The 56988-nt window shown below is 41.8% G+C and carries 56 protein-coding genes and 1 tRNA gene (2 of these 57 only partly in view); 34 read left to right on the forward strand and 23 right to left on the reverse strand.

What is annotated here, in order from left to right; translation table 11 throughout:
* The 3 genes from ACFSTG_RS12070 to ACFSTG_RS12080 all read left to right on the forward strand — a co-directional run.
* Positions 1 to 567, forward strand: the 3' portion of a protein-coding gene (locus tag ACFSTG_RS12070) for a molecular chaperone (protein ID WP_380753097.1). Its footprint begins 231 nt before the window's first position; only the last 567 of its 798 coding nucleotides appear in the window; the start codon falls outside the window, past its left edge; its stop codon occupies positions 565 to 567.
* A gap of 97 nt (positions 568 to 664) precedes the next feature.
* Positions 665 to 1144: a DUF4402 domain-containing protein gene (locus ACFSTG_RS12075; protein WP_380753099.1), complete on the forward strand. Its 480-nt coding sequence runs from the start codon at positions 665 to 667 to the stop codon at positions 1142 to 1144.
* Positions 1145 to 1289: 145 nt separating this feature from the next.
* Complete coding sequence (locus ACFSTG_RS12080; RefSeq protein ID WP_380753102.1) at positions 1290 to 4061, forward strand: peptidoglycan-binding protein; 2772 nt, start codon at positions 1290 to 1292, stop codon at positions 4059 to 4061.
* Positions 4062 to 4070: 9 nt separating this feature from the next.
* Here ACFSTG_RS12080 and ACFSTG_RS12085 read toward each other — a convergent pair whose 3' ends face one another.
* Positions 4071 to 4580, reverse strand: coding sequence for a GreA/GreB family elongation factor (locus tag ACFSTG_RS12085; protein ID WP_380753104.1), 510 nt, complete (start codon positions 4578 to 4580; stop codon positions 4071 to 4073).
* 76 nt (positions 4581 to 4656) lie between these two features.
* On the opposite strand from ACFSTG_RS12085, the gene ACFSTG_RS12090 reads away from it, so the two are divergent.
* A complete protein-coding gene (locus ACFSTG_RS12090) occupies positions 4657 to 5910 on the forward strand; it encodes a glycosyltransferase family 4 protein (protein ID WP_380753107.1) in 1254 nt (417 codons plus the stop codon).
* A 71-nt stretch (positions 5911 to 5981) separates the two neighbouring features.
* Here ACFSTG_RS12090 and ACFSTG_RS12095 read toward each other — a convergent pair whose 3' ends face one another.
* Positions 5982 to 7328 (reverse strand): aspartate kinase, encoded by a 1347-nt coding sequence (locus ACFSTG_RS12095; RefSeq protein WP_380753110.1) that lies wholly within the window; start codon positions 7326 to 7328, stop codon positions 5982 to 5984.
* A 78-nt stretch (positions 7329 to 7406) separates the two neighbouring features.
* Here ACFSTG_RS12095 and ACFSTG_RS12100 point away from each other — a divergent pair, with 78 nt between their 5' ends.
* Positions 7407 to 8057 (forward strand): hypothetical protein, encoded by a 651-nt coding sequence (locus tag ACFSTG_RS12100; protein ID WP_380753113.1) that lies wholly within the window; start codon positions 7407 to 7409, stop codon positions 8055 to 8057.
* Here the strand turns inward: ACFSTG_RS12100 and ACFSTG_RS12105 are convergent.
* Positions 8054 to 8890 carry an SMP-30/gluconolactonase/LRE family protein gene (locus tag ACFSTG_RS12105; protein WP_380753116.1) on the reverse strand — a complete coding sequence of 279 codons (837 nt, stop codon included), beginning with the start codon at positions 8888 to 8890 and terminating at the stop codon, positions 8054 to 8056. The two genes, ACFSTG_RS12100 and ACFSTG_RS12105, sit on opposite strands and share 4 nt — an antisense overlap.
* 136 nt (positions 8891 to 9026) lie before the next feature.
* Between ACFSTG_RS12105 and ACFSTG_RS12110 the strand changes: the two genes are divergently transcribed.
* Entirely contained in the window at positions 9027 to 9155 is a 129-nt protein-coding gene (locus ACFSTG_RS12110) for a hypothetical protein (RefSeq protein WP_380753119.1), read from the forward strand.
* Positions 9156 to 9164: 9 nt separating this feature from the next.
* On the opposite strand, the gene ACFSTG_RS12115 is transcribed toward ACFSTG_RS12110, so the two are convergent.
* From ACFSTG_RS12115 to ACFSTG_RS12125, 3 genes are read right to left on the reverse strand one after another with little or no spacing between them, the layout of a single operon-like run.
* On the reverse strand, positions 9165 to 9797 hold the full coding sequence (locus tag ACFSTG_RS12115; RefSeq protein WP_380753122.1) for a CPBP family intramembrane glutamic endopeptidase: 633 nt from the start codon (positions 9795 to 9797) through the stop codon (positions 9165 to 9167).
* Between the two features lie 44 nt (positions 9798 to 9841).
* A complete protein-coding gene (locus ACFSTG_RS12120; protein WP_380753125.1) occupies positions 9842 to 10609 on the reverse strand; it encodes a phosphatase PAP2 family protein in 768 nt (255 codons plus the stop codon).
* A 33-nt stretch (positions 10610 to 10642) separates the two neighbouring features.
* Positions 10643 to 11092 carry a 3D domain-containing protein gene (locus ACFSTG_RS12125; protein ID WP_380753128.1) on the reverse strand — a complete coding sequence of 150 codons (450 nt, stop codon included), beginning with the start codon at positions 11090 to 11092 and terminating at the stop codon, positions 10643 to 10645.
* Between the two features lie 313 nt (positions 11093 to 11405).
* Between ACFSTG_RS12125 and ACFSTG_RS12130 the strand changes: the two genes are divergently transcribed.
* Complete coding sequence (locus ACFSTG_RS12130) at positions 11406 to 11834, forward strand: FKBP-type peptidyl-prolyl cis-trans isomerase (RefSeq protein ID WP_380753131.1); 429 nt, start codon at positions 11406 to 11408, stop codon at positions 11832 to 11834.
* 77 nt (positions 11835 to 11911) lie between these two features.
* On the opposite strand, the gene ACFSTG_RS12135 is transcribed toward ACFSTG_RS12130, so the two are convergent.
* Positions 11912 to 12262, reverse strand: a complete 351-nt coding sequence (locus ACFSTG_RS12135) for a 4Fe-4S dicluster domain-containing protein (RefSeq protein WP_380753134.1) — start codon at positions 12260 to 12262, stop codon at positions 11912 to 11914.
* A 64-nt stretch (positions 12263 to 12326) separates the two neighbouring features.
* Between ACFSTG_RS12135 and ACFSTG_RS12140 the strand changes: the two genes are divergently transcribed.
* The 7 genes from ACFSTG_RS12140 to ACFSTG_RS12170 all read left to right on the forward strand — a co-directional run bounded on the left by ACFSTG_RS12140 (position 12327) and on the right by ACFSTG_RS12170 (position 19194).
* On the forward strand, positions 12327 to 13403 hold the full coding sequence (locus tag ACFSTG_RS12140) for an acyl-CoA reductase (RefSeq protein ID WP_380753137.1): 1077 nt from the start codon (positions 12327 to 12329) through the stop codon (positions 13401 to 13403).
* A gap of 98 nt (positions 13404 to 13501) precedes the next feature.
* Positions 13502 to 14566: a 3-phosphoserine/phosphohydroxythreonine transaminase gene (serC, locus tag ACFSTG_RS12145; protein ID WP_380753140.1), complete on the forward strand. Its 1065-nt coding sequence runs from the start codon at positions 13502 to 13504 to the stop codon at positions 14564 to 14566.
* A gap of 27 nt (positions 14567 to 14593) precedes the next feature.
* Positions 14594 to 15544: a D-2-hydroxyacid dehydrogenase gene (locus tag ACFSTG_RS12150; RefSeq protein WP_380753144.1), complete on the forward strand. Its 951-nt coding sequence runs from the start codon at positions 14594 to 14596 to the stop codon at positions 15542 to 15544.
* 169 nt (positions 15545 to 15713) lie between these two features.
* Complete coding sequence (locus ACFSTG_RS12155; RefSeq protein ID WP_380753147.1) at positions 15714 to 16139, forward strand: DUF6146 family protein; 426 nt, start codon at positions 15714 to 15716, stop codon at positions 16137 to 16139.
* A gap of 81 nt (positions 16140 to 16220) precedes the next feature.
* On the forward strand, positions 16221 to 16541 hold the full coding sequence (locus tag ACFSTG_RS12160; protein ID WP_380753150.1) for a DUF6787 family protein: 321 nt from the start codon (positions 16221 to 16223) through the stop codon (positions 16539 to 16541).
* A 14-nt stretch (positions 16542 to 16555) separates the two neighbouring features.
* Complete coding sequence (locus ACFSTG_RS12165; protein WP_380753153.1) at positions 16556 to 16873, forward strand: hypothetical protein; 318 nt, start codon at positions 16556 to 16558, stop codon at positions 16871 to 16873.
* Between the two features lie 62 nt (positions 16874 to 16935).
* On the forward strand, positions 16936 to 19194 hold the full coding sequence (locus tag ACFSTG_RS12170) for a TonB-dependent receptor (RefSeq protein ID WP_380753157.1): 2259 nt from the start codon (positions 16936 to 16938) through the stop codon (positions 19192 to 19194).
* Positions 19195 to 19270: 76 nt separating this feature from the next.
* Here the strand turns inward: ACFSTG_RS12170 and ACFSTG_RS12175 are convergent, their stop codons facing one another.
* Both ACFSTG_RS12175 and msrA read right to left on the reverse strand, forming a co-directional pair.
* Complete coding sequence (locus ACFSTG_RS12175) at positions 19271 to 19570, reverse strand: hypothetical protein (RefSeq protein ID WP_380753160.1); 300 nt, start codon at positions 19568 to 19570, stop codon at positions 19271 to 19273.
* A 44-nt stretch (positions 19571 to 19614) separates the two neighbouring features.
* Positions 19615 to 20157: a peptide-methionine (S)-S-oxide reductase MsrA gene (msrA, locus tag ACFSTG_RS12180; RefSeq protein WP_380753162.1), complete on the reverse strand. Its 543-nt coding sequence runs from the start codon at positions 20155 to 20157 to the stop codon at positions 19615 to 19617.
* 129 nt (positions 20158 to 20286) lie between these two features.
* Between msrA and ACFSTG_RS12185 the strand changes: the two genes are divergently transcribed.
* The 8 genes from ACFSTG_RS12185 to ACFSTG_RS12220 all read left to right on the forward strand — a co-directional run bounded on the left by ACFSTG_RS12185 (position 20287) and on the right by ACFSTG_RS12220 (position 29757).
* Positions 20287 to 22728 carry a DUF5916 domain-containing protein gene (locus ACFSTG_RS12185; protein WP_380753165.1) on the forward strand — a complete coding sequence of 814 codons (2442 nt, stop codon included), beginning with the start codon at positions 20287 to 20289 and terminating at the stop codon, positions 22726 to 22728.
* A 24-nt stretch (positions 22729 to 22752) separates the two neighbouring features.
* A complete protein-coding gene (locus ACFSTG_RS12190; RefSeq protein WP_380753168.1) occupies positions 22753 to 23412 on the forward strand; it encodes an ABC transporter ATP-binding protein in 660 nt (219 codons plus the stop codon).
* Between the two features lie 44 nt (positions 23413 to 23456).
* Complete coding sequence (locus tag ACFSTG_RS12195; RefSeq protein ID WP_380753171.1) at positions 23457 to 24221, forward strand: TIGR02757 family protein; 765 nt, start codon at positions 23457 to 23459, stop codon at positions 24219 to 24221.
* A gap of 109 nt (positions 24222 to 24330) precedes the next feature.
* The gene (locus tag ACFSTG_RS12200) at positions 24331 to 25500 is read left to right on the forward strand and encodes a sensor histidine kinase (protein ID WP_380753174.1); all 1170 of its coding nucleotides are present in this window, start codon (positions 24331 to 24333) and stop codon (positions 25498 to 25500) included.
* 42 nt (positions 25501 to 25542) lie between these two features.
* Positions 25543 to 27471 carry a BatA domain-containing protein gene (locus ACFSTG_RS12205; RefSeq protein ID WP_380753177.1) on the forward strand — a complete coding sequence of 643 codons (1929 nt, stop codon included), beginning with the start codon at positions 25543 to 25545 and terminating at the stop codon, positions 27469 to 27471.
* Positions 27468 to 28727 carry a dihydroorotase gene (locus tag ACFSTG_RS12210; protein WP_380753180.1) on the forward strand — a complete coding sequence of 420 codons (1260 nt, stop codon included), beginning with the start codon at positions 27468 to 27470 and terminating at the stop codon, positions 28725 to 28727. Before ACFSTG_RS12205 ends, ACFSTG_RS12210 begins: the two co-directional genes overlap by 4 nt.
* 44 nt (positions 28728 to 28771) lie before the next feature.
* Positions 28772 to 29098, forward strand: coding sequence for a DUF4870 domain-containing protein (locus tag ACFSTG_RS12215; protein WP_380753182.1), 327 nt, complete (start codon positions 28772 to 28774; stop codon positions 29096 to 29098).
* The gene (locus ACFSTG_RS12220) at positions 29098 to 29757 is read left to right on the forward strand and encodes an alpha/beta hydrolase (protein WP_380753184.1); all 660 of its coding nucleotides are present in this window, start codon (positions 29098 to 29100) and stop codon (positions 29755 to 29757) included. The genes ACFSTG_RS12215 and ACFSTG_RS12220 overlap by 1 nt, the downstream gene beginning before the upstream one ends.
* On the opposite strand, the gene ACFSTG_RS12225 is transcribed toward ACFSTG_RS12220, so the two are convergent.
* Complete coding sequence (locus ACFSTG_RS12225) at positions 29754 to 30251, reverse strand: hypothetical protein (protein WP_380753187.1); 498 nt, start codon at positions 30249 to 30251, stop codon at positions 29754 to 29756. The genes ACFSTG_RS12220 and ACFSTG_RS12225 overlap by 4 nt on opposite strands.
* A gap of 1 nt (position 30252) precedes the next feature.
* Positions 30253 to 31014, reverse strand: coding sequence for an MBL fold metallo-hydrolase (locus ACFSTG_RS12230; protein ID WP_380753188.1), 762 nt, complete (start codon positions 31012 to 31014; stop codon positions 30253 to 30255).
* A 325-nt stretch (positions 31015 to 31339) separates the two neighbouring features.
* Here ACFSTG_RS12230 and ACFSTG_RS12235 point away from each other — a divergent pair, with 325 nt between their 5' ends.
* From ACFSTG_RS12235 to ACFSTG_RS12250, 4 genes are all read left to right on the forward strand, one after another.
* Positions 31340 to 32794, forward strand: a complete 1455-nt coding sequence (locus ACFSTG_RS12235) for a TonB-dependent receptor (protein WP_380753191.1) — start codon at positions 31340 to 31342, stop codon at positions 32792 to 32794.
* 199 nt (positions 32795 to 32993) lie between these two features.
* A complete protein-coding gene (locus tag ACFSTG_RS12240; RefSeq protein WP_380753193.1) occupies positions 32994 to 33803 on the forward strand; it encodes a phosphatase PAP2 family protein in 810 nt (269 codons plus the stop codon).
* A 75-nt stretch (positions 33804 to 33878) separates the two neighbouring features.
* The gene (locus tag ACFSTG_RS12245) at positions 33879 to 35369 is read left to right on the forward strand and encodes a S10 family peptidase (RefSeq protein ID WP_380753196.1); all 1491 of its coding nucleotides are present in this window, start codon (positions 33879 to 33881) and stop codon (positions 35367 to 35369) included.
* 271 nt (positions 35370 to 35640) lie between these two features.
* Entirely contained in the window at positions 35641 to 35892 is a 252-nt protein-coding gene (locus ACFSTG_RS12250; protein ID WP_380753198.1) for a hypothetical protein, read from the forward strand.
* A 17-nt stretch (positions 35893 to 35909) separates the two neighbouring features.
* Here the strand turns inward: ACFSTG_RS12250 and ACFSTG_RS12255 are convergent, their stop codons facing one another.
* Together ACFSTG_RS12255 and ACFSTG_RS12260 are read right to left on the reverse strand one after the other, a co-directional pair.
* Positions 35910 to 36716 carry an HAD family hydrolase gene (locus ACFSTG_RS12255; RefSeq protein ID WP_380753201.1) on the reverse strand — a complete coding sequence of 269 codons (807 nt, stop codon included), beginning with the start codon at positions 36714 to 36716 and terminating at the stop codon, positions 35910 to 35912.
* 711 nt (positions 36717 to 37427) lie between these two features.
* Positions 37428 to 37501 (reverse strand) — tRNA-Arg (locus tag ACFSTG_RS12260).
* Positions 37502 to 37840: 339 nt separating this feature from the next.
* Between ACFSTG_RS12260 and ACFSTG_RS12265 the strand changes: the two genes are divergently transcribed.
* From ACFSTG_RS12265 to ACFSTG_RS12275, 3 genes are read left to right on the forward strand one after another with little or no spacing between them, the layout of a single operon-like run.
* Positions 37841 to 39721: a flavohemoglobin expression-modulating QEGLA motif protein gene (locus ACFSTG_RS12265; RefSeq protein ID WP_380753203.1), complete on the forward strand. Its 1881-nt coding sequence runs from the start codon at positions 37841 to 37843 to the stop codon at positions 39719 to 39721.
* Entirely contained in the window at positions 39718 to 40764 is a 1047-nt protein-coding gene (locus ACFSTG_RS12270) for a glutathione synthetase (RefSeq protein WP_380753206.1), read from the forward strand. Before ACFSTG_RS12265 ends, ACFSTG_RS12270 begins: the two co-directional genes overlap by 4 nt.
* Positions 40765 to 40778: 14 nt before the next feature.
* Entirely contained in the window at positions 40779 to 41675 is an 897-nt protein-coding gene (locus ACFSTG_RS12275; protein WP_380753209.1) for a succinylglutamate desuccinylase/aspartoacylase domain-containing protein, read from the forward strand.
* Positions 41676 to 41735: 60 nt separating this feature from the next.
* Here the strand turns inward: ACFSTG_RS12275 and ACFSTG_RS12280 are convergent, their stop codons facing one another.
* From ACFSTG_RS12280 to ACFSTG_RS12315, 8 genes are all read right to left on the reverse strand, one after another.
* Complete coding sequence (locus tag ACFSTG_RS12280; protein WP_380753212.1) at positions 41736 to 42065, reverse strand: hypothetical protein; 330 nt, start codon at positions 42063 to 42065, stop codon at positions 41736 to 41738.
* An 80-nt stretch (positions 42066 to 42145) separates the two neighbouring features.
* Positions 42146 to 43012: an EamA family transporter gene (locus ACFSTG_RS12285; RefSeq protein ID WP_380753215.1), complete on the reverse strand. Its 867-nt coding sequence runs from the start codon at positions 43010 to 43012 to the stop codon at positions 42146 to 42148.
* Positions 43013 to 43024: 12 nt separating this feature from the next.
* A complete protein-coding gene (locus ACFSTG_RS12290) occupies positions 43025 to 43402 on the reverse strand; it encodes a sensory rhodopsin transducer (protein ID WP_380753218.1) in 378 nt (125 codons plus the stop codon).
* Entirely contained in the window at positions 43399 to 44592 is a 1194-nt protein-coding gene (locus ACFSTG_RS12295) for a D-arabinono-1,4-lactone oxidase (RefSeq protein WP_380753221.1), read from the reverse strand. Before ACFSTG_RS12295 ends, ACFSTG_RS12290 begins: the two co-directional genes overlap by 4 nt.
* 2 nt (positions 44593 to 44594) lie before the next feature.
* Positions 44595 to 44966: a sensory rhodopsin transducer gene (locus ACFSTG_RS12300; protein ID WP_380753224.1), complete on the reverse strand. Its 372-nt coding sequence runs from the start codon at positions 44964 to 44966 to the stop codon at positions 44595 to 44597.
* A 14-nt stretch (positions 44967 to 44980) separates the two neighbouring features.
* Entirely contained in the window at positions 44981 to 46591 is a 1611-nt protein-coding gene (locus ACFSTG_RS12305) for an alpha-amylase family glycosyl hydrolase (protein WP_380753227.1), read from the reverse strand.
* Positions 46588 to 48228, reverse strand: coding sequence for an alpha-amylase family protein (locus tag ACFSTG_RS12310; protein ID WP_380753230.1), 1641 nt, complete (start codon positions 48226 to 48228; stop codon positions 46588 to 46590). The genes ACFSTG_RS12305 and ACFSTG_RS12310 overlap by 4 nt, the downstream gene beginning before the upstream one ends.
* A gap of 10 nt (positions 48229 to 48238) precedes the next feature.
* The gene (locus ACFSTG_RS12315; protein WP_380753233.1) at positions 48239 to 49204 is read right to left on the reverse strand and encodes a TIGR03885 family FMN-dependent LLM class oxidoreductase; all 966 of its coding nucleotides are present in this window, start codon (positions 49202 to 49204) and stop codon (positions 48239 to 48241) included.
* Positions 49205 to 49394: 190 nt separating this feature from the next.
* Between ACFSTG_RS12315 and ACFSTG_RS12320 the strand changes: the two genes are divergently transcribed.
* Positions 49395 to 49868: a hemerythrin domain-containing protein gene (locus ACFSTG_RS12320; protein ID WP_380753236.1), complete on the forward strand. Its 474-nt coding sequence runs from the start codon at positions 49395 to 49397 to the stop codon at positions 49866 to 49868.
* A 4-nt stretch (positions 49869 to 49872) separates the two neighbouring features.
* Here ACFSTG_RS12320 and corA read toward each other — a convergent pair whose 3' ends face one another.
* On the reverse strand, positions 49873 to 50955 hold the full coding sequence (gene corA / locus ACFSTG_RS12325; RefSeq protein WP_380753239.1) for a magnesium/cobalt transporter CorA: 1083 nt from the start codon (positions 50953 to 50955) through the stop codon (positions 49873 to 49875).
* A 152-nt stretch (positions 50956 to 51107) separates the two neighbouring features.
* On the opposite strand from corA, the gene recQ reads away from it, so the two are divergent.
* Entirely contained in the window at positions 51108 to 53219 is a 2112-nt protein-coding gene (gene recQ, locus ACFSTG_RS12330) for a DNA helicase RecQ (protein ID WP_380753242.1), read from the forward strand.
* On the opposite strand, the gene ACFSTG_RS12335 is transcribed toward recQ, so the two are convergent.
* Positions 53212 to 53994 carry a tRNA pseudouridine synthase A gene (locus ACFSTG_RS12335; RefSeq protein ID WP_380753245.1) on the reverse strand — a complete coding sequence of 261 codons (783 nt, stop codon included), beginning with the start codon at positions 53992 to 53994 and terminating at the stop codon, positions 53212 to 53214. The two genes, recQ and ACFSTG_RS12335, sit on opposite strands and share 8 nt — an antisense overlap.
* 170 nt (positions 53995 to 54164) lie before the next feature.
* Between ACFSTG_RS12335 and ACFSTG_RS12340 the strand changes: the two genes are divergently transcribed.
* The 3 genes from ACFSTG_RS12340 to ACFSTG_RS12350 form a co-directional block, all read left to right on the forward strand.
* On the forward strand, positions 54165 to 55247 hold the full coding sequence (locus ACFSTG_RS12340; protein ID WP_380753248.1) for an AI-2E family transporter: 1083 nt from the start codon (positions 54165 to 54167) through the stop codon (positions 55245 to 55247).
* Positions 55244 to 56077, forward strand: coding sequence for a DUF1853 family protein (locus tag ACFSTG_RS12345; protein ID WP_380753251.1), 834 nt, complete (start codon positions 55244 to 55246; stop codon positions 56075 to 56077). Before ACFSTG_RS12340 ends, ACFSTG_RS12345 begins: the two co-directional genes overlap by 4 nt.
* 193 nt (positions 56078 to 56270) lie before the next feature.
* Positions 56271 to 56988 carry the 5' portion of a baeRF7 domain-containing protein gene (locus ACFSTG_RS12350; RefSeq protein WP_380753253.1) on the forward strand. The gene runs 437 nt beyond the window's last position, so 718 of the gene's 1155 nt are visible here — the first part of the coding sequence; it begins with the start codon at positions 56271 to 56273; its stop codon lies beyond the right edge, outside the window.

Below are 56988 nucleotides of genomic sequence, written 5' to 3' on the forward strand. Positions count from 1 at the left end.
GGCCAGCGATTTGCAACTGATTTACTAAGATACTTCCCAAGAAGAGTAACTCTCGCACCAAACGAAGCACAGACCATTCGGGTGCAACTCACCCGTACAGGAAACCTGGAGCAGGGAGAATACCGGTCTCATATGTATTTTAGAGCAGTGGAAGAACAAAAAGCCTTGGGGGAAGAGGACCTGAATTCCTCCGAAGGAATTGCAATTCAGATAAAGACGGTTTTTGGAATTAGTATTCCCATAATTATTCGCCATGGAGAATCCACCACTAATGTTAGTCTAAGTGAAATAGACTTGAATTTGGATGGGGAGAATCCCCAATTGTCAATGGTAATAAACCGGACAGGTAATATGTCAGTTTATGGAAATCTTAAAGTAGAACATATTTCTAAATCAAGGAATACTACTCAATTAGGCCTGGTTAGGGGGATTTCGGTTTATACTCCCAATAGAAAGCGAAAGTTTACTATGGAATTAAATAAAATAGAGGGAGTGGATTTGAAAAACGGCAAGTTGAGAATAACATATACCTCTGATAAAGGCGATGAGCTAGCTGTTTATGAATAAAAACTGTAACATTATTTATAATTTATCACTTTGGAGAAATCTAACCAAACTCTCAAAGTTTATATTCTTACTATGCTTGTTTTGCTTTTCTTTTTCAATGAATGCACAATTTAATCAAGGTATTAAGGCGGCCGCTCCACCTGATACTGGTCCACCTGATGGGACGGGCCGAACCCTATCAATTAGTTTATATTCAGGTTCTTTAAATTTTGGAACCTTTTATTTTGAAAATACCGGCGGAACTATTTCCCTGGATCCCATTTCAGGAAATTCCACCATAAGTGGAGACATTATATTATTCAAGTCAGTTCCAACTGTTCCAATTTTTGAACTTTTTGCTCAAAATAATACTAATGTAATAATAACTTCCCCAAAAACTTTTAAACTATTTGGAAACGGACCTTTTAATTCTGGTGATGAGTTAGATGGTACGCTTCAATTTGATAAACCATCCTATCAATCTATAGATAAATTCACACCAATATACATTTATATGGGAGGGACTCTTACAGTTGACAATACTGATAATCCAGGACCTTACTATGGGACTATTAATGTAACGGTGGCATTTGAATAAGATATAAATGCAAAGAATATTTCGGGTAGGTATCTCTATTTTTTCTATTAGGTATAGATTTGTTTTTTTCTCTATTTTTTTCCTTTTTGGATATTTTTTACAGGCCCAGAATAATTTACCTGGGTATGACGAATTAAATGTTGAAATGAATATTCCTATTAAAGGACTGGTAGAAATTCCTGTTGCTATTAGAGGTAATGATGCATTTCTCCCGGTACAGGAACTTTTCGATATTCTCCAACTTAAAAATGTGGAAATCAATACCGGAATAATTGGTTTTATTATCCATCCCGATTCTACCTATCATATAAATTATCAGGTAAGAGAGATTAATTACAGGAATAAAACTTATAAACTTTCTGAATTAGATTATATTGAATCTTCTTATGGAAATTATCTGAGATCAGATTATTTTGGAAAAATATTTGGTATAAACACAGAGTTTTCTTTCAGAAATCTCTCCCTCAGCCTTGAAACTAAGAAAGAATTACCGTTCATTAAGGAATTAAAGCGGAATGAGATGCGGGAAAACCTGAACCGAATTAAAGGTGTTATGGTTTCAGATACCACCATGCCCCGCTCCTATCCCTTCTTTAAACCCGGCATGCTGGATTGGGGTGTAGTAGCCACCCAGCAGAACCAGGTGGAAGATGATAATAGATTAATGTTAGGACTGGGAACCATGTTCCTGGGTGGGGAAACCAATTTGATGCTGAATTATTCCACACGGGTGCCATTTCACTCCCGCAACCAGTTCTACCAATGGAGGCATATCAGTAACGAGAGCAGGTTATTTAAACAGGTTACCGCGGGAAGGATCTTCACCCGGGCGACCTCTTCCCTCTTTGCTCCGGTTACCGGGGTTCAGGTTAGCAATAGCCCCATGCAAACCCGCCGCTCCTTTGGAACCTATACGCTGAGTGACTATACAGATCCGCGCTGGACGGTGGAATTATATGTGAACAATGTGCTGGTGGATTTTACCCAGGCAGATGCTTCAGGATTTTACACTTTTGAAGTCCCGCTCATGTACGGGAACACCAATGTGAATCTCAGGTTTTACGGCCCTTACGGGGAAGAACGGGTCGAGGAAAGACTAATAAACATTCCTTACAACTTTGTTCCCAAAAATGAACTGGAATATACCCTGAGCGCCGGAGTGGTTGAAAATGAAGACTGGAACAGGTTTTCCAGATTCAATATGAACTACGGGCTAAGCAATTCAGTTACTGTTGGAGGGGGTGTGGAATATCTTTCTGAAGTGAGCAGCGGGGAAGTCATGCCTTTTATTAATTCTTCTGTAAGACTTGCTTCCAATTTGCTTTTTTCAGGGGAATATATGTACGGGGTTAAAGGGGATGCTTTACTAAGTTACCGGTCGCCCGGAAGTCTGCAGCTGGATATCAATTACGTCAAATACCACGAAGATCAGACAGCCATTAATTACAATTACCTGGAAGAGCGAAAGATCAGCCTTTCTACTCCAATAAGAACCCAATATTTTTCTATGTTCGGGAGGTTAAGTCTCAACCAGATCATAATGCCGACGACCGAATTTACCACAGCACAATTATTACTATCGGGCGCGGTAATGGGGATAAGTACCAACCTCACCACCTACGGTATCTATAATGACAGGGTGAAAGAACCCACCATTTACAGCGCGCTTTCCCAAACCTACAGGTTGCCTAACAGGTTCTTATTCTCACCTCAGGTGCAGTACGACTTTAGCCGGAACAGGTTCAACAACCTTGTATTGGAACTGGAACGCCCGGTATTTGACCAGGGATTCCTGAACCTGGCTTATGAAAATAATTTTTTGCGCGATGATCACATTTTTGAGGTAGGATTCCGGTATACTTTTGATTTCTCCCAAACGGCATTTACTTCCCGGTTTGGGAACCGCAATTCTTCTTTCGTAGAATCTGCCAGGGGAAGTGTTTTACTGGATGACAATACAGGAGTGATCATGACCAGTAACCGTTCTTCCATGTCACGTGCGGCCCTTACCATTATTCCGTTTCTCGATTATAATCAGAACGGGATCCAAGATCCCATGGAACCCGGTGTTCCCGGTTTGGAGCTGAGAAACCGCAGCGGCAGGGTAAGTTACAACAAGGATAGAACGGTATTATGGATCACCGAATTACAGCCATACATCGATATTCTTCTGGAAATTGATCCCACAAGTCTTGACAACATTGCCTGGAAGATCCCGAACTCCAAGATCGCCGTGCACACCCTACCCAACCATTTTCAGGAGATCCATGTTCCGGTACAGGTAATGGGTGAGGTTTCAGGAATGGTGTACCTACAAGATGAAAAAGGGACTCGTGGACTTGGCCGTATCACTGTAAAGATCCTGGACGAAAATGGTGGGAATATTGCGGAATTCCTTACGGAAGGAGATGGGTACTTTACCTATCTTGGTCTTGCTCCCGGAAAATACACTGCCCAAATTGATCCCGAACAACTGGAAAAACTGAATTACAGCGTAACCCCCAAGGATATCTCTTTTGAAATTGAGATCGATGAATACGGAGATATTGTAGATACCCTGGAGTTCACCTTAACGTCAAATGAAACTTCCGCAGCTACACATGAGGAGTCTGAAAGTGAAGCTACTGCAAGGGAAACTCAATCCCAAAATTCGGTAACCCGGGAAAAAGCAACCGGAATACTCCTTGGAAGCAGAGGGATCTATGCTTTTAGTGATACAGATGAAAACATTGCAAAGATCCAGCAGGTCCTTCGGAAACTGGATTATCCTGTAGGTCCTGTTGACGGGATCTATGGAGAAAAAACCCTGGAGGCGGTTAGGAGTTTCCAAAGAGACAGCCATATTCGTCTGGACGGTATCTTTGGCCCAAAGACATTGGGAGCTATGGAGGCAAGAATTAAAAAATTGGAGGAGTAAAACCGCTATTCAATAATTAATTTCCAGGATCTCGAGTTTTTGAATTGCACCTCCCATCTTCACCTCTGCTATTTCTCCAACCTTTTTTCCGGTAAGGGCGCCAGCAAGTGGGGCCAGAAAGGCAATTTTTTTAAGTTTTACATTTGCCTCGTCTACTCCTACTATGCTGAAGCTTTGTTCCTGCCCTTTTTGTGGACCTGAAAGAAACCTGAATTTCACCGTAGCTCCAAACCGCACTTCATCCCGGGGCTGATCTTCCGGTTTTAAGATCCTAGAAGAGGCGATGCGTTCATTGAGAAGGTTAAGTTTCCCGTCGATGACTGCCAGGGTATGCCTTCTTTCCTTATCGCTGTTAATATCTAATGTTCGCCGCTCATTTTCGAGAGCCTCACGTTCCTTCAGCAATTCCTCACGACCGTTTGGGGTGACATAATTGATGACTCCCACAGGCAGTGCTGCCCTCGGCGGAATAAAAGGAGCTTCCTCCTGGTCTTCTTCTTTTACAAATCCTCGGCTCATGGTCCATCTTTTTCTTAAATATCTGAAATACCGGTCACAAATCAAAAAGAACCGGGAATTCCTTTATTTTTGAGACATGAATAAACTTTTGGTCATTGGTTACGTTTGGCCTGAGCCGAATTCTTCGGCAGCGGGCAGGAGGATGATGCAGTTACTCGAATTTTTCCTTTCTGAAGGTTATGAAATTACCTTTGCAACTACTGCTTCGGAAACCGGGTACACGGCAGACCTTGAAGGTCTGGGTATCAGAAAAGAAAAAATAGAACTGAATAATGAAAGTTTTGACCGTTTTGTCACTAAACTTCAGCCAGGGGTAGTGCTTTATGACAGGTACATGATGGAAGAACAGTTTGGCTGGCGTGTCTCTGAAAGCTGTCCTGATGCTCTCAGCATTTTAGACACCGAAGATCTTCACTTTTTCCGAAAGGCAAGACAGGAGGCTTTCAAAAAGGGAATGGACCTTACTCCTTCCCTGCTGCAGTCTGATCTGGCTAAAAGAGAGATCGCTGCGATCTTTCGCTGTGACCTTAGTTTGATCATTTCTAAAGTTGAAATGAACCTTCTGCAGGAGAAATTTCAGGTTCCGGAAGAATTATTAATGTATCTGCCTTTTATGGAGGAGATGCCCTCCCAAGATGAAAGATCGACATTGCCTTTGTTTAATGAACGGCAGGATTTCGTGAGTATTGGTAATTTCCTGCATGCCCCTAACCAAGATGCCGTGCTGCACCTGAAACAAAACATCTGGCCACTTATTAGAAAAGAACTACCACAAGCCAGGATACATATCTACGGTGCGTATGTTAACCAAAAAGATCTTCAGCTACATAATGAAAAGGAAGGCTTCTTAATTGAAGGAAGAGCCCTTAATGCTCATGAGGCCATAAAAAAAGCCAGGGTGCTGCTGGCGCCGTTAAGGTTTGGGGCAGGACAAAAAGGCAAGTTCATCGACGCGATGAAGACCGGGACCCCAACGGCTACTACAAATGTGGGCGCCGAAGGAATGAAAGCAGAACTTCCCTGGAATGGTGTGGTGGCAGATGATGAGGAAGCTTTTGCTTTGGCCGCAGTTCAACTTTACAACGATCAAAAGACCTGGGAAGGCGCCGTTAAAAACGGGTTTGAGTTATTGGAAAAATTATACTCAAAAAAAGGCTTTTCTGCTGTATTGAGAAACAGGATCCTGGATCTGCTTCACGGCCTCAAGAAGCACCGGGAATATAATTTTACGGGCGCCATGTTAAAGCAGCATCAATTGAACAGCACCAAATACCTTTCAAAATACATTGAGATCAAGAATGAACTGGAAAGATCGACTTCTAAAAAATAGAATCGCCCGGGATCCCGGGCGATTCAATCCAAACAAATAAACTAACAACGCAATAATCGTAATTACCAAACTTACGTTACAAGTTTTTCTTCAAAGAGCTTGTGGTGCAATGACCGCAGCGCCTCTATCTTATTATGGGTATCCACCAGGAGTGAAATATTGTTGCTACTTCCGCCATAGGATATCATTCTTACAGGAATATCATTAAGGAGCTCAAAAAGCCTGAAGGTTTCCCTGTCATTGATCACTCCTTCCCCAACAATACAGATTATACTGTGGTCCCTGTCTACGGTGACTTCCCCATAATCATCCAGTTCATAAAGTATTTTTTCCAGGTTTCGGTTGTCATCAATGGTAAGGGAGATGGCGATTTCTGAAGTGGTGATCATATCGATCGCCGTTTCATGTTTGTCAAAGACTTCAAAGATCTTTTTTAGAAAACCATGAGCCATCAGCATCCTGTTGGATTTGATCTTGATGGCAGTGATCCCGTCTTTCGCCGAGATAGCTTTTAATCCTGAACTTATTATTTCTGAAGAGATCTTGGTTCCCGGGGCGTTGGGAGTAAATGTATTCTTTAGATAAATGGGAATGTTTCTTTCTTTTACAGGTGAGACCGTTTGAGGGTGAAGGATCTTCGCGCCAAAATAGGCAAGCTCGGCTGCTTCTTCAAAGGAAAGGTTTAGAAGAGCGGTGGTGTCCTCAACATACCTGGGATCATTATTATGAAAACCGTCAATATCTGTCCATATTTGCACCTCAGAGGCATTAACGGCAGCTCCTATTATCGTCGCGGTATAATCACTACCTCCACGATTCAGGGTACTCACATTCTTGTTTCGGTCAATCCGCACAAAACCCTGGGTGATGTAAACTTCTGAAGTGATCTCCCTGTGCAGGGTCTTAAAAAGCAATTGTTGTACGGTATCAATATCAGGATTTTCCACATTGGCGATATGCATGAAGTCTTTGGCATCCAGCAGCGTGTTCTGCAAGTTCTGCGACTCCAGAAAATTCGAAAAGATGAAGCTCAGAAAGGTCTCCCCAAAGGTCACTACAGAGGCCTCCCTGTCTGGTCTCGTTTCATCTTCCACAGTTTCCTGCAATTGGTAGAATAATATTTCAAATTGCCGGCTTACCGCTCTTTGTTCCGTCTCAGAAGCAAAAAGTTCCAGGATCAAGTCCAGGTGCTTCTGTTTTATTTCCTTCAAAAAGCCGTTAATTTCATCTTTTTGAAGAACCGATATTTCGGTCAACTTAACCAGTAGATTGGTCACCCCTGACATTGCAGAGACCACCACGATCTTCCTCCCTCGCTGCGAGCTGATTATAGATTTGACCTTTCTGATACTTTCCGCAGTTCCTACAGACGTACCTCCGAATTTTAAAACCTTCATGTTTTCTACTTCAAAGTGCATAATTACTCATTGTTTAACAGCAGATAAAAAAAATGATGTCTTTTTCATACCTTTGCACAAAATGTGTAATAATTAACAATGAAGACGATAAGTACCTGTGTACATGCTATTATAAAACACCAGCCTTTCCTGGATGACGCTTTAGCGAGAAACATCATAAATTTTAGTTCGCTGGCTGCCGACTTGCAACCACAAGTGGAAAAGGAGATGCGAAAACCGGTAAAACAGGGTTCCATTATAATGGCCCTTCGCCGTTATCATCCTAAAAGAAATAAATTCACGAGTAAGAATTTTAGTAAATTGGGGGATATTATTGTCCGTTCAGGAATCACAGAGTTCACCTACGTTAATTCCAGGAATACTGTGGCAAAAAAAGCAGAGTTACTGGACTCGATAAAAGATCAGAGTGGAGTTTACCTCAATTATTCAAGTAATTTCCAGGAAAGCATTTTCCTGGTCTCAACAAGCCTGCAGCCAACTATTAGGGAGATCTTTAAGGATGAAAAGCTCGTGAATGTTTCTGACGAGCTTTCATCTATTACCATTGCCCTACCCGAAAAGAATACTCAAACAGTAGGTCTTTATTTTTATATTTTCAAGTTGTTGGCCTATGACGGGATCCCCGTATATGAGGTGATCTCTACTTCCAACTACTTTACGGTTTTCCTGGAACAGGATTATGTAAACCAGGCTTTCCTGCTCATGAACGAGATCAAGAGTAAAGGTTAATCCAGTGAGTACCACCAGACCTCGTTTTGGTGGTTCATTGGTAATATCAAAATATTCCGGTCTTCAAGAAACAAAATGTCTCCTGCGCTTTTTGCAGAGGTCAAAATCTCCACCTGTGCCCCATTTTTGTTGATCTTATGGATCTTTCCGGTTGCCCAGTCAGACAGGTAGAAACTTTCATCATCTATCTTTTGGAGGCCATCAAGATTTCCTATTCCTTTTTTGGAGATCTTTTTTATTGTTTTGGAAGATCTGTCAACCTCTAAAATATTACCTGGCTCCTCCTTACCCCAGGCGGCTACGAGTATTGTATTTCCTGCTGTCAGCAATCCGTTGGGTTGTTCAAGATCAGGGCTACTAAGCCAACAGGTGATCCCCTCATTGGGAGCTTTAAGGTAAATACTGCTGTTTCCGGTATCTGAGATCCAGAGATTTCCTTCTTCATCTGCGGTAATATCGTTCAGGAAATCAGCACCTTCTACAGCGGTGCGCTTAATTATTTTGGCTTCGGAAAGATCAATTTCCACCAGGGCAGTATTATCTGTAACATACAGCTTGTCGTTTTGGACCAGTAAACCTTTGGGATCATTTAATCCGGTGATCCATTTCAAATCCAGAACTTTTCCTTCCGAAGAAAGTTTGGAGATGAATCCGTCGCCGGCCACCTTATCCCCGATATTGGATACATAGATGACTTGATTCTTATCATCCCACACCACAGATTCCGGATGACTGAAACCTTTGATCTTAAAGACGGGCTCCTTTCCGGCTTCCTGAGAAAAAGCCTGTTGTGTTATACAAAAGATCAGGAGTACATAGATTGATTTTTTCATTAGTTTGTTTCTTTCTTTAATTTAAAGGTATCAAAATTTAATTTTTAGAAATGTTTTAGGGTTCCAATTAAACTTTTCACAAACTCTATCGCCACTCCTGTACTTCCTGTTATTTTTATTCCAGTAAAAAATTGCTATGAGAAAGATTATCAGAGCCCTCCTGGCCGGGTGGGGTGCCAAGAAATTAGGCGGAGGATGTGGATGCTTCGGCATCATCATCGTTTTTATAATTTTATGGTGGCTTCTATCCAACCTGGGGATCTGATCTTCTTCTCTATTGAAAAAAGTATCCAAACCCTATGGTGAACATAATGATCCCGTAGAGGTAATGTTCCAGGCTCACATTGAGCAAACTTTTAGTTTGGTAATAATTATAAATAAATATCCAGCTTACCAGGAATGTAGCTATGGGTGCCACCCAGTTCCCGTAAATAAAGTGTGTAAGGCCAAATATAATGGCATTACTCAACATTAACAGAGGCTTTTCGGGAATGAGGGATTCATACCGGTGAAAATAATAGACACGGTAAATGATCTCCTGTGGGAAGACCGAAGCTATAGGATACAAAAAGAAGGTCACAACATAACTACCAAAATGTTTCATAGGATATTCAAAAAACAAATCAGGAAAGATCCACCAGGTAAAACCCACCAGCAGGATCGAGATTATAACGATCCTTACCACACTTTTCTTCGCATAAGATTTCCTGAACCGGAACAACACCTTCCGGTCGAAGCCGGGATCACTTAATAACAGCAGGAGAAAAGTCCCTGCGATCAACATAAGTGGAATGATCTTTAACCAGCCATCCATGTATTTGTTCACTACAAATGGTATAAAAACAAAGAAAACAATGAATTCCCCTACCAGGAAAGCAGAGGAATTATAGATGGATCTCAGGTTCATCGAAGGTGTATTAAAGCCTGTTTTCATTATGTACAAAAACCCTGTTAAACTTCCAGATTTTCCTCTACGTCCAAGGATCCGTTAAATCTTCTCTTGCGCTCTCTTAACAGAGCGATGATATTGAACAGAATAATACAAAAGGCTACCCAGATCAAGCCAGCTATAAAGCCCCCTACAACATCTGATGGAAAATGAACTCCCAGGTATATCCTGCTAATTCCAATAAAAAATATTAGGGCAGAAAATAAGGTCACCAAAAACAAACGTAATAATTTGTGCATTTTTATGTGGAACACGAGGTAGATCAAAAAGCCGTAAAAGGCCATAGCACTCATGGCATGACCGCTGGGGTAACTAAGGGTCTTGACTACCACTAGATGTTCAAGATCAGGGCGGGCTCTGTCAAAGGCCCTTTTCAATGCGATGTTGGCAAGCCCTGAAATTATGATGACTGCCAGAAGTTGAAAAATGAATCTTTTATTCCGCAATTTAAAGAAGAAAAATGCCGCTGCGATCGTGGTAGCTATCAAATAAGCATACACATCACCAAGATCTGTTACGAACTGAAAGAAGTTATTCAATTCAGGGGTTCTGAAAGAGGTTATAAATTCTGTTATCCGGTCATCGAATTTATTTAAGGCCTTTCCTGAAACATCAGCAGAAAATTCTACAAACAGGTTTGTTCCTATTACAAATATTACGAAAGATACCAGGATAAGAATATAATAGGCATAATCTGGATGGTCTCTTGAGCCGTGTTTCTTTAAGAATTCAATCGTATCGCTGACCGCCTCTTTCACTCGGTTTGTCATGATATATTAGTTAGTTAGTTAGTTGGTTAGTTTTTAATCAGCACCATCCTGCTCATTGTCTGCAGGAAAAGTGATCACTACTTTCTTTCTACCCCACTTCAACGCCTTTTCCCTGTCGATTCCCATATAGATATCGATCTTGTTCTTCCACCTGGGGTGCATTTTGTCATTAACAATATAGATCCCTTCCAGGCCCTCGATCCTTACGGGAGTCTGGTATGAAAGTCCTTTTTCAAGCAGATCGCGGGAAACGGCAATAGATCTCACCCCCGGTGTAAGCGTGTCGCCCCATGCCGTGATTGATGGATCTCCTTCTCCCTGTACAGCTAATGAATTGTAGGCAGAGGCGGTAACCAAAATAGATTGTTCAAAACATTCCTCCACCTCATTATCCTTATCGGCCTCTTCACAACTCCATAATCCCCCCATAAAAATTAAGGGGAACAACATGATCTTTACCAGGACTTTTTCTGAAATCATCATTACCAACTTACTAAAAATTTATTGAATTAAAATACTATCATCCCTTTCTTAACCCTCTTTTAAGAAGGGCCTTTAGGAAAAGAAAACTTTTTTTAACGGCAATTGTTACAACGAAAGAACTAATTTTTTTGTGACCTTACAAACCGTTCATTTTAAGTTGATTACCTCATTCTTTGGAATCCGTAAATATAATGGTATCTTTGCAAACCGAAATGTGAGGTATATATTTCTCAGCGCTGTTAAGGTCTTTCCTTTTTATTTTCTGTTCTATTTCCATTTCACATCTATTTTTTAATTGATTAAAAGAATTATTATGAGTCAGATTAAACAAAATGACACAGTAAGAGTACATTACACCGGTAAATTAGCAGACGGTCAGGTCTTCGACAGTTCTCTTGAAAGAGAGCCTATCGAGTTCACCCTGGGACAGGGACAGCTTATCCCCGGATTTGAAAAAGGCTTGCTGGATATGAAGGTGAATGAAAAGAAAACAATCGAAATTCCTTCTGAAGAGGCTTATGGAGCTCCAAGAGAGGAATTGATCCAGGAAGTGGAAAAAAATCAGCTTCCCGAAGAGATCAAACCAGAACCGGGAATGGGACTTGTATCCAAGAGCCCAGACGGTCGTGAAATGAATCTTGTGGTTACAGAAGTGAAAGAAGAGACTATTGTTGTTGACGGGAACCATCCCCTGGCAGGAAAAGACCTTATTTTCGATCTTGAAGTAGTAGAGATCAAGTAAGAAGTTTTCTTTCTTGATAAAATAAAAAAACCTGCAGGGATCTCCTGCAGGTTTTTTGCATAAAACCATGATGGTTTTTAATCGTTGTGCATAAAGGACTGTTTTGCCAGGAGTTCTGCTTCAGTTTCCTTGTTGGCAGGATCTGGAACGCAACAGTCAACAGGACAAACAGCAGCACACTGCGGTTCATCATGAAAGCCCATGCATTCTGTACACTTATCTGGAACGATATAATATATTTCATCACTTAATGGTTCCTGTGCCTCACCTGCATTGGCTTTTTTTCCGTTTGGAAGAATAATATCCCCGTTCAGGTCTGTACCGTCTGCATAGCGCCAGTCGTCTGCCCCTTCATAGATAGCCGTGTTAGGGCATTCGGGCTCACAGGCTCCACAGTTAATGCATTCGTCTGTTATAATAATTGCCATAGCTTAATTTTATTCTAAATTTGCACAAATTTAAAGCCAATTAGGTTCTTAAACAAATAAGGAAATGACAATTGAACAGCGAAAAGAAAAGTTAATCATCCTTGGAAATTTCCTTGGCCAGTTTTCTGTATCGGGAATTGAAAAAAAGGTCGGGATTGCTCAGAATGACTCATATTTCGATAGACTTCAGGAAAAGATAGACGCTGCTGTTCACCATAATGGCTGGTTCACGCGAGAAAATGTTTTGTTCTCTCTGGAACAATGGAGCAAGGCTCTTACTCCCTCAAATCTTGAAAAATGGCTTTCCCGTTATGATTTTAAGAAAGTTGAACGCAAAACAGTGGGGATCATTATGGCGGGTAACATTCCGCTGGTGGGGTTTCACGATTTCATTTCGGTACTTGTCAGTGGGCATAAAGTTCTTGTAAAGCAATCATCAAATGACATGTTATTGCTTCCTGTCATTGCCGATTATCTCATTGCTGTTGCTCCGGAATGGAAGGAGAATATAGAATTTTTGGATACTTCAGAAGGAGCCTCCAAAATGGAAAATTATGATGCCGTTATTGCTACCGGAAGTAATAACACTGCCCGGTATTTTGAATATTATTTCGCCGGAAAGCCTTCCATCATTAGAAAAAACAGAAATTCCGTAGCTATCCTCACGGGAAAAGAAACCAAAGAGGAACTCACAGCCCTGGGCGAAGACATCTTCAGGTATTACGGACTGGGTTGCAGAAATGTTTCCAAACTTTATGTTCCCGAAGGTTATGATTTTGATGCCTTCTTTAAAGCTATATACCCCTGGAACCCTATTATTAACCAGGCCAAATACGCCAACAACTACGACTATAATAAGGCCGTTTACCTCATGAGCCTGTATAAGCTGCTGGAAAATGGTTTTTTAATCCTGAAGGAGGACAAAAGCTTCAGCTCTCCCATCGCTACCTTGTTCTACGAAACATTTTCAGACCTTTCTGAACTAAAAAAGGAACTTCGGAAAAAAGAAAATTCCATTCAATGTATAGTTAGTAAGGATCTGTTTGAGAAAGAAGTTCCCTTCGGAAAAACCCAGCATCCTGAACTGTGGGATTACGCAGATAATATTGATACCCTGTCCTTTTTGACAGAAGAGGTGTAGAAACTGCGATTTCAGGATGATTCTCTCCTAAATTATCATTTTAATAACAAGTAATCTGCCATTGTTTTCTCATATTTGTAACTGTTAAAAAATTCAGTATGAAGAAACATAATTACAGTGCAGGACCTTGTATCCTTCCGCAGGAAGTTTTCCGTGAAGCATCACAGGCAATATTAGATTTTAACGACTCAGGTCTATCAATTTTAGAAATATCGCACCGCAGCAAAGATTTTGTTGATGTGATGGAAGAGGCACGCAACCTCTCCCTCGAACTTCTTGGTTTAGAAGGCAAGGGATATAAAGCTCTCTTCCTGCAAGGTGGTGCAAGCATGCAGTTTCTCATGATAGCCTATAATCTTTTGAAAGACAAAGCGGCTTATCTCAATACAGGTGCCTGGAGCACAAAGGCTATTAAGGAAGCAAAGTTTTTTGGAGATGTTACCGAGGTAGCTTCATCAGCAGATAAGGATTTTAAATATATACCGAAAGGCTATTTTATCCCCTCTGACGTTGATTATTTTCATTGCACCAGTAACAATACCATTTATGGTACACAGATGAAGGAATTTCCCCGAACACCTAAGCCGGTGATCTGCGATATGAGCAGTGATATTTTTTCACGTGAACTGGATTTTTCACAATTCGATCTTATTTATGCCGGTGCCCAGAAAAATATGGGACCTGCAGGAACCACCCTTGTCGTGATCAAAGAAGACATTTTAGGATATGTTGAGCGCTCTATACCTTCCATGATGGATTACAGGATTCATATCAATAAAGCCAGTATGTATAATACTCCTGCAGTTTATGCCGTGTATGTTTCTTTATTGACCATGAGATGGCTAAAAAACAACGGCGGTATAAAGGCCATCGAAGAAAAGAATGAGAAAAAAGCTAACCTTCTTTATTCTGAAATTGACATTAATCCCCTATTTGAAGGTTATGCCAATAAGGAGGATCGTTCTGTCATGAATGCAACCTTTACCCTGGTGAACGATGATCTTAAGGAAACCTTTGATGAACTTTGGAAAGAAGCCGGAATTAACGGTCTTAACGGTCACAGAAGTGTAGGCGGTTATCGTGCCTCAATGTATAACGCGCTCCCTCTGGAAAGTGTACAGGTGTTGGTAGATGTAATGAGCGAATTGGAAAGAAAAGCTTAGAAAGAATTAACCACACAAAATAACTACATGAAAGTTTTAGCGAATGACGGTATTTCTCAAAGCGGGATCACTGCTCTTGAAGAAGCCGGATTTGAAGTAATAACCACCAAGGTGGCCCAGGAACAACTTAAAGGATACCTCAAGGAAAATAATATAACCGTTCTGTTAGTTCGCAGTGCGACCAAAGTGAGAAAGGATATCATTGATGCCTGTCCTGAACTAAAGATAATAGGTCGCGGAGGTGTAGGAATGGACAATATTGATGTTGATTATGCCCGCAGTAAAGGTCTTCACGTGATCAATACGCCGGCAGCATCATCAAGTTCTGTGGCCGAGCTGGTTTTCGCCCACCTTTTTGGAGGAGTACGCTACCTGTATGCCGCTAACCGGGAAATGCCCCTAGAAGGGGATTCCAGGTTCAAGGAGCTTAAGAAAAGTTATTCGGCCGGTCGGGAATTAAGAGGGAAAACCCTGGGAATTATAGGTTTTGGAAAAATTGGACGAGAAGTGGCCAAAATAGCTTTGGGAATTGGCATGAAAGTAATTGCCAGTGACCGCACTGAAGGGGAAGCAGAGATCACCCTTGAATTTTATAACCACCAGGAGATAAAGATCCCTATCAGGACAGAGCCAGTTGAAGATTTGATTCAACATTCAGATTTTATTACCCTGCATGTTCCGGCACAAAATGCGCCGGTGATAGGTCGGGAAGAATTGAAGAATATGAAAGATGGGGTGGGGATCATCAATGCATCGCGTGGCGGAGTGATCGATGAAGTTGCACTTATAGAAGCATTGGAGACCGGAAAGGTTTCTTTCGCAGGTCTGGATACCTTTTCTCATGAACCAACCCCTGCGATTAAAGTTCTTATGAACCACCGCATATCTCTGAGTCCGCATATTGGAGCGGCTACCAAGGAAGCCCAGGACAGGATAGGAATTGAACTGGCAGAGCAAATTATTGGTATTCTGAAATAACCAGGATCATTAAAACTATAAAAATGCTTCCCAGACCGGAAGCATTTTTTTTGATGTGGGGGTTCAGTATGATCGGTCTGAAATTTTCGTAAATTATGATCTGAAGATTGCAGAAAAGTATGCTTACAGCAATACCATTTTTGAAAGCTTCTTACTTAAAAGATATATCATGAAAAATCTATTTTTAATCCTGATGCTTGGAATATTCATCTATAGTTGTTCTTCCACAAAGGAAAGAAACATGAATGGTTCAGATCAAATGAACCAGGGGGATACCGTCAGGATCGCTAATGACACCCTGGAATATGAGATCCTCATAATAGACCCGGGCTTTTCCTATTTCCTTAATGCGGTTGCTCATCCCGAAGGCTACTACTCCCAGTCCTACCTGGAAAACAAGAACAGGTTCCTGGTAAACGATTATAACCAACGGGTGCGTATGCCAAACAGGTATGACCCCAACATATATGAGCTGGAGATCAATTATGACCCTAATATTGATTATGGATACGAGGTAAATTATAAACTATATAATTACTTTGTATACCTGTCGAGAAAATACAATCAACGGTTTTCGGTACCCACCCGGTTATAAATTTCAGGGTTTTCTTTTAAGAGATTTTCTTCTGAAAGTTAATTCTACCAAATTGTCTTATTTGTTTTTTATCTTTGCCCCATGGAAAAATTGAAAAGACGCTGGGGTATTTCTTCCAATGGGCAAATTCTCCTTATTATCCTGGTTTTTGGAATCACCGGATCTTCTGCTGTTTATGCGGCTAAACCTGTTCTGGAACTGGTAGGTTTGACTAGAGCAAGTTTTTCTACAGAATTTCTGTGGGGTGGTCTTGGATATTATTTTTTAAGATTCCTGCTCATTTTCCCTATTTACCAGGTTCTACTTATCACCTATGGATGGCTGTTTGGGCAGTTTAAGTTCTTTTGGAATTTTGAAAAGAATATGTTCTCCAAAATGGGTTTTGCAAAGATCCTTAAATAACACTGTTCAATTGCATGAAAGCTATCTATAAAACTGGATTAATTCTATTTATAGGGCTGTTGATGTTTCCATCGGCACTTGATCTTGCACACGTATTTTCTGGCCACAAGCACACGATATGTAATCACTATGCCGAATCACATTTTCACCAGGAAAATGTAGACTGTGACCTGTTCCATTTCCAGAAGACCCCTCTTCCCTATTCCGAATTATTTACCTATTCCCTGTTAATTCCTGAAGTAAGGGCTGAAAAAAGCGAGGCGATCTATGTCTTCCCGGGTAGTTGTAAAAAACTTCCGTATACCCTTCGTGGGCCTCCTGTCCTGGCCTGATCTCTCCGGTAATTTTAAAAGGAAGCATTCTGCTTCAAAAATAAGCATTCAAAAAAATTAATATGAAAAACCTTATTCTAGGGTTACTTTTTATGGCAACCTCCTATACCTATAGCCAGCATTCCATAACCGGCACAGTCCATGACGAGAAAACGGGTGAACCTGTAGTTGGCGCTTCAGTTTTTCTTCAAAAGCCCGAAAGGGGAACAATAACAAATTTTGAGGGAGAATTTACCCTTTCTGACGTGGCAGAAGGAAGATTCAATCTAATTATTTCCTCCCTTGGCTACGGCACAAGAACTATCAGAATAATAATTCCGCTCGATGAGGACCTGGCGATCCTTCTTTCCCCTACTGCGATAGAAATGGAAGAAGTGATCATTTCCACCCCCTTCCATAAGCTGCAAAGCGAAAACGTAATGAAGGTGGAACGCGCCACCGTAGCAGAATTAAACCGTACCGGTGCGGTGAATCTTTCCGAAGGGATCACCAAGATCGCGGGAGTTGAAACAGTCACCACAGGAGCAGGAATTGGCAAACCTGTGATTAGGGGTCTTAGTTCCAACAGGGTTTTGGTCTACACACAAGGGGTTCGCCTGGAAAACCAACAGTTTGGAGATGAACACAGCCTTGGTATAAGTAGCTCAGGTACTGAGAGTGTCGAAGTGATCAAAGGTCCTGCCTCCCTTTTATACGGAAGTGATGCCCTGGGCGGTGTGCTGTATCTTAATCCCGAGAGATATGCACCTTCAGACAGTACTGCTGTTGATGCGGGAGCAGTCTATTTTAGCAACACCCTGGGTGTGGAGGCTAATGCCGGATTCAAAACATCGGGTGAAAAATTGAAATTTTTACTCCGCGGTAATTACGCGACCCACAGCGACTATGAAACGGGAGAAGGGGAAAAAGTAACTAATACCCGGTTCGACGAATTAGACTTAAAGGCCGGTTTAGGCTACAGGAACGATGATTACAAAGGTGACCTGCGCTACAACCTTAACAGCAGTCATACAGGAATACCCGAAGAGATTGGTGACCAGACCTCTTCCAAAGATATGATGGCACCCTACCAATCTGTGCAGAACCATATCCTGAGCCTTGACAATTCGTTTTATTTTGATGATTCCAGTCTTGATGTAAAATTGGGATACCTGTTCAATAACCGTAAGGAGTATGAGGAGGAACATGAAGAAGACCATGAAGGAGAAACAGAGGAGGAACATGCCGGCCATGAGGAAGGTGAACCTGCATTGAAGATGCATCTTTCTACGTTCAACTATGATCTTAATTACCATTTTCCGCAGAAAGGGAAATTTGAAACCATTTTGGGCATACAGGGAATGTACCAAACCAACGAGAACCTGGGAGAAGAATTCCTGATTCCCGATGCTACCACAAAAGATATCGGAATTCTGGCCACCACACATTACCATCTTGAAAAAATTGATTTTCAGGGAGGTCTGAGATATGATCACCGAAATATTAATGGTCAGGCAATGGGTGAAGCAGGCTCTGAAGAATTCATATCGTCCCTCAACAGAAGTTTTAACAGTTATAACGGGGCTTTAGGCGTAAAGGTAGATTTCACTTCAGAGTTTACCGGAAGGTTGAACGTCGCCACCGGCTTCAGGGCTCCAAACCTGGCCGAGCTTACCTCCTACGGAAGCCACCACGGAACCAACCGATTTGAAATTGGAAATCCAGATCTTGAGAACGAACAGAATTATCAGCTGGATCTTGCCTTAGAATTCCGGAATGAACATTTTGAGATATTCACCAATGCTTTTTACAATAGTATAGATAATTACATCTTCCTGGATCCCACGGAAGAAAGGATCGATGAGAATCCAGTTTTTGAATATGTTCAGCATAAAGCGAGATTATACGGGGGGGAAGCCGGCCTGCATATTCACCCCCACCCGTTAGACTGGCTCCATCTTGAGAGCAGCTATGAAATGGTTATAGGAAAACAGGCAGGAGGGGAATATCTCCCGCTTATTCCCGCCCATTCTGTACTTAATACTTTCAGGGTTGAGTTTGAGGAGCAGGACTGGATCAAAGATTCCTTTGCCCTACTTAGCCTGAAGACCGTTTTCGATCAAAACAAGTCCGGTTCTTTTGAAACTGAAACCAGCGGATATTCTCTTTTAAATGCAGGGTTTGGAGGGGCAATGAAATTTAATACAACTACTTTAGAGCTGCAGTTGAGCGGAAATAACCTCCTCAACAAAACCTATATCTCCCATCTTTCCCGTTTAAAACCCGATGGGATCCCTAATATGGGTAGAAATATTTCACTTAAGGCGAGAGTATACCTTTAGTAAATAAGATCCTCAAATAATAAAGGCTGTCCCAAACCAGGGACAGCCTTTTGACTTTTTGTCAATTTCTGATAAACTACAATGCCTCTACTTCGATGATCTGACCATCCTCCTGTTTCTTCCATACAAAGGTGTAAAACCACATGAGGGTAAAAGTGGGAATAATATCAGTAAAGGGAAGGATCTCTTCAATGAATACGATCACAGATGCCAGTTTACCTTTTTTACCGGGATACATTTCAGACATTTTTTTCGCGGCATATGGGGCCCAGGCAAGGTCAAGCAAAGGTCCAACCAAAGGAACGGCTGTACTAGCCATACCAATAGCATCATATACCAGACTTTTTACGAGCAATTTATTAGGTTTGATCTTCATTCTTTTTCGGTTTTCCTTCTTTAATACAATAAAAATGCCATATTTTATTTCAGCTTATGGGCAAATTTCTCCTGTAACTTCCTCACTTTGGGATCTATGATCACCCGGCAGTAGGGCTGATTTGGATTTTGATTGTAGTAATCATGATGATCCTGCTCAGCTTCATAAAAAGGCCCTGCTTCGGTTATTTCTGTAATTATAGGACCGGAAAATAACCTTCCTTCCTCCAGTTTCTTAATCACCTTTTGAGCTGTTTCTTGTTGTTCTTTTGAATGATAGAACACGGCACTGCGATATTGTGTCCCCACATCGTTCTGTTGCCGGTTGAGAGTTGTAGGGTCATGGGTGGCAAAAAAAATGTACAATAATTCTTCAAAAGAGGTCTTTTTGGGGTCAAATTTAATTTGTACAGCTTCAGCATGGCCGGTCCTTCCGGTAATGACCTCCCGATAAGGCGGATTCTTAATAGTGCCGCCGGTAAAGCCTGAGATCACTTTCTCTACTCCTTCTACCCTTTGAAACACTGCTTCTGTGCACCAAAAACAACCTCCGGCAAGAGTTGCCGTTTCCTTCTGTTCATTTTCCATAGCAATTACTTTATTTAAAAGTATAAAAATATGCCCTTAATCCCATTTTACAGACGAAAGTATTTTCAGGTTTAGCAATAGTTATGTAACATTGCAGGCAGATTCTTTCGCAATAAAATCAGCCTTGGAATGCTTCTTAGAGTTCTCCTTTTACTACTGGTTATTTTTACACAGGCTCACCTGTTCTCACAAAATTCCGAAGTTGCCCAAAAGAAATCCTATACTACCACACGCCTTTCACAGGCTCCTGTTATCGATGGTATTCCTTTTGAAGAACTCTGGAAAGAAATCCCCGTGGCTACAGACTTTGTTATGGTAGAACCCGGGGACGGAGATCCATCCAGATCCACCCATCGTACCGAAGTAAAATTGGCTTATACTGATGAGGCCATTTATGTGGCAGCCTTTATGTATGACAATGACCCGCAGAAAATCAGACGTGAATTTGCGCAACGTGACAATATTCCCATTGCAGATTATTTCCTGGTTGATATCAATACCTACAACGACGGGGAGAACCAAACACGTTTTCTGCTTACTGCCGCCGGTACTCTTGCAGACGCCAAAATGAAGGGGGAAGATGAAGATTATGGTTATAATGTGGTTTGGAACGGGAAAGTGTCTATTGATGAGAATGGCTGGTACGCTGAAATGAGGATCCCCTACTCTGCCCTACGGTTTCCCGATAAGGCGGAGCAGTTGTGGAGTATCCAGTTTGGACGCAATATCAATTTCCTTAATGAAACCTATGTTTGGAATTACATCAATAAATCTGTCGGGAAAACTACTCATTACAACGGATTGCTGTATGGAATAAGGAATATTGATGCACCTGTACGTCTCAGTTTTTATCCCTATGTCTCGGGGGAAGTAGATCATTACGACGGAAATAATGAAAGTTCCTTTAGTGCAGGGATGGACCTGAAATATGGCATCAATGATGCTTTTACCCTTGACCTGACCTTAATACCCGATTTTGGTCAAACGGCTTATGATGAGGTGGAGCTTAACCTTGGCCCCTTTGAGCAAACCTTTGGTGAGAACCGCGCTTTCTTTACGGAAGGAACCGAGCTGTTCACAAAAGGAGATCTTTTTTACTCCCGAAGGATAGGCGATACCCCCACAGGTTTTCACGACGTTCAGAAAAATAAGCTGGAAGACGAAGAAGTGATTGAAAATCCTGAAGAGACCGATCTTCTGAATGCTCTCAAGATCTCCGGAAGGACCGATGGTGGCCTTGGAATAGGTTTTTTCAATGCCATTACAAAGACCCAGCGGGCACGCTACCTCAATACCAGGACGGGAGAAGTGCGTGAACAGGTAACGGAACCTTTTACCAACTACAACATCTTCGTTCTTGACCAGCAGTTCGATCAAAAATCTTCTGTTTCCCTTATCAACACAAATGTAACCCGTGAAGGTCATTTCAGGGACGGGAATGTATCGGCTTTTCTTTTTGATGTCTATAACAGGACCAGTTCCTTCAATTTTACGGGAGAAGCTAAAATGAGCAACGTTAACCATCCAACCCAAAACCTTACCGGTTTTGCATCAACAGTTGGAATAGCAAGATCAAAGGGAAAATTCAGGTATGGAGTGACTCATGATTTTGCCAATGAGACCTACGATATCAATGACCTGGGATTGAACTTCATCAACAATTATAATAATTTTCTTTGGGAAACCTCCTACAGGATATTCGAACCCAGGGGAATTTTCAACCGGTATAACATAAGTATATACGGAGATCACCAGCGACGTTATAAACCAGATATTGAGGTTACCACCAACTTTGGAACAAGTTTCTTCGGAATGACACGAGAAAGGTTTGCTTTTGGAGGTTCTGCCAATTACAGTACTCCTTTTAAGGACTTTTTTGAACCCAGACGGGCAGATACATTTATTCAGTACCCTGAAAATGCCCAGGGGGAGATATGGATCTCTTCAGATTACCGAAATCGTTTAGCACTGGATTCCCGCCTGGGATACGAATCCTATCTGGGTACTCCACATAAAAAATATAACTTCAGGTTCAGTCCGCGGGTAAGGGTAAGCAATAAATTCCTGATCGTTTATTCTTTCAGATATACGAAGGAAAACAACCGGGAAAGTTTTGTGAGCTTACTTCCCCAAGAGGTCATTTTCGGGAACAGGGATATGGAAAGTGTAGAAAATTCACTGCAGGGCTCCTATAACTTCTCTACCCGATCTGGAGTAAGTCTCAGCTTTAGAAATTTCTGGTCTTCTGCCGGGTTTGCCGAGACCTCTTTCACACGGCTTGTCGATAACGGAAAACTGGAACCGGTTGATTATGTGGTGACCGAAGAGAATGATCCAGATGCACACTTCAACATCTGGAACCTGGATTTGAGCTATCAATGGCGTTTTGCACCGGGAAGTGAAATGATCCTTTTGTACAGAAATTCTATCTTTAACCTCGATAATCGCAATGAGCTGGTTTACTTTGAAAGCCTTGAGGATTTATTCAGCCAACCGGCAAGGCACAATCTTTCCCTGCGGGTGGTGTATTATTTGGATTATAATACCATAAAAAATGTCATTAAAGGTTAATATTGCAGGAGCAGACCAAAAACTATGATCGAAGCCGTAAATATTCATAAAACCTATAATGGTTTACATGTTCTTAAAGGAGTAAACCTGCACATCCCAAAAAGCAAGATCATCTCAATTGTAGGTGCATCGGGTGCCGGAAAAACAACATTACTTCAAATCATGGGAACTCTGGAGAGACCCGATAAACTCAAAAACAGTAAACTCTTTGTGAATGGGATAGATATTTACTCCCTTTCTTCCAAAGAGCTCTCCAGGTTCAGAAATGAGAATATTGGTTTCATTTTCCAGTTTCACCAGCTGTTGCCGGAATTTACCGCTTTAGAGAATATCTGTATCCCGGCATTTATAAAGAATACCCCCAGGGGACAGGCTGAAAAAAGAGCAAAGGAATTGCTGGGTTTTTTAGGCCTTTCACAACGTGCAGATCACAAACCTTCTGAAATGAGTGGGGGGGAGCAGCAAAGGGTGGCCGTGGCACGATCACTCATTAATAATCCAGGGGTGATCTTTGCAGATGAACCTTCAGGGAACCTGGACAGTGAGTCGGCAGAAAATCTTCATAAACTATTCTTTGAGCTAAGGGCAGAGTTTGGTCAGACCTTTGTGATCGTCACCCACAACGAAGAACTGGCAGACATGGCAGATAAAAAACTGACCATGGTTGACGGAAAGATCATTTAAGATCCATTTTTCACTACTCGAGGAATAAGTTAAAAATCACTTTTTTGAAGAGAGCGCAATTAAAAGAATTTCTGGATTTCAAGGTAGAACAATACAATACCCCGGAATTTATTGAGACAGATCCCGTACAGATCCCACATCAATTTACCCTGAAAGAAGACAGGGAAATTTCCGGATTTTTGACGGCAACCATCTCCTGGGGAAACCGAAAAAGTATTTTAAAGAATGCCAGTACCCTTATGGAGCTCCTGGAGCATTCACCCCACGATTTTGTGATGAACCATTCTCAAGATGATATGGAGAAACTTTCAGACTTCGTGCACCGCACTTTCAATGGGAGAGATCTGCGATATTTTGTTACTTCCCTAAGAAATATTTACACTCACCATGGTGGCCTGGAAGGGATCTTCACTACTCATTCAGATGAAGACACCTTACAGCCTGCTATCCATGCGTTTAAGAAAATATTTTTTGAGTTGCCTCACGAGTTAAGAACGCAAAAACATGTTAGCGACCCGCTAAAAAATTCAGCAGCAAAAAGGATCAATATGTACCTTCGCTGGATGGTTAGGCAAGATGCCGGAAATGTCGATTTTGGGATATGGAAAGGCATTTCACCCGGCATACTCTCCTGTCCTTTGGATGTACATTCGGGCAATGTGGCCAGGAAGCTTGGTCTCCTGAAGCGAAAACAAAATGATGCAAAAGCATTACAAGAACTGGATACAGCACTCCGCAAACTCGATCCCTCAGATCCTGTCAAATACGATTTTGCCCTGTTTGGATTAGGGGTCTTCGAGAAATATTGATCCCTCCTCTACCGGTATAACTTAAACGTCCCAGGTTTAAATATTCAGTAATACCATAAATTTATTACGCAATTTTGATATCTTTAACAGTTATAAAGAGGTAATTTAAATGCGGGAGCCTAAGTTTCAGGACAAAACCAACCAGGACCTGGAGGATTATCAAATTCTCAGGACTGCCCCCAATAAAGAATTTTCAGACATCATATTCCTTGCGGCACAGATTTGCCATGCGCCTGCCACTGCAATGATCTTGATTCAAAATGGAGAGGCAGTTATCAAAGCCATTTATGGAATGGATCCCGGCGAAATTTCTCCGAAAGATGTTGCTCTTCTGCAACAGGAAGAGAATAAACGGGACCAAATTTATCTTGCAGATCAATTTTCAGGCAATTTCAATTCTTCCAAATTTTCCCATTTCACGGGGGTGCCTGTGACCACAAACCGGGGTAACAGCCTTGGTGTTCTGATTGCTCTTTATGAACAACCACAGGATTTAAAGGAGGATCAAAAAGTGGCCCTGAATGCGCTTAGCAGACAGATCCTTAACCTGGTGGAGTTTAGGAAACAACGTAATGAATTTAAAAATGTGCGGTACAACCTGGAGCAAAAATATCATGACCTGGAAAGATTTGCCAGCGTAGTTTCACATGATATAAAATCTCCACTTGCTAATATCATTTCCCTTACAGAACTCCTTAAAGAGGAGAACAAAGAGATTTTCAATGAAGAGTCCCGGCAATATCTTGACTTCCTGGGCCAGGCTTCTCAGAGCCTTAGAAGTTATGTTGATGGGTTATTGGTCTTTTACAGAAGTGACAAGATCCTTGAAAGGAAAGAAGAAGATGTTGATCTTTTCAGCTATTTCAGGGAACTAAGAAAACTTTTCCCCGATAACCCTTCGGTGGAGATCAATTATCCTTTAAGCGGAAAACTCTCCAGCGTGAATAAGGCCGCTCTAACGCAGATCTTTCTGAACCTTTTAAGCAACGCTTTAAAATATAACGACAAACCTTTCCGAAGAATAGATATAAATTTCAGCACTTCAGAAGAATTCTTCCTTTTTGAAGTAAAAGACAATGGGAACGGGATCCCTGAAAACAGTATTGATAAGATCTTCGGGCTTTTTACCACCCTTGAGCAAAATGACCGTGATGGCAATCCCGGAAGTGGGATTGGCCTGGCTACTGTCAAAAAAATGGTTGAACACATGGGAGGAGATATCCAGGTGGAATCAAAACCCGGAGAAGGCAGCAGTTTTAAGTTCAAAATTAAAAGGTAGTGCGGGTGGCATTTTTTATATTTGATAAAATATTGCCACAGCATGCACTTTAAGCACCCGGAAATCCTTTATGCGTTATTTCTTGTCGTGATCCCGGTGCTGGTACATCTGTTCCAGCTGAGAAAGTTCAGGACCGAGAAATTTACCAATGTAAAGTTTCTTAGAAAAGCAGTCATCCAGACCCGTAAAAGTTCCCGGATCAAGAAATGGCTCATTCTTGCAACCCGAATTTTGCTGCTGGTTTCTGTGATCCTTGCATTTGCCCAACCTTATTTTCCTCCGGAAGCCGGCGAGATCAAAGAGCAGGAAACTGTAATTTATCTTGATAATTCTTACAGCCTGCAAGCCCGTGGCCGCAACGGAATATTGTATAAACGGGCTATCCAGGATCTTTTGGAAAGCCTACCCGACACAGGCAGGCTTACCTTTTTCGCCAATGACACTGAAATGAGAGATACCGATGCCGACGTTCTTCAGAGAAAGCTGCAGCAACTGGATTACAGTGCATATCAGCCCGACTGGAAAACCATTTCACTGATGGCTCAAAATCTTTTCTCGAATTCTACTGAAACCCGGAAGAATTTTATCGTGATCTCCGATTTTCAGAAAACCGGAGATGAAGCTGAAATCGAACCTGTACCGGGTATTAACACTCACCTTGTTCATTTGACGCCCGAAACTATTACCAATTCCGCTATTGATACCGCTTTTATCTCTGAAAAGACCCCCGATGAACTGAAGATCAAAGTAAAGCTGAAGGCAACGGGTGAACCTCAATCTGAGATCGCGGTTGCATTGTATGACGACAATGACCTGCTTGCACGCAAGACGTTAACTTTAGAGAACGATCTTACTGCAACAACAGAGTTTTTGCTTCCATCCCGTCCCCTGCTTCGGGGAAAATTTAAAATAGAAGACAACAATCTCACTTATGATAACGAACTTTTCTTCAGCATAGATGAACCCGAGACCATTGAGGTGGTGGTAATAGGCGATGCCGATGCAGGTTTCCTGGAAAGGATCTACACAAGTCCGGAATTCCGGCTGCACCTCTTTGAAAGTTCCAATATAGATTATAACCTGTTATCACAGGCAAACCTGGTGGTGCTCAATGAACCCCGGGAAATTCCGTTCAATCTTGGGGCTGAACTTAAAAATCTGATGGATGAAAATATCTCTTTGATCCTGATCCCTTCGGAAAATATGGATCTCCAGGGTTATAATTCCTTTCTGAAATCAACAGGCTCTCCCCTTTTTGGGGATAAACAACAACAGGAAAAACTGGTCACAGAAATTGCATTTGGCCACCCTCTTTACAGAAATGTTTTCCAGGAACAAGTAAGGAATTTCGATTACCCCGGGGTTCAGTCTTATTTCACGATGAATTATGGGGGTAACGGGATCCTGAGTTTCGATAATGGAAGACCTTTTCTCCTGCAACAGGAGAACCTGTACATTTTTACAGCTGCTTTAAATCGAAATAATTCAGATTTTAAGGCTTCCCCCTTGATCGTTCCCAGCTTCTATAATATAGGAGCACGGGCGATCTCTCCTTCCCAGATGTATTTTACCCTGGGCCAGGCAGAGCAGTTAAACGTCAGGGCACAACTAGATAGGGATGAGATCCTGAAACTGCATTCTTCAGAAGAAACCTTCATTCCCCGCCAGCAAAGTTACCGAAACAAGGTGGAGCTCTCCCTGGAGGAAGTTCCTTCAAAGGTGGGACACTATGAACTCAAACAAGATTCGGTAAGGTTACGAAGTCTTAGTTTTAATTCAGACCGTCTTGAAAGCAAGCTGATTTACATGGAACCCGCTGCTGCCAATGGCGTTGAACTACACAGCAATATTCCTGAGGTTTTTGGTGCTATTCAATCAGCCGCAGAAGTGAACGCTCTTTGGAAATGGTTTGTTATTTTTGCCCTTATTTTCTTTCTTGCTGAAATGCTCATATTAAAATTCTTTAAATGAAGATACTGATTAAATCTGCCAGGATCGTTGACAACGAGAGTCCGCACAACCACAAGGTAATGGATATACTCGTTGAAGATGGAGTGATCAAACAAATAGCTCCCTCTATCAAGGTCAAAAAAACCGATAAGGAGATTTCATTTGACAACCTGCACGTATCCCAGGGTTGGTTTGACAGTAGTGTGAATTTTGGGGAGCCTGGATACGAAGAACGGGAAACTATTGATAACGGTTTGCGTACCGCCGCCAGGAGTGGATTTACTGCTGTAGCACTTAATCCCGGAAATGACCCTGTAACAGATAATAAAGGTGCAGTTTCCTTTCTGCGGAAAAAGGCAGAAGGCCAACCTGTTTCTTTATACCCTATAGGCGCACTGACCAGGAAGAGTGAAGGTGCTGAAATGGCCGAACTATACGACATGCAGCAAGCAGGAGCCATTGCTTTTGGGGATTATAAAAAGGCAGTTCAAAATCCAAATATGCTGAAGATCGCATTGCAATACGCCCAGAATTTTGACGGACTAGTGCTTTCTTTTCCACAGGAAAATAAAATAGCCCATAACGGGATGGTGAACGAACATGAAAACAGTACACTCCTGGGCCTGAAAGGAATTCCGGCCCTGGCCGAAGAACTGCAGATCACCCGTGACCTATACATCCTGGAGTATACCGGGGGAAAACTGCATATACCCACCATCTCCACCGCCAAGGCAGTAGAAATTATACGGGACGCCAAAGAAAAAGGTCTTGATGTTTCCTGTGGAGTAGCTGTACACAATCTTTTTTTTACAGATGACGTGCTGAAGGAATTTGATACCAATGCAAAGGTTCTCCCACCCCTTAGAACAAAGACAGATGTAAAGGCACTTATTGCCGGCTTAAGGGATGGCACTATCGATATGGTGACCAGTGACCACTCTCCGATCGATGTAGAGCATAAAATAGTGGAATTTGACAATGCTTTTTTCGGCACAATAGGCCTGGAATCTGCATTTGGAGCCCTGCTACATGTAGTTTCGCTCAAAACCGCGATCAAAATGCTCACCGGGGGGAAAACCAGGTTCAATATACCCGAAAGTTTTATCGAGGAAGGAGCTCCTGCCAATTTCACCTTTTTCGATCCCGACAAGACCTACACCTTCGGAAAGGAAAATATTTTAAGTTCTTCGAAGAACAGCCTTTTTCTGGGACATGAATTGAAAGGTAAAGTTTTTGGGATACTTTCCGGAGAGAGCTTTTTAGCCTCTGAAGACTAGATAAACCGGGGAAATCCAGTATTTTTGTATAGAAAATTACGAATATGGAAAATGTAGCAGACGAGGGAAAGACCGCCGCTATTGTGGCATACCTTACTATCATAGGCACTATTATTGCCTGGTTCATGAACAATGACCGTAAAAATACCTTTGCTTCCTTTCATATTCGTCAGGCGCTGGGAATTCATATCACCTTTTACCTGTTAGGAGTATTGGTCTCTGCCTTTGATAACTGGATGGTTTCTGCAGCATTTTACATCTTCATCATTGTTTTATGGGGCTATGGTATCATTGCTGCCATACAGGGAGAAGAAAACGAAGTTCCGGTTCTTGGCAGGTATTATCAAAAAATTTTTAGCACAATTTCTTAATGAGTACACAGTCTCTATCCTTATATCATCTTGTAAGAAAACCCAAAACTGCAACAGATAAGGCTCCCCTGTTAATCATGCTTCACGGATATGGGAGCAATGAAGAGGATCTTTTTTCTTTTGCTGAAGAACTTCCTGACGACCTGTTCATAATTTCACTACGTGCTCCTTACCCCATGCCTCCTTATGGACATGCCTGGTATGCCATTCACTGGGATAATACCAACGGGAAATTCAGTGATGATGAACAGGCCATAGATTCAAGGGAAAAAATCGCCGCCTTCATTGATGAGGCCATAGAAAGTTATCCGGTAGATCCTGAGAAGGTAACCCTGGTAGGGTTCAGTCAGGGGTGTATCCTAAGTTTTGCCGTAGCTTTATCTTATCCTGAGAAGATTAAAAATGTGATTGGTCTTAGCGGCTATATCAATCCTGAAATTCTGAAAGAGGGTTACCGGAACAATGATTTTTCAAACTTATCTGTATATAGTTCCCATGGATCTGCAGACCAGGTAATTCCCGTAAAATGGGCCAGAAACACCAAACCTTTTCTGGATTCTCTGGGGATAGAAAACCAGTATTCGGAATTTCCGGTTGGACACGGAGTAGCTCCGCAGAATTTCATGGAGCTTAAAAAATGGCTTGAAAAGAGGCTTTAATTTTCTGTATAGAGTACGGCTTCTTCTGTGGTCACTTCCAGTTTTCCATTCTCATCGAATTGGTAAGTGAGAAAAAGATCCCCCCAATATTTTCCATCAGTAAAGCTCGCAAGAAGCCATTTATGATTTAGCAGTTTTATGTTGTTGATCCTGAAATGACCTTCCATACCGGCATAGGGTACCAGGTCATTGTCGGCATCAGCCCTGTTCCTGCTAATCAGTTCATCCTCAATCATGGTCCTGACTTCTACAGGATCAAGGCCATTTTGTTCAAGGTAGGTCAGGGCTTCCTCATTTGAGGAAAGTGTAAAAGACTGTGCCGAGGAGAGATCTGAAGAAAGAGCTTCTCCCCTGTCCTCAGATTCTTCTAATCTTTGCTCCAGTTTTTCGATCTCTGCGTCTTTAGAATCTGCGATCCTTTTTCCGTTGGCATAGATTATAACCGCCATTAAAGCTGTGAACACAAAAAGATAAAGTAAAAAGCTTTTTCGCATTTTAAATAGTGATTTGCAAATTATCATAGGCCAGAAAAACATTTTCCGGCAGCTCAGCCTGTACTTCGTCGTGGAAGCCCAAGCGGTGACTTATGTGGGTAAGATAGGCTTGTTTGGGTTTAATTTTTGCTATGAATTCCAGTGCCTCTTCAAGATTGAAATGAGAATGGTGAGGTTCTTTACGTAGAGCATTGATGACCAGCACCTCTACTCCCTTCAGTTTTTCTGCCTCCTTCTCTTCTATGGTCTTGGCATCTGTCACATACGCAAATTCCCCAATCCTGTATCCAAACACCTGCACCCGGTTGTGCATTACATTTACAGGGATAACCGTATGGTCCTTTACCTTAAAAGGGGAATTTTCCACCAGGATCTCCTTAACACTTGGAGCCCCGGGGTATTTATTTTCTGAGGCAAAGATATAATCGAAACGTTTCCGGAGAGAGTCCATGACCCTTTGATGTGCATATACAGGAATATCCCCCTGCTTAAAGAAATATGGTCTTATATCATCCAATCCTACTGTGTGGTCGCTATGTTCATGGGTGAAAAGTATGGCGTCCAGGCGATCTACCTTATTAAATAGCATTTGTTGACGAAAGTCGGGTCCGCAGTCTATGACAATGACACTATTTTCAATCTCGATCATTACTGAAACCCGCAGTCTTTTATCCTTAGGGTTTTCACTAAGACATACAGGATGGTTACTCCCAATAACAGGAATCCCCTGAGAAGTCCCTGTACCCAAAAATGTCACTTTCAAAGCTTCTTATTTTACTGCAAACTTAAGGATTGGCGGACTGATAAACAACTAAGGCGGTAAACTCATGTAGGGGGGCTCATGAAATTGGCCAAGCCATGAAAAATGATTCGAAAAATTGATGCAGGTCATTTCTCCACGGATTTATTAAAGTACCTTTGTTGCCATAAAACAGGAGAGAATAGCGGAGGGATATTGTGAGTTAAAGAAAACGATTTCGAAAACATTGGGAAGTAATTCCTAACAGAGTAATTTTTTTGTTTAGCTCATCAATTTAGTACCTTTGATATTAACTTAACAAAGTTCATTATTACAAAAAAAAACAGCTATGCCTATAACTATAATGGGGGATCGGGAGTTTGAAAATGTCCCTTCCATAAAAAGTAAAGCTTTACGTATAAACCTGAATGAAAATATTTACGGAACCTTCTCTGAAATTGGAGCGGGACAGGAAACCGTTCGAAATTTCTTCAGGGCGGGAGGAGCTTCCGGTACGATTGCTAAAGCAATGAGCGCGTATGACAAGGACTTTAGTGATGCTATATATGGGATTGAAGATGACCGAAGGTATGTGACTGAAGAGCGCCTTAAAAGGATGCTTGTACACGAGACAAACCTTATTGAACAGCGCATTTCCCGGGAAAAACATCCTAATAAACTTTTCTTTACCTACGCCAATACTGTTGCAACCATAGATTTCGCAAAGAAATATAAAGGTCATGGCTGGGTAGGGATCCGTTATCAGGTGCATCCTGAGGAAGATTATAATGAGATCATCCTTCACGTGCGTTTTCACGAAAATGATGCCCGCCTGCAGCAAAATACCCTGGGAATTCTTGGAGTGAATTTAATTTACGGGGCTTATTATAAGTATGACAATCCTAAAAAATTACTGAGATACCTTTACGACCACATCGATAAAGATCAAATAGAGATCGATACCATTAACTTTTCAGGACCACGTTTTGAAAAAGTGGATAACCGTCTCATGAGTTTGCAACTCGTTAAGAATGGAATGACCGAGGCCGTAATGTTTGCACCTGACGGTAACAACGTATTGCCGGCCAAGATACTTTATAAAAAGAATATCCTTGCCCTTAGAGGAAGTTTCAGACCTGTAACGAAAGTAAACATGGACATGTATAAAAGGTCTATGGAACTGTTCCTTAAAGAGAACCGGGTTTCTGAAGAAAATACAGAGGTCATTTTTGAGATCACCCTTTCTAACCTTAGGGCCGAAGGAGAGATCGATGAACGTGACTTCATGGACAGGGCAGAATTGCTTTGTTCTCTTGGGCAAACGGTAATGATCTCCAATTTCCAGGAGTATTACAGGGTAGTTGAATACTTCTCCCGCTACACCAAAGAACGTATGGGACTGGCTATGGGTGTCAACAATCTCATAGACATCTTTGATGAAAAATACTATCGTCACTTAAGTGGAGGTATTCTGGAAGCCTTCGGAAAGTTATTCTTTAAAGACCTTAAAGTATACCTATACCCACTGAAGGATAAGGAAACCGGAACGATCACAACAAGTGAAAACCTGAAGGTGCATCCTCGCATGAAAGAACTTTACAAGTTCTTTAAATACAATGGTAAGGTGGTAGATATCACCAACTACGATCCTGAAATTCTGGATATCTATTCAAGGGAAGTATTGCAAATGATCTCTGAAGGTAAGAGTGGATGGGAAGATATGTTACCTGAAAGGACTACGGCCATGATCAAGGCACATAATCTCTTTAGTCATCAAAAACAGAAAGAGGCTCAAAAAGCTTAAATAATTAAGGTTCAAGTTTGTAAGAGGCAGGAAAATTTGATTTTCCTGCCTCTTTTAATTTCCGCTCATCCCTTTTGAATGTCCTCTCCTACCCTCCTGTTATATTTTGAAAATTTTAAACAAAATGAAGGAAACTTCTTATAATTAGGTTAAACCTTCAGGAAATACTGGGGTAATCTGCGAGATTTGGAAAAAAGAAATGATGAACCAAAGAACCTTTACAGCATTACTCCTGTTATTTTCCTTTACCTTTTTAGGATACGGTCAAACTGAATCCCCCTATGAAACCAGTTGGACCAAAGACGGAATTTGGGTTGGGACAGGATTAGGATTAAATGTACTGGGATTAAAACTCATCCAGGATAAAGAACCTCTTACTGATAACCAGCTTCGTAGCCTTTCTAAAGAAGATATACCTGCAATAGACAGATGGGCAGCCGGGAATTATTCAGAAGATCTGGATCAGCTGAGTTATTATCCTTTTTATGGTTCTTTTGCCGTTCCTTTTGTTATGATGCTCGCTGATAATGAAATGCGTCCCCATGCCGGGCAAATCACGGTTTTATTTGTGGAGACCATGGCCACAACCGGGGCATTGTTCACCATAACTGCAGGGGCAATTGACAGGGAGCGACCCCTTGTTTATAATGAAAATCTTTCTGATGATGAAAGAAGGCAGGCAAAACACAGACGTTCCTTTTTTGCGGGACATACAGCCGCAACTGCCTCTGCCTCATTTTTTGCAGCAAAAGTTTTTCACGATTTTCACCCGGATTCTCCGTGGAGGCCTGTGGTTTGGACTGCCGCCGCAGCGGTACCGGCCTGGGTGGCTTACCTTAGGTTGGAGAGTGGGAAACACTTTCTTACCGATAACCTGGTAGGATACGGTATTGGTGCTGCAGTTGGAATCCTCGTACCCGAACTTCATAAAAAGAAGAAAGAGAATCTCGATCTGTATCCGGCTATGGGTGTTGACTATCAGGGCGTTGGAATGACCTACCGTTTCTGATCTCAATAAAACCAAAACTCAGAGTAGCGTAAAAGGAGGTTTTTTTCATATTTTAGGGCCAAATAAACCCTAATTATGAAAAAAATCTCCTTTCTTTTTTTACTTCTGCTCCTTCTCCCTGCAACGGTTGAGGCACAAAAAGTAAAGATCCCGGTTGACACTACTGTAGTTACCTCCCATGTCGTAAATATTAACGGAGAAAAAATGTCCTACACCGCTACCACCGGGATGCAACCGGTATGGAATGAGGACCGGGAACCGGTAGCCAGTCTTTTTTACACTTATTATAAACGTGATGGAATAAAAGATACCAGGAACCGACCATTGGTGATCTCATTTAACGGAGGTCCCGGTTCGGCATCTGTATGGATGCACATTGCATACACTGGCCCCCGGGTTCTGGAAATAGATAAAGAAGGTTTTCCTATTCAACCCTATGGCATAAAAGAAAATCCGCATTCCATTCTCGATGTGGCAGATATCGTTTACGTGAATCCCGTGAACACCGGTTACTCAAGGATCCTTGAACCCGAAGGTGATAAAAAACGGGACAGGGACCAGTTCTTTGGGGTAAATGCAGATATTAAATACCTGGCCAAATGGTTAAACACTTTCGTTTCCAGGAATGATCGCTGGTTGTCCCCCAAATACCTGATAGGCGAAAGTTATGGAACTACGAGAGTTTCAGGACTGGCACTAGAACTTCAGAGTCAGCAATGGATGTACCTGAACGGGGTGATCCTGGTTTCTCCCACAGATATAGGAATTGAGAGACAGGGCCCGGTAGAAATAGCAAACAGGTTGCCGTATTTTACCGCGGCTGCGTGGTACCATGATGCTCTTCCGGCAGAACTTCAGGAAAAAGATCTGGAAGAACTTTTACCCGAGGTTGAAGAATACGCTATAAATGAGGTTTTGCCTGCTTTAGTAAAAGGCGGTTTTCTGGAAGGGGAAAAACGTTCTCAAATAGCTTCAGAAATGGCTCGTTATTCAGGAATTTCAGAAGAAGTGATCCTTCAGAACAATCTTGAAGTACCCTACAGGTATTTCTGGAAGGAACTTCTGAGAGATCAAGGTTCAACCATTGGCCGACTTGATTCCCGATATCTTGGTCTTGACAGAAAAGAGGCCGGAGATTCGCCCGATTACAATGCAGAACTAACTTCCTGGCTGCATTCCTTTACCCCTGCCATTAACCACTATCTCAAGAATGAACTGAAGTTCAAAACAGATCTTACTTATTTCATGTTTGGACCAGTTCATCCCTGGGACCGAAGCGGGAACAGGACCGGTGAGAACCTGAGACAGGCCATGGCCCAAAATCCTAATCTCGACGTCTTGATTCAAAGCGGATATTTTGATGGAGCCACCACTTATTTTGATGCAAAATATACCATGTGGCAGCTTGATCCCAGCGGAAAAATGAAAGACCGTCTTAGTTTTAAGGGATACCGTAGCGGGCACATGATGTACCTTAGAAATGAAGATTTGAAAAAATCAAATGACGACCTAAGGGAATTCATTCTTAATACTATCCCACAGGAAGGTGCTCCTGCCATGTATTAAACAAAATTTTTTCTTCAGGAAAGTATATAGGGCCTCCAAATAGTAAGAAAACTATTTGGAGGTTTTTTTATGAGCAGAACAGTCAATCTTTTGGAATTGTTCCGGAATTTCTGCTGTTCGTCCTGAGATAAACGTCATTCATAGAATAAGTATCTATCGCCTATTTTTTATAACAAAAACTCTTTACTTTAGACCTCCCAAACCTTTCGCTTTTGTCCCTGCAAGCTATACCTACCTTTTATTGCCCTATAGGCAACATAATTCAATTTGTATGGAACAAATGGTATATCCCGGGAAAATTCATGATAAAGAAGAACAGATAGCTTTTGTGAAAAAATGGCTGGATGAACTTTATCGGTCTGAGGTATTTTTTTCTTTCAGCCTTTACACCCTCGAACTTTCCCGCCGATTTAAAAGCAGTTATTCAACTTATTTCAAGACCGGAAATCATTCTGAGTTAGAACAGCTTTTTAAGCTTTCAGAAAATTTGGAAAAACGACTGCTTCAGGAGGGAGAGTTGTAAATTATATCCTTAAGACTTCAGGGAGTAGAATTGAGCAATTCTTCCAGAATTACCTCTACTCCATGCTCATTATGGCTTCTGGTAGTAAATTCCGCGACTTCTTTTACCTCGGGATGCGCATTATCCATAGCATATCCAATGGCTGCATGCTCAAATAGCTCAATATCATTAAGAAAATCCCCGAAGGCCATGGTTTGGTCCTTACCTATTCCCAGTTGATCCTGCAGTGCCTTAAGTGCATTACCTTTATGAGCTTCGGGATGATTGAAATCGATCCAGATCTTACCGGACAGTTTTACCTGCAGGTCTTTTTTGAAATGAGAAACGTAGGGAAGGGAATTCTCTTCTGCACCTGAAAGGTCACAAATCGTCACTTTTAAAAAGACATCATCTTCAATCGTGGCAAGATCTTCGACCACCTTATATTTCTCATAATGGTTGAGAAATGGTACCATGAATTCGGGATCTGTTGATTCTATATAGGCCTGCTTCCTTCCGCATAAAATGAGATATTTATTCCCCAATTCCCTTACCTCTGCAATGATCTCCCTCACTTTCTCTTTACCCATGGGTTGAATATGTTTCTCCTCCCCTTTATACATGACAATAGCTCCATTTTCAGCTATGTAGATCAATTCATCCTTTATACCGTCCATTCGTTCCCTAAGGCTGTAGTACTGCCTCCCACTAGCCACGGCAAAATATATATTCCTTTCCCTTAGTTTGGGAAACAAGGAAAAAAATCTCGGGCTCACCTCATGGTTACTGTTGAGGAGAGTACCGTCCATATCACTTACGATTAGTCTTATATTAGAAAGATCCATGCTTAATATTTTAGGGATCTCAAAAATAACGCAATGAAGGTCTTTTGAGGCATGCCGGTTGTTAATTTTAATGTAATACTGCTGAAGGACCCGGGAGAGAAACCTGGATACTTAAACTTCCTGCCAGATTGAACTAATGAGAGCAACGAACGCAGTAAAGACTTTCAGGTCTAACCATAATACGTCCTATGGGAATAGGTTGTTTACACCGTAGAAATATCCCAAAATCCTTATTTCCTGATCTTTCCAGGATCCGCCGAAGGTTTTTAATTTTTCCTCAGATTTCCTTAGGGTAGATTCATTGACACTTTTATTGATGATAGCATCCATCCCGGACACTCTCCCAATGGCATTTTCTGGAGTGATTTTGTGCGTGTAGTGATCGCGACAGGATTGGATTTCCTCTTGCAATGCAATGTTGCAAATACAGGATCGCCGGCTACGCCATCTTAATTTTTTATTCGGCTACCACCATCGAAGTCCGATTCAGGTTTCACCTAATAAAAAAATCACGCCCCTGCGGGCGTGATTTTGTGCGTGTAGTGATCGCGACAGGATTGGATCTCCTCTCAGGATGCTGTGTTGCAAATACAAAACCACGGGCTGGCGCCCTTGATTTTTTCATTTCCCTCCATGCCTTCGAAACATCGTTTCGGGCACTTCGTGAAATGAAAAAACCACGCCCTTTGGGACGTGGTTTTGTGTGTGTCGTGATCGCGACAGGATTCGAACCTGTGACCGTCTGCTTAGAAGGCAGATGCTCTATCCAACTGAGCTACGCGACCATTAAGGCGGTGCAAATATAATGAGGTTTTTAATAAAGACAAGCAAAATAAATAATTTAATTCCCTCTCTTTTTTAAGGGGTTTATTTACAGTGCTGTAAGGTTCCCGTCATCCCTCTTTTTCAAAACACCGGTTTATGATAAAGCTCCAGGCCCTTATAAAATAAGGTTTGTTTACCATTTTCTTTTATATCTAAAAGTACTATTAAAGTATTGCTAATATTAGCCTAAGACCCCCGTCCTTATTCCTAGAAAAAGGAATAATCTTTTACATTTACAAATAGACCCTTTTGGCTGTACCTCTTCATTATAGTCAAAAATAATCTCTCAAAACATTAATATGGAAGTCAGCACATCTAATGAACTGCAACCTTTAGGCGAAGCCTCCATTGAGAAAATGATAAAAGACCTGCAGGAAGAGTGTGAATTGGAACGACATCTTCCGGGAGGTGGTTATATACATATGAGTGATGAATTACCCTACCTGGTTATTTATAGATTAAGCCAGGATAACGAAAACGAAGATAGGGCAACCATCAGGTTTGTTTTAAGTGAAGCTTCTTTTCTTTTGATTGGAAATAAAGATTTTGAAGGTTATCAACGTCTTATGGCATGTCTTAGTGATGCCATGTCTTCCAAATTCAAATCTTTCCTCATGCTTGAGATCTTTGCTGGAGAACAGGATTGCAAAAAATTTAAAATTAAAGGACCGGAAGATAAGTTGCCGGGGACTTTAAAGGTGTTCAAGAAGGAATTGGATGAATTGAACAATAAATATTACGCCCTGGACCTGGAACCTTCTGAAATAGAAGACACTGCTGATAGACAACCAACAGATACCAAACCTTTACTCGATCTGCAAAAACTAAAGGATGTTGGAGGATTGTTGCTGGGACTTGAGATCCCCCCCGTATACCGCAATCGGGCTGGTGAAGAATATCCTGTTTTTTTCAGGAGATTTAAAGATGATCTGGTCGTGGCCTTACATAAAACGATCTATGAATTTATAAGAATACAGACTTCGAGCGGAGTAAAGAGCTATCAGGCCCTGGGGCAAAAAAGTCTTCAGAAGAAATTGCTGGAAATTGACCGGGAACTGGCAGAGATAGAAACATCCTATCAATTCTTATGGCTGGTTTCCCCCTCTAATATAAGACAGATCAAAGACACCTTTTTTGAATCAAATTATGAGAACGTTCTGAATTACCACTACAGGTTATTACCAATAGATCCCGATGTCTTAAAACGAAAACTCTATAACCTCAAAATGGAAGAGATCGATGATCCCGCCCTGTCTTACATTTTCAGGGAGAAGCGGGAAGAACTCGATCTCCAGATAAGCATGCTGACAGACAGAGGTTCAAAATTCTTTTTTTACAACAGCATGATGTTGTTTGGTGATATAAGCAAAGACCTGCTGAAAGAAGCTGAAAACCTTCTTCGGGAAGTTGATGAAGAGGAGAACATGGAGTTCAGCAACATAATGAAAGCAGAAGATTTTAAATTTCTGGCCTATTCGGAATTTGATTATTTCAATGAGCAGGATAGTAATTTCTCCAGCAAGGTGCACATTCGGGATGACGTAAATATCCTTATGGTCTCCCAGGGAGAACTCTATATTCCGAAGGATTTTAAATTAAATGCCGAAGAGACCCGTGCCCTCATTCAACATGAGATAGGTACCCACGTGCTGACCTATTACAATGGAATGCAACAGCCTTTACGATTACTTTCAGTGGGCTTGACAGATTACGATACCCTGCAAGAAGGTTTAGCCGTACTATCTGAGTACCTGGTTGGCGGATTGACGGGAAACAGAATGCGTACCCTTGCAGGTCGGGTGGTCGCAGCCTCGGCAAGGATGCACGGTGCAGAGTTTCAGGATATCTTCAGGCTTCTGCACCAGGATTATGGCTTTACCCCGGCACGATCCTTCAATATCACTTCACGAATAATGCAGGGAGGCGGTTTCACCAAAGATATTTCCTATTTAAAAGGTTTACTGGAATTAAAAAAACACCTGGAAGAAGGTGGAGAATTAGCACCACTACTTACGGGAAAATTTTCCCTGGAGCATATGCCCATAATTAATGAGTTGCGGGAACGCAGGGTGCTGAAACCAGTAAAGCTCCTGCCCAGATATTTAAATACAGAAGAAACAACAAATAAATTACGTAAAATCCGGGAGGGTATGCCCCTTTCACAAATGATCAACGCATGAAAATATGTTTTGTAGTTAACGGCATTGAGTCCGAAAAATGTGGTACCACGCTGTACCTCACTTATGAAGCCTGGAAACGCAAACATGACGTCTACGTCATGGGAGTAGGTGATTTTTCCTTTACAAATACTGAGAAATTAAGTATTAACAGTACTTATGTTTCCAAATCTGCAAATGCCGAATCTCCACAGGAGTATTTAGAAATCCTGAAAAGTGATAAAGCAAAACACCAGCGCATAGTTGCTGCAGACCTTGATGTATTGTTCATTAGGAATAACCCTACTGAGGAAGGCAGCAGTCGTCAATGGGCAGAACAGGCCGGTGTCGCTTTTGGTCGTATGATGCAACAGGAAGGGGTCCTGGTGCTTAACGATGCCTATGCCCTATCCAACGCCTTCATCGATAAACTTTATTTCGAGGAGTTACCAAGCGCGATCAAACCCGCCTCACTCATTACCCGTGATAAGGAGGAGATCCTGAAATTCTTCGAAGACCATAAAAAGAAAATGGTATTAAAACCTCTGGAAGGTTCGGGAGGACGTGATGTATACCTTATCGATAAAAATGAAAAGAACCTTAACCAGATCATTGAGAACATTACCAATAAAGGATATGTGATCGCTCAGGAATTCCTGCCTGCAGCCAAAGAAGACGTACGTGTCCTGCTCATGAATGGGCAGATCATGGAAAAAGATGGCAAGTTCGGGATCATTAGGCGCGTAAGCGGGGAAGGAGAATTCCGCAGTAATTTTTCCCAGGGAGGAAAGGCAGACAAAACCGAACTTACCGCAGGGATCCAAAAAGTGGTTGACGTGGTGGGCCCCAAACTCATTAAAGACGGATTGTTCTTTGTGGGGCTGGATGTGGTCAATGATAAACTTATAGAGATCAATGTGCTGAGTCCCGGAGGGTTAGATCATTTCGGAGAAATAGGGCTGCCCGATTTTTCAGATATCGTAATAGATTCTATAGAAAAGAAAGTGAAATACAAAAATATGTATGAAGGTCAGATTGAGAATAAGGTTCTCGCAACTATGGCATAAAAACATAAATAGGAATGAACAGAAGAATCATAGGAAATTATACCAGCAACAAGAAAGGACCTTTACTTTTTGTAACAGCAGGAGTCCACGGCAATGAGCCCAGCGGAGTAAATGCTTTAAAAAGGGTATTCGCCGAGCTGGAGAAGACACAGCCGGAGATCCTGGGAAGAATTGTTGGGGTGGTGGGAAACAAAGCCGCTCTGGAAAAGGACCAGCGGTTCATAGATGAAGACCTGAATCGAACGTGGACAGAAGAAAATGTAAAAAAAGCACAGCCTGAAACTCAGGAACAAAAGGAGATGCATGAGATCATTGAGGTCCTGCAACGGTTCCCGGAAAGTGAATATACCAAACGTTACTTTCTTGATTGCCACACCACTTCCTCAGACAGTCTTCCCTACATCTCTGTTCAGGAAGTAAATGACAATGACGACTGGGCACATAGGTTCCCGACTTATATCGTGAGAGGTTTCAGTGATATTATTTATGGGGCCATTGATCATTATATGAGCCGTACCGGCCTTACCGGTTTTGTGTTTGAAGCGGGGCAGCATACCAGCCCCTCTTCGGAAGAAAATCACGAGGGAATGATATGGCTTAATTTAAAAGAAGCTTGTGATCTGGACCTGGAAAAACTATCCTGCTATCCAGAATGTGTGGAGAAATTCACTAAAGATAATGCCCCTGAGCAGAAGACCTTTAAGATCTTATACCGCCATGAGATAAAAGATGGGGACAATTTCAAAATGGAACCCGGATACGGAAATTTCCAGAAGATCAAAAAAGGGGAATTACTCGCCATGAACAATGGGGAGGAGTTGAAAAGTGAGTGGGATGATTATTTATTTATGCCCCTTTATCAATCCCAGGGAAATGACGGTTTTTTTATTATTCGGGATGTGAATAACTAGGAGAAAATTCCTGGAAATAGAATTATAAATCCGGCTCTCTGAGCCGGATCTTTTGTTTTTTCACCTCTTCACTATGCCCAATGACTTCCCGGTCCTGCAATCTACCCTCAGCAATTCCCCCTTCTCTACTCCATACTTTCCACGGGGCACTTCATAATCTGCCTTCCCGGAAGTGGAACGTATAAAGGTAATCCTGCTGCCGTCACCTGGGTCTATTAACGGACTAATACAGGAAGTACCTTCATATTCTGCACCCGGGGCAGGTTCGAATACTTCTGGAGTTCCCGTCGCCTCACGCAGAATATCAGAGTCCTTAAAAGAGGATTGACTTGTTCCACAACTCATCAATACCACAACTAAAATAAACGAACATAAATTTTTGGTTTTCATATTGTTGGTTTTAAGCCTATTAAAGTTAGTAGCGGCAGAAAGAAAAAAGTGTTAAGCAAATGTCAAATTGTACAGAGGGATCAGGAAATTGCAATTAAGTACAAACCTGCCATTATCGTAAGGATCCCTATTAACCTGTTCCTGAAATTCTTTCTTTCATTCATGAACAGGAAAGCGTACAGGATAATGAAGACCGAACTTGCCCTTTTAATGGAGATGACATAAGGGACGAGAATGAATTGCAGGGCAAACATTTGGGTGATTACACTGGAAGATTTAAAAAAACCTACCATAAACAGCGGCCATTTCCTATTCCTTATTTGTAACCACGGCTTTTTTGATTTGATCAAAAGAATGGGGACCAGATAGAAAAGGACCAGCAGATCTTTGGAAAAGGCCCAATATACCGGTGAAGTCTCCTCTACTCCTATTTTATCAATATTGGCTGTTATGCTCCAGATGAAGGCAACCAGAAGCATATAACGCGATCCCTGGTTACTGATAAGGGAAACAAAAGGCGCAAATATCTTTTTTGGATCTTCACTGATGTTTGAAATATACGTTCCCGTCACAATAAGGAGAATACCGAATATTCCCAGGGTGCTTGGGAATTCCCCGATCATGATGGGAGAGGTGATCAACATGAACAATGGGGTAAGGGTGATCAACGGAAGGGTGACCGAAATCTCTGACCGTTTTATAGCTTTGAAGTAGAGAAGGATCACACCTAGTTGAAGCACAGAACTGGCAAGGAGGGCCCAGAGAAACCGGGTGCTCATGTACTCGATACCCAGGTATATGACTATTGGAAAAAGAAGAAGACTTTGCACCAGGTGCATTGAAAATGCAGCGGTATATTCATCAATGTGATGAAGGTTGTATTTGCTGGTAATATCTTTTAAAGCTTCTGAAACCGCTGTTCCAAAAGCCAGTAAAAAACCGAACATTTCTAATTTATTTTAGTTCCCTGCGGGAAAAGCCATAGTTCCCATGTTAGCGTTTGCAGCAGCTCCTGTATCCATACGACTAAACTGCACCACCACCGGAACATTGGATTTTATATAACAAGAGTAATTTCTTTCCAACCTTATGGGATAGGGGTCGATGAGATCATTGAAGCGCACCTTGCGCAACCTTTTGGGTTGTAACTCTATCTCATATTTTTCTGAGGGTTCCTCGTCTTCATAAAAAATAAACAATTCGATTTTTGCTTCTTCTTCGGAAGTGTTCAAAATGGCAATTTTTTCGTGACTTATGAAATCAGGTTCTTTTCCGTTACTTTGAAAAGGTATTCTCCCGGCTGAAAAAGCCCAGTCTAATTTTCCGTATGCTTTCATAAACCTGGGTTTAATATTTCTTTTAAGTAGGGGGTTAAAAATACTCCGTCAGGATCCATCTTTTGACGGTGTTTCTGAAATGTGTCCCATTCAGGATACATCTCCTTCAATTGATCTGCCTTTAAAAAATGCTTCTTACCCCAGTGAGGCCTTCCGCCGTACTTCAGGAAAATGGGTTCAATGTCCTTAAAATATTCTTCAAATGGCATGCCCGCGTTATGGTGCAGGGATATGGTGACAGATTCCCTACCGTACATGGGGCTGATACAGACATCATCTGCTTGTATGGTTCGGTAAAGTATCCTCCATGCCACTTCCTTTCGCCATTTCTTTCTCACCTGTTCCCGGACTTCCATAAAACAATCGGTCGCTTTTTCTGCATCGAAGACAAATTCCATTTCATCAAACTTGAGATGTCGGGACCTGGGCAGGATCTTATGACTGTGACCTTTTCTCTCCATTTCTAATGAACCATAAGTTATTTCGGGCATTTCAGCTCCCTCTTCATTCATCACCCTTATCTTACAGAGATCTGTCCGGGGATACCAGTAAAAATCAAAATTCCGGTTGTTTTTTTGAAGTTCCTCCAGGTTTTCAAAACATTTGTCCAAATGCACGCACCACTCCTTTCTGTGCAATCTGTAAGTAGGTAGCAGCTGTAATCTCATTTTCAGAAAGATCCCGCAGGTACCCAAAGAAACTCGCAGGGCCCTCAAAAATTCAGGATCCTTTTCTTTTGAAACCTCGAGGATCTCCCCTTTCCCGTTGATCATTCGGGCTCCCACCAGCATGGATGACAGGTTTTTGAGCTGTATGCCTGTTCCATGGGTTCCGGTACCTATAGCGCCTGCCAGGGTTTGAACATCTACATCACCGGTATTGTGCATGGCGAGCCCATAGCGAAAAAGGTCTTTTCCCGCATCTTTTACTGTCATACCTGCCGGCACTGTGGCTCTTCCGGTTTCGCTGTCTGGTGACTCCACCCCCTGAAAATGTTTCAGTGAAAGCAAATAGTCTTCGGTTTTCACCAGGGCAGATGACGAATGACCCGCTCCCACTACCCGTACATTTTTTCCTTCGCGCCGGGCATTTTGGATAAGGTCAACTATCTCCGCCTCAGACTCGGGTTCAAAGACCTTCCCGGGCTGAAAGACCAAACTTCCGCTCCAGTTTTTCCAAACATCTCCCATAACTATTCAGAATAGGCTATAGTACTCAGTAAAGCGTTCTCTGCCTGCCGGGAATCGAGACGGGTATGTTGTACCACTACAGGCACGGTAGATTCTATCACACAGGCATAATCTGTGCCTGTAGGCACGGGTTCAGGATCTTTTAGATCGTTGAACCTAACATGTTTGGTGCGCTGTGCTTCAACGGTCACTTTATAAGGCCCCACTGGATCTTTATCTGAGAAAAAGATAGTGATCTCCACCTCTGCTTGTTGATTTGAGGTATTTAAAATACAGGCGGTCTCATGACTGGTAAATTCAGGCTCAGGTCCTGTTCCGTAAGAAGGAATATATCCTTCGGCTATGACCCAGCTCTTCTTTCCAAATGTTCTCATAATTAAATTTTTGGTTATGTATATTCATTTACGATTACCTCAATCAACAGCCCAAGATCCCCTTTGATCCTTAGGGCTCCTTCCATTTCTTTGCCTTCAAATTCAGGATGGGTTGACAATTTCACTTCTCCTTTCCAGAAAAAACCCGGGGTGAAGTTTTCTTCGGAATTCTTTAAATTCAGAATAATGAGAAACAACTTGTCATTATAACTGCGCATGTAAGACAGCAGGTTATTTTCTGTGTACACAGGAAGATGGTCCCCCACGTGCAATGCCGGTTCCTTATTCCGCAGGTGTAGCAACCTGCGATGAAAGTGCAACATGCTGCCTTCTTCATCCCATTGCTTTTTCACATTCACCTCCCTGAAATTCTTCATTAAGGGTAGCCAGGGTTCCCCGGTGGTAAATCCGGCATTTTCAGAATCATCCCACTGCATGGGTGTGCGTTCAGGATCACGGCTCTGTCCAACCCCCGGCTCATTCAAGGCTTGTGGATCTTGTATTTTATCTTCCGGAATATCGACGTCTTCCATACCCAATTCATCCCCGTAATAAACTGTAGGGGTTCCCCTTAAGGTAAGCAACAACATAGCCGCGACCTTAGCCTGTTCCTTTCCTACCCGGGTTGCTATCCTGGATTTGTCATGGTTTCCCAGAACCCAGTTTGGCCATCCTTCAGGTGGAAGAGCTCCTTCATATTCATTGATAGCGGCTTCGATCTTACTGGCTTCCCATGGCAATTGCAGTAATTGAAAGTTAAAGGGTAAATGTGCCCCCTTATTATCTTCCCCGTAATAGCGAACCAGTTTACTAATAGGCAGATAGATTTCCCCTATCAAGAGCCGCTCCTTGTAGGAATCGACCACCTTTCTCATCTTACGCACAATGTCGTGCACTTCATCCTGATCTGTGGAATAGGCCGGAATATGACGACTATAGGAATTCAATTTTTCATTGTGATCAGGGTTGGGAGGATCATCACGTAATTTGGCATCTTTGATCATATGCCACATCACATCCACCCTGAAACCGTCAACCCCTTTTTCGAGCCAGAACTTCATGACATTGAGCATGGCATTCTGCACTTCGGGATTGCGCCAGTTAAGATCTGGCTGTTCCTTTAAAAAGGCATGATAATAATACTGGCCGGTAGCTTCATCATATTCCCATCCGCTTCCGCCAAAAACGCTTAGCCAGTTATTGGGCGGGCCGCCATCTGGAGCAGGGTCCTTCCAGATATACCAGTCCCGTTTAGGGTTGTTCTTTGAGCTTTTTGATTCTATGAACCATGGATGCTTGTCTGATGAATGGTTGGGGACAAGGTCCAGGATAAGCTTCATGTCCCTTTTATGGATCTCTTTGAGAAGTTCATCAAAATCCTTCATATCCCCAAACATTTCATGTATGCCGGTGTAGTCACTCACGTCATACCCAAAATCGGCCATTGGGGAGGGATATATTGGAGAGATCCAGACCCCTACTATCCCCAGATCATTCAGATAATCCAGTTTTTTGATTATGCCCTGCAGGTCACCAATCCCATCCCCGTCACTGTCATTAAATGACCTGGGATAAATTTGATAGATCACATTCTTTTGCCACCATAAGTAATTTTTGTACATCATAAAAAGTTGTGTTTTTTATGCATCCATCTGTACCCGTAAGGGGTTAGCCTCACTTCCGGTTTTTTAGGATCAAAACTTTCATACCTTATATTTCCGAAGACATCAATTACATTTTCAAATTCTTCCTCCTCCACTTCTAGCTTTATCGTGATTTCTTTACCCGAAAAATTGTGAAAAGCCACTCCCATGCCTTTATCAGATTTTGTGAAGTGCCCAAGTACATGAGCATCACCGGTATCAATGATACGATTGCGTCCCCATCCAAATTCCGGAAATTCCTTTCGGTAATCTATAGCTTTGGAGATCCAGGTAAGGAAGGAATTGGGATCTCTTAACTGGTCGCTCACATTGACTTTTTCATAACCATATTCCCCTCCCGAAATTACGTTTCTAATGAGATTTTCTGTTGGTGCGGAAGAGAATCCACCGTTCTTTTCATTGGCCCATTGCATTACGGTACGAACACTGGAGCGACCTTCCATGGAAAGATCCTCACCCATCCCTATCTCTTCCCCATAACGCAGTACAGGAGTTCCAGGCAGGGTAAACAGGAGGCTATGGGCGAGCTCCATCTTTTTACGGTCATTGCCAAGAATGGATGCCAGTCTTCTTCTAATTCCACGACCAAAAATGCGCATATTTTCATCGGGTGCAAAAGCCTTAAAAACTTCTTCCCTTTCGTTTCTGCTCAATTTGTCGAGGTTGAGCTCATCGTGATTTCGTAAAAAAGTAGCAAGTTGCTCTTTTTCTGTGATTTCAAGTGGCATTCTTTGCAGTGCCCGGGCCAGAGGAGTTGCCTCTTCTCTTGCCAAAGCCAGGTATGTGAAGTTATTCACGTAGAAGTTGAAGAGCATATGCATTTGGTCTTCATTGCCCAGATATTTATTGTATTGGTTTGGATCCAGGTCTACTTCGGCCAGGAGAATGGCATCGGGTTTTTGAGTCTCTACAAAATCCCTGAAATTCCGGAAGATCTTATGAGGATCTCCTTCAAAATCCATTCTCCCCTTCTCCTTGAACATATGAGGAGCGGCGTCTATCCTAAAGCCGGAAACTCCCATTTTTAACCAGAAATGCATGATCCTGAAAATTTCTTCCTGCACCTGCGGGTTTGCAATATTCAAATCGGGTTGATGGGGATAGAAAGAATGGAAGTAATAAGCTTTTGCAGTGCGATCGTATTTCCAGCTGGTACTGTCCTCCCCTTCTTCGGCCATCATGTTTCGCTCGGGATCATCGGGCTTTTCATCTACCCAGATATAATAATCCCGATATTTTGAATTCTTGTCTTTTCGGGAATGCTGAAACCAAAAATGTTCTGTTGAAGTGTGGTTTACTGCAAGATCGATCAAAATACGTATCCCAACTTCTTCTGCCGCATCTATTAACTGGGCGAAATGCCCCAGATCTCCAAGCCGGGAATCGATCTTATAGTAATCACTTACGTCATAACCGTTATCCCGGTTTGGTGTATCAAAGATTGGCAGGAGCCAGAGACAGGTTACCCCCAGACTTGAAAGATAAGGGAGGGCGTTTTTAAGACCTTTAAAATCTCCTGTACCATCGCCGGTTGCATCTTTGAAAGTCTCTACATCGAGAGAGTAGATCACCGCATTTTTGTACCAGTATTTATTCATATTTGGCTAGTTATTGCTGTTGAAGGTTTGGAAGTACTTCTTTTCCAAAGAAGTCGATAAAATCCTCCTGCTGTTTGTTCACATTGTGGATGATGACTTTTTCGAATCCCATTTCCCCATATTTTTTAATCTTTTCAATAAATATTTCTGCATCTGTCCCAATGATGACATGTTTTTCGAGATCCTCTTTTCTGGTATTCATCCCCAGAGCATCAAATTTTTCAGGGCTGTCTATATCAGCAATTAATTTACTGGGGTAAATATTATTCTTCCATTGTTCCCATGCTCCATCAAGGGCTTTTTCGCGGGTGCTTGCGTAGGAGATTTGTACCTTCAAAGCCATAGGCTTATTATCCCCTTCTGCTCCTCTAAAAGCTTTCACCATCTTCTCTAGTTCTTCCACGGGTTTGGAGATCGTGATCATTCCATCTGCCCAGGAAGATAGCCATGCCGCCGTTTTTTCGGTTATTGCAGCACCATAAACTGTGGGAATATGTGTGGGCTTGGTGAACAGTTTGGCCCGCTCAACAGTGAACATTCCTTTGTGGTTTAAATAATCTTCCTCCTGCCACAGGCGACGCATTACTTCAACCGATTCCTGCAACCTTTTATTCCTATCCCTTTTAGCGGGCCATTGTTCCCCGGTGATATTTTCATTGAGCAGTTGGCCGCTACCTGAACACAGAAAGAACCGGCCGGGAAACATCTCGTCTAATGTCGCCACTGCCTGTGCTATAATAGTGGGATGATATCTTTGCCCGGGAGCATTTACAATTCCGTACTCCAAAGAGGTAGCCTGCATTGCCGCCCCCAGCCAACTCCAGGCAAAACCGCTTTCCCCCTGAATATCGCTCCAGGGATGAAAATGATCTGAGGATAAAACAGCCTGAAAACCTGCTTTTTCAGCTTGTTGTACCAATTGCAGTAAATGACTGGGTGTAAATTGTTCGTGGGAAGCGTGAAATCCTGTTTTCATACCTGTTTTTTAATCTTTAAAAGGCTATTCCCCTCTAATTTATAAAGGATTAAAAGATCATGAAGATTTGTAGTATTAAAAAAAAGATAAAATCTAAGGCAGGTGTTAACATCCTGAATAAAAACATGATACCAATCATATTATCTGCCACCCATGAAGATTAATTTTGAAAAATTCAAATACGAGCATTATGAACCATCCTTTGAAAAGACATGAGGCGTTAAAACCCTTGAGCAAAGATCATCACCACGGATTGCTGCTGTGCTGGAAGATACGGGAAGGAAAGAAAAGGAAAATTGCTACAGACCGAATTAAGGCTTATACCGATTTCTATTTTAATTCGCAGCTAAGGCCGCATTTTCAATTTGAAGAAGAGGAAGTTTTTGTTCTACTGGGCGAGGACCATCCCATGGTCAAACATGCAAAAGCTGAACATCAGCATTTGGAAAGACTTTTCAAGGAAGAAAGGAACATTGACAGGGCCTTAGACCAGATCGAAAAGGAGCTTGAGGCTCACATAAGGTTTGAAGAGCGGGTCCTGTTCAATGAATTGCAACAGGAAGTTTCCATTGAGAAACTGGAAAATCTTAAGAATAGAGAGGAGGAAATCAAAACCCCCGATCCCGATCAATGGGATGATAAATTCTGGTTAAGCCAGGAGTAAGGAACTATAGCCAACGTTTCTTTTTGAAGTAGAAGATCATTCCCATGAACAGCAGGAACATGATAAGGAGCAGTACAGGATATCCATACTTCCATTCCAGCTCGGGCATATGTTTGAAGTTCATCCCGTAAATACCTGCCAGAAAAGTTAAGGGAATAAAGATGGAAGCCATAATGGTAAGAACCTTCATTACCTCGTTCATTCTATGGCTAATGGTAGTCATATACATATCCATAAGACCCCAGCTCATTTCACGGTAGATCTCAATATTTTCTGAAACCTGTACCATATGGTCATATAAATCACGAATATAGTTCACGGTATCATTATGAATGAGATGGCCATTCACTTTTTCCAGTCTGCTTACCACTTCCCGTAACGGGAACACCGCCCTTCTAATTCTTAGCATGGTCTTCTTGAGTTCCTGGATCTCCAGAGTAATATCATCTGTAGGTTCAGAGCTAAAAAGGCGTTCCTCAAGTATCTCGATCTTGTCACTTATCTCCTCTACTACCAGGAAGTAATGGTCTACAATGGCATCCAAAAGGGCAAAAACCAGGTAATCTGCGCCACGGCCTCTAATACTTCCCTTGCCCCGGGCAAGTCTTTCCCTCACCCCGTCAAAGACATCTCCTCCCGCTTCCTGGAAGGTAAGTACATAATCTTTGCCTAGCACGATGCTAATATGTTCATGCTCGAGCTGCCCGTTTGTTTTATGATACAACATCTTGGCGACTATGAAAAAATAATCCTGGTATTCGTCTATTTTAGGACGCTGGTTGGTATTTACGATATCTTCAATTATAAGTGGGTGCAGATCATAGAACTGACCTACCTTAATGATCTCTGATGTTTCACTGAGTCCATCAACATTTAACCAGGTAACTTTGTTTGGTTCCTCAAATTTGAATGCCTCTTCGGGAGTCTGGGTGATATGCCGCTCGTAACTTTCAGTATTGTAATCTATGACCTCAAGGGTGGTTTCTGCTTTTTCCTTATTGCCTACATAGGTCACCGTTCCCGGTGCCTGGTTTAAAGCTTTAGTAGATTTGGGCCTACGGGATAAATACCTTTTTCTTTTTGCCATAAGATCTTAGTTGATCTAAAGGTAAAATAAAAAGTTTAGAATTTGTATTCTAAACGGGCTCTCCCGGGAGGATTAAGGATAAAACGTGATTATTCCCTGTTAATACTTAAGGGTTCATTGCAAAATGTGCCTGCTTTGATTTTCTTTGCAGCATGGTAGAGGAAAAACAACTTTTAAGCACATTAAAGGATTATTTTGGCTATGAAAGTTTCAGGCCTTTACAGCGGCAGATCATAGATTCGGTTTTTGAAGGTAAAGATAACCTGGTGATCATGCCCACCGGTGGAGGAAAATCCATTTGTTTTCAGCTGCCGGCAATCCTGCTCCCGGGTATTACGCTGGTTATTTCCCCTTTGATCGCTCTTATGAAAGATCAGGTTGACGGACTAACAGCAAATGGTATTCCTGCTGCTTTTCTTAACAGTAGTCAGTCAGAAAAGGCGCAACAGGAGATCTTTTCGAGAATTTCCCGGAATGAGATCAAGCTCCTTTATGTTGCTCCGGAAAGTCTTCAGTATATTGATGTTGTTTTTGGCTCCGGAAATATTAGTCTCATAGCAATAGATGAAGCCCATTGTATCTCCAGCTGGGGACACGACTTCAGGCCCGCTTATACCCAGCTGGGATATCTGAAGAACCGTTACCCCTCTACCCCCATTATTGCCTTGACCGCTACAGCCGATAAAGCTACCCGAAAAGATATTTGCCACCAGCTCAACATTCCGAAGGCACAAAAACATATTGCCTCCTTTGACCGTAAAAACCTTAGCCTTGAAGTACGCCCGGGCAATAAGAAGATTGAACAAATAGAAGCTTTTCTGCAAAACCGTAAAAATGAAAGCGGGATCATTTACTGCTTAAGCCGAAAGAACACCGAGATGCTCGCTTCAAAACTTACAAGTAAAGGATTTGCAGCCGAAGCCTATCATGCCGGACTTTCCCATGACGACCGCATAAGGATACAGGAGGATTTCATTAATGACAAGAACCAGATCATTTGTGCGACTATTGCTTTTGGAATGGGGATCGATAAATCTAATGTACGCTGGGTGGTACATTTTAATCTGCCAAAGAATCTGGAGGGCTATTACCAGGAAATTGGACGTGCAGGTCGGGACGGACTTCCATCCTCCACCCTGCTGTTTCACAGTTATGCCGATGTGGTGCAACTTCAAAAATTCGCTGAAGGTTCAGGAAATGCTGAGGTACAGCTGGCGAAGCTGGAACGAATGAAACAATATTCTGAAGCCCTTAGCTGCCGCAGGAAGATCCTGTTAAGCTATTTTGGGGAACTCATCCCAAAAGATTGCGGCAACTGTGATGTATGCAAAAACCCACCTGAATTTTTTGACGGAACCATACTAGCCCAAAAAGCGCTTTCTACTATTTTCAGGTTAAAGGGGCAGGAATCTATCTCAATGGTCATTGATGTTTTGCGGGGCGCACAAAATGCACAGGTTTTTGAAAAAGGTTACCAGGAGATCAAGACCTTCGGAATTGCCGGGGATGTTTCCTGGAGAGACTGGCAGCAGTACCTGATTCAACTGATTAACCTGGGGTACATTGAGATCGCTTTCCATGACCAGAATAAACTACAGCTTACAAACCTTGCGAAAAATGTTCTTTTTGAGAAAGAACAGGTTAAACTGGCGCATGTAATTCAAAAGGAAATTAAAAAAGGTTCTGTAGTTTCCGAAAAGAAAGCTGAAAACACTCTTTTTGAGCAGCTAAGACTACTCAGGCTAAAACTAGCCAAAGAAGAAGGAATTCCACCGTATCTCATCTTCAACGATGCCACCCTAAAAGAAATGGAAAAGCAACGACCAATGACTGATGAAGAATTTCTGCAAATAAACGGAGTGGGACGGCAGAAAATGCAGAATTACGGTTATCAGTTCATCAAAGGGATCATTGCGTTTAGTAAAAATAATCGGGAGAAGAAGGCATCAAAAAAAGGGAATACCTATAAGGCAACGCTTGAATTATATCAGGAAGGCTTGAGTATTGAAGAAATTTCAGAAAAAAGAAGCCTTGCTCCCACTACTGTTTTTTCCCATCTGGCTAAGTTATACGAGACCGGGGAAGAAATAGACCTGCACAAATTTGTATCAGGTTCTGAGATCGAGGCTGTAAAAAAAGCTAAAAAAGCGCTTGACAACCCCACGACTTTAAAACCTTACTATGAATATTTCCAGGAGACGATGGACTACTGGACTATTCGGCTTGTCCTTACAATCCTGGAGAAGGATCCTGAATTCAGCTGAAATCGATCTTATTAAGAATGAGACCGCTACCGGGAGCAATATAATTAATGAGCATATTCACTTCAGGGTCAAAACTTCGCTCGATATCCTCCAGGCTAAGTTCTCCCCTGCCCAGCATAACCAGCCCCCCCATCATTAACCTAATTTGATTCCGCAGAAATCCGCTGCCCTGTACCCTTAAGAGGTAAGTCCTATCTGGAAAGAAACTGGCGGTGATCTCCTCGTTGGGAACGATCTCGCAGAGATCTATCTGTCTTACCAGCACTGTTTTCTCAGAAGGTTTTGTACAGTAATTATGAAAAGATTTAAATCCTTCAAACATTTTGGCCCCGGCCATCATTACATCCACATTAAGCGGTTCCAGAAAGGTAGCCAGTAACGGGGCTGCAAAGGGATGGCTTTTTCTCCCATAGGCAAACAAATACAGATATTCTTTTTGCTTGGGGTGTTGAATGATATTAAATTTAGAATTGACCTCCTTTATGCTCAATGCCCTGATATCTTGCGGAAGATTATTATTGAATATCACCAGGAAATCTGCCATATTTTCGAGAGGTTCGTGGTCTACAAACAATTCAAAAGCAGCCTTGTGTGCAGAGACCATGGTATCTGTACGGCTGGCACCCAGGATCTTGAATTTCGTCTCTCCCAGTACAAATTTTAAAGTTTTTTTTACCAGGCCTTCTACGGTCTTGAATCCAGGTTGTCTCTGCCAGCCATGCAATCGATAACCCAGGTACTGTATCTCAAGAAGATAATAAAAACGCTGTCGCAAAGTGTGATTTTTTATAAAGGTACATATTCCTGCCTATTCAACTTTAATTATCAAATTAATAAACTTTCTGAATTTTTTCTTTATAAAAACCCTCTATCCCCTTGATACTGCAGGAAGTCTTTAACGTTTACTTAATTTTTTTTGATCTCAACTTTTGTACCTTCACAATTATGAGCAACACTACCCTCTCTAAAGGCAAGCAAATATTATGGTACAGCACCCTCACAATTTTGGGTTTGTATTTTGCTTTTCTTGGACTATATAAGGCTAAAGGTTTTCTGGCACCGTTATTTACCGCAGTATTTTTAGCATTTTTAATGTTGCCGCTCTCGAGAAAAATGGAAAAGACCTTTATAAACCGAATGTCTTCTTCCCTGATAAATACTTTAATCCTGTTTATGATTTCTATTGGGTTTATGGCATTGGTATCTTTCCAGGTTAAAAATGTAGTAGATGACTGGCCGAAAATTAAAGAGACCATGAGTCCCAAGATCGAAAAACTTAAATCTTTTGTGCTTGAGCATTCCCCTCTTGAGAAAGAGAACCTGGAAACTTCAGGGTCTGAAAGATCCATTCCGTTCATGGGTTCAGGAGAGAACACGGGAAAAAAAGCGGCCACTTTTTTCAATAAGGTATTGGCCTTCTTTGGAGACTATCTGTTAACATTTATTTATGTCTTCTTTTTACTGAATTACCGGCACCGGTTCAAAGAATTTTTACTTAAGCTCTTTCCAGATGATAGAAAGAAAGAAGTAAACAAGGTGATCAATGATTCGGCCTCTGTGATCCAGGAATACCTGATTGGAAAACTCGTTTTGATTGGTTTACTGGCTATACTTTATTCTATAGGTTTAGGTTTTTCGGGAGTGGATAATTTTATTCTGATAAGTATACTTGCAGCTGTTCTCAGTCTCGTTCCTTACATTGGGAACGTTATAGGTTTTGGGCTTGCCATAACCTTCGGGTATTTTTCATCGGGAGAAACCGGCGTGCTGGTGGGAATCATGCTCACTTTCACCGTAGCACAATTTGTAGAAAGTTATATTCTGGAACCCTATGTAGTGGGGGATAAAGTTGATCTTCACCCCTTTTTTGTAATTCTTTCGGTCATTATTGGAGGTATGGTATGGGGAATTATAGGAATGGTCCTTTCCATACCTATACTGGCCATTCTAAATGTGGTCTTTCTTCACGTTTCTGCACTTAAACCCTTCGGATTCCTCCTGAGTAGTGATAACACCTCTGAAAATTGAAGAATCTAACTTCTGAAGAGAAATTAAAACTCCAGTTTAAAGGGTTTCTTGCCACCCCTCCACTTTGGAAGGAGAAAGACCTTATACGTTTTCCGGAGTTCTTAATGACCGAAGTAATCCGGGATTTGAAGGTGGATCTTAAAATTCCCGCTAATCTTGTGTTGGGACGCAGAATTGAATATTTTTTCAGGTATTATATTGATGAGTTTTCCCGTCACAGGACCCTTGCAGCAAACCTGCAGATAATACAGGAAAAGATCACACTTGGGGAATTGGATTTCTTACTTCAGGATAAGATTAGCGCTGAGATCTCTCATGTAGAATTAGTCTATAAATTTTATCTTTATGATCCTTCCATTTCTACGGAAATGGAAAGGTGGATAGGCCCCAATCGCAGAGATTCTCTGGTAAGGAAACTTGACCGGCTAACCCGGCATCAATTTCCTCTTTTATACCGTAAGGAGACAAGGGAAACCCTAAAGTCCCTGCAGATAGATCCACAAGAGGTTTCACAAAAGATTTGTTTTAAAGCTCATTTGTTTTTACCCTATTCACAACCCGACCTAAAACCAACCGGAGTTAATGCCGAATGTATTTCGGGACGCTGGCTCCACTATTTAAAATTTACAAAAAGGGAATTTGGGGATCATCTTTTTTACCTTCCTAAAAAAGAAAACTGGCCGGTCGACCCTAAGTTCAATAAACAGTGGTTGGACTACGAAGAAATATATCCTCAATTACAGCATCTTTTATTGCTTAAACATGCTCCCCTTATATGGTTGAAAACCGGTGTAGATTCTTTTGATCGCATCTTCGTGGTTTGGTGGTGAACTCCCTTATTTTCTGTTAAGAGAAAATTAAGGCAAAACCTGCTTCAATTAAGGAAAAATTATGACCGCTTTGGAAGTTCTGCTTTTGTAAATCATCTCAATTAAAGTAACTTAACTTACAAATTAATCAAGGTATTCAGGAGTTTCTACCAGACAACTCTTATTTCCCGAATACCTGCAAAACAGTAAAACTATGCCGATTCTAACCAAAGAAAAATTCGAAAAGTTAGCGAAATTCACCAATAAACCCTGTGTTTCAATTTTCCTCCCAACTCAGCGCCTCGGAAAGGATGTGCTTGAGGAAAAAGACCGGATTCAGTTAAAAAGTCAGTGGAAAAAGACCAATGAAAAACTTCGTGAAACAGGGCTGTCCCAGGAGAAAATAGACAAGATGGGCAAACCTCTTGAAGATCTTCTTGGCGACGGGGATTTCTGGAGACACCAGTCAGATGGCCTGGCTATCTTTATGGCAGATGGTTTCTTTGAAAAGTTGACTATACCGGTAAATTTTGAATCATTTACTTATATAGGGGAACACTTTTATCTTAAGCCCCTTATCCCCATGTTCTCAAGAGACAATCGCTTCTACCTGCTTTCCCTTCAATTAGACAACGTTCAATTATTTGAGGGGAATATGTATAGTATTGGTGAGATTGATATTAAAGATCTGATTCCGGAACGACTGGAAGACCGGGTAGGTTATGATTATGAAGAAAAGACCCTCCAGTTTAAATCTCAAAATCCTTCCATCGGTGATACTACCATGCACGGTCAGGGCGCAGCGGAAAGAGACCGGAAAAATGAATTCTTACGCTTCTTCAGGGCCGTAGACAAGGGGTTACATGAAGTCCTGAAAGAGGAAAAAGTGCCATTGATCGTGGCCTGCCAGGACTATTTATTCCCCATTTATC

It is taken from the genome of Salinimicrobium flavum, assembly GCF_042684505.1.
GTDB lineage: Bacteria > Bacteroidota > Bacteroidia > Flavobacteriales > Flavobacteriaceae > Salinimicrobium > Salinimicrobium flavum.

What these genes read in the sequence shown, in the direction of transcription:
- ACFSTG_RS12305 (WP_380753227.1), bottom strand. Translation starts at nt 46,591, where the DNA reads ATGATGTACAAAAATTACTTATGGTGGCAAAAGAATGTGATCTATCAA.
- corA (WP_380753239.1), bottom strand. Translation starts at nt 50,955, where the DNA reads ATGGCAAAAAGAAAAAGGTATTTATCCCGTAGGCCCAAATCTACTAAA.
- ACFSTG_RS12250 (WP_380753198.1), top strand. Translation starts at nt 35,641, where the DNA reads ATGGAACAAATGGTATATCCCGGGAAAATTCATGATAAAGAAGAACAG.
- ACFSTG_RS12115 (WP_380753122.1), bottom strand. Translation starts at nt 9,797, where the DNA reads ATGAACCTGAGATCCATCTATAATTCCTCTGCTTTCCTGGTAGGGGAA.
- ACFSTG_RS12215 (WP_380753182.1), top strand. Translation starts at nt 28,772, where the DNA reads ATGGAAAATGTAGCAGACGAGGGAAAGACCGCCGCTATTGTGGCATAC.
- ACFSTG_RS12275 (WP_380753209.1), top strand. Translation starts at nt 40,779, where the DNA reads ATGAACAGAAGAATCATAGGAAATTATACCAGCAACAAGAAAGGACCT.
- ACFSTG_RS12285 (WP_380753215.1), bottom strand. Translation starts at nt 43,012, where the DNA reads ATGTTCGGTTTTTTACTGGCTTTTGGAACAGCGGTTTCAGAAGCTTTA.
- ACFSTG_RS12110 (WP_380753119.1), top strand. Translation starts at nt 9,027, where the DNA reads ATGAGAAAGATTATCAGAGCCCTCCTGGCCGGGTGGGGTGCCAAGAAA.
- ACFSTG_RS12095 (WP_380753110.1), bottom strand. Translation starts at nt 7,328, where the DNA reads ATGCACTTTGAAGTAGAAAACATGAAGGTTTTAAAATTCGGAGGTACG.
- ACFSTG_RS12235 (WP_380753191.1), top strand. Translation starts at nt 31,340, where the DNA reads ATGCCTATAACTATAATGGGGGATCGGGAGTTTGAAAATGTCCCTTCC.
- ACFSTG_RS12160 (WP_380753150.1), top strand. Translation starts at nt 16,221, where the DNA reads ATGGAAAAATTGAAAAGACGCTGGGGTATTTCTTCCAATGGGCAAATT.
- recQ (WP_380753242.1), top strand. Translation starts at nt 51,108, where the DNA reads ATGGTAGAGGAAAAACAACTTTTAAGCACATTAAAGGATTATTTTGGC.
- ACFSTG_RS12340 (WP_380753248.1), top strand. Translation starts at nt 54,165, where the DNA reads ATGAGCAACACTACCCTCTCTAAAGGCAAGCAAATATTATGGTACAGC.
- ACFSTG_RS12265 (WP_380753203.1), top strand. Translation starts at nt 37,841, where the DNA reads ATGGAAGTCAGCACATCTAATGAACTGCAACCTTTAGGCGAAGCCTCC.
- ACFSTG_RS12200 (WP_380753174.1), top strand. Translation starts at nt 24,331, where the DNA reads ATGCGGGAGCCTAAGTTTCAGGACAAAACCAACCAGGACCTGGAGGAT.
- ACFSTG_RS12085 (WP_380753104.1), bottom strand. Translation starts at nt 4,580, where the DNA reads ATGAGCCGAGGATTTGTAAAAGAAGAAGACCAGGAGGAAGCTCCTTTT.
- ACFSTG_RS12310 (WP_380753230.1), bottom strand. Translation starts at nt 48,228, where the DNA reads ATGAATAAATACTGGTACAAAAATGCGGTGATCTACTCTCTCGATGTA.
- ACFSTG_RS12120 (WP_380753125.1), bottom strand. Translation starts at nt 10,609, where the DNA reads ATGACAAACCGAGTGAAAGAGGCGGTCAGCGATACGATTGAATTCTTA.
- ACFSTG_RS12105 (WP_380753116.1), bottom strand. Translation starts at nt 8,890, where the DNA reads ATGAAAAAATCAATCTATGTACTCCTGATCTTTTGTATAACACAACAG.
- ACFSTG_RS12165 (WP_380753153.1), top strand. Translation starts at nt 16,556, where the DNA reads ATGAAAGCTATCTATAAAACTGGATTAATTCTATTTATAGGGCTGTTG.
- ACFSTG_RS12320 (WP_380753236.1), top strand. Translation starts at nt 49,395, where the DNA reads ATGAACCATCCTTTGAAAAGACATGAGGCGTTAAAACCCTTGAGCAAA.
- serC (WP_380753140.1), top strand. Translation starts at nt 13,502, where the DNA reads ATGAAGAAACATAATTACAGTGCAGGACCTTGTATCCTTCCGCAGGAA.
- ACFSTG_RS12090 (WP_380753107.1), top strand. Translation starts at nt 4,657, where the DNA reads ATGAATAAACTTTTGGTCATTGGTTACGTTTGGCCTGAGCCGAATTCT.
- ACFSTG_RS12300 (WP_380753224.1), bottom strand. Translation starts at nt 44,966, where the DNA reads ATGAGAACATTTGGAAAGAAGAGCTGGGTCATAGCCGAAGGATATATT.
- ACFSTG_RS12270 (WP_380753206.1), top strand. Translation starts at nt 39,718, where the DNA reads ATGAAAATATGTTTTGTAGTTAACGGCATTGAGTCCGAAAAATGTGGT.
- ACFSTG_RS12075 (WP_380753099.1), top strand. Translation starts at nt 665, where the DNA reads ATGAATGCACAATTTAATCAAGGTATTAAGGCGGCCGCTCCACCTGAT.
- ACFSTG_RS12315 (WP_380753233.1), bottom strand. Translation starts at nt 49,204, where the DNA reads ATGAAAACAGGATTTCACGCTTCCCACGAACAATTTACACCCAGTCAT.
- ACFSTG_RS12135 (WP_380753134.1), bottom strand. Translation starts at nt 12,262, where the DNA reads ATGGCAATTATTATAACAGACGAATGCATTAACTGTGGAGCCTGTGAG.
- ACFSTG_RS12290 (WP_380753218.1), bottom strand. Translation starts at nt 43,402, where the DNA reads ATGAAAGCATACGGAAAATTAGACTGGGCTTTTTCAGCCGGGAGAATA.
- ACFSTG_RS12220 (WP_380753184.1), top strand. Translation starts at nt 29,098, where the DNA reads ATGAGTACACAGTCTCTATCCTTATATCATCTTGTAAGAAAACCCAAA.
- ACFSTG_RS12175 (WP_380753160.1), bottom strand. Translation starts at nt 19,570, where the DNA reads ATGAAGATCAAACCTAATAAATTGCTCGTAAAAAGTCTGGTATATGAT.
- ACFSTG_RS12130 (WP_380753131.1), top strand. Translation starts at nt 11,406, where the DNA reads ATGAGTCAGATTAAACAAAATGACACAGTAAGAGTACATTACACCGGT.
- ACFSTG_RS12100 (WP_380753113.1), top strand. Translation starts at nt 7,407, where the DNA reads ATGAAGACGATAAGTACCTGTGTACATGCTATTATAAAACACCAGCCT.
- ACFSTG_RS12185 (WP_380753165.1), top strand. Translation starts at nt 20,287, where the DNA reads ATGCTTCTTAGAGTTCTCCTTTTACTACTGGTTATTTTTACACAGGCT.
- ACFSTG_RS12295 (WP_380753221.1), bottom strand. Translation starts at nt 44,592, where the DNA reads ATGGGAGATGTTTGGAAAAACTGGAGCGGAAGTTTGGTCTTTCAGCCC.
- ACFSTG_RS12155 (WP_380753147.1), top strand. Translation starts at nt 15,714, where the DNA reads ATGAAAAATCTATTTTTAATCCTGATGCTTGGAATATTCATCTATAGT.
- ACFSTG_RS12245 (WP_380753196.1), top strand. Translation starts at nt 33,879, where the DNA reads ATGAAAAAAATCTCCTTTCTTTTTTTACTTCTGCTCCTTCTCCCTGCA.
- ACFSTG_RS12225 (WP_380753187.1), bottom strand. Translation starts at nt 30,251, where the DNA reads ATGCGAAAAAGCTTTTTACTTTATCTTTTTGTGTTCACAGCTTTAATG.
- ACFSTG_RS12125 (WP_380753128.1), bottom strand. Translation starts at nt 11,092, where the DNA reads ATGATGATTTCAGAAAAAGTCCTGGTAAAGATCATGTTGTTCCCCTTA.
- ACFSTG_RS12205 (WP_380753177.1), top strand. Translation starts at nt 25,543, where the DNA reads ATGCACTTTAAGCACCCGGAAATCCTTTATGCGTTATTTCTTGTCGTG.
- ACFSTG_RS12080 (WP_380753102.1), top strand. Translation starts at nt 1,290, where the DNA reads ATGAATATTCCTATTAAAGGACTGGTAGAAATTCCTGTTGCTATTAGA.
- ACFSTG_RS12170 (WP_380753157.1), top strand. Translation starts at nt 16,936, where the DNA reads ATGAAAAACCTTATTCTAGGGTTACTTTTTATGGCAACCTCCTATACC.
- ACFSTG_RS12240 (WP_380753193.1), top strand. Translation starts at nt 32,994, where the DNA reads ATGATGAACCAAAGAACCTTTACAGCATTACTCCTGTTATTTTCCTTT.
- ACFSTG_RS12140 (WP_380753137.1), top strand. Translation starts at nt 12,327, where the DNA reads ATGACAATTGAACAGCGAAAAGAAAAGTTAATCATCCTTGGAAATTTC.
- ACFSTG_RS12150 (WP_380753144.1), top strand. Translation starts at nt 14,594, where the DNA reads ATGAAAGTTTTAGCGAATGACGGTATTTCTCAAAGCGGGATCACTGCT.
- ACFSTG_RS12190 (WP_380753168.1), top strand. Translation starts at nt 22,753, where the DNA reads ATGATCGAAGCCGTAAATATTCATAAAACCTATAATGGTTTACATGTT.
- msrA (WP_380753162.1), bottom strand. Translation starts at nt 20,157, where the DNA reads ATGGAAAATGAACAGAAGGAAACGGCAACTCTTGCCGGAGGTTGTTTT.
- ACFSTG_RS12280 (WP_380753212.1), bottom strand. Translation starts at nt 42,065, where the DNA reads ATGAAAACCAAAAATTTATGTTCGTTTATTTTAGTTGTGGTATTGATG.
- ACFSTG_RS12255 (WP_380753201.1), bottom strand. Translation starts at nt 36,716, where the DNA reads ATGGATCTTTCTAATATAAGACTAATCGTAAGTGATATGGACGGTACT.
- ACFSTG_RS12210 (WP_380753180.1), top strand. Translation starts at nt 27,468, where the DNA reads ATGAAGATACTGATTAAATCTGCCAGGATCGTTGACAACGAGAGTCCG.